Origin of the sequence: Thermus sp. CCB_US3_UF1 (genome assembly GCF_000236585.1) — a bacterium.
Lineage (GTDB): Bacteria > Deinococcota > Deinococci > Deinococcales > Thermaceae > Thermus.
Map to the genome: position 1 here is coordinate 1072877 of NC_017278.1, position 53402 is coordinate 1126278.

Annotated in this window: 51 protein-coding genes, 1 tRNA gene, 1 CRISPR repeat array and 1 riboswitch (2 of these 54 running past the window's edge); of the genes, 28 read left to right on the forward strand and 24 right to left on the reverse strand. The window is 68.5% G+C overall.

What is annotated here, in order from left to right; all coding sequences use genetic code 11:
* The 6 genes in view from ffh to rplS are tightly spaced (at most 59 nt apart) and all read left to right on the forward strand, a layout consistent with a single transcriptional unit that may run on beyond the window.
* Positions 1–1142 carry the 3' portion of a signal recognition particle protein gene (ffh, locus tag TCCBUS3UF1_RS05385; protein ID WP_014515497.1) on the forward strand. 163 nt of this gene lie to the left of the window's left edge, so 1142 of the gene's 1305 nt are visible here — the last part of the coding sequence; the start codon falls outside the window, past its left edge; it ends in the stop codon at positions 1140–1142.
* A gap of 7 nt (positions 1143–1149) precedes the next feature.
* On the forward strand, positions 1150–1404 hold the full coding sequence (gene rpsP / locus TCCBUS3UF1_RS05390; protein ID WP_014515498.1) for a 30S ribosomal protein S16: 255 nt from the start codon (positions 1150–1152) through the stop codon (positions 1402–1404).
* A gap of 59 nt (positions 1405–1463) precedes the next feature.
* Positions 1464–1682: a KH domain-containing protein gene (locus tag TCCBUS3UF1_RS05395; protein WP_014515499.1), complete on the forward strand. Its 219-nt coding sequence runs from the start codon at positions 1464–1466 to the stop codon at positions 1680–1682.
* A gap of 10 nt (positions 1683–1692) precedes the next feature.
* Positions 1693–2181, forward strand: a complete 489-nt coding sequence (gene rimM / locus TCCBUS3UF1_RS05400; protein WP_014515500.1) for a ribosome maturation factor RimM — start codon at positions 1693–1695, stop codon at positions 2179–2181.
* Entirely contained in the window at positions 2182–2901 is a 720-nt protein-coding gene (trmD, locus tag TCCBUS3UF1_RS05405; RefSeq protein ID WP_014515501.1) for a tRNA (guanosine(37)-N1)-methyltransferase TrmD, read from the forward strand. It begins immediately after the preceding gene.
* Positions 2902–2957: 56 nt separating this feature from the next.
* A complete protein-coding gene (gene rplS / locus TCCBUS3UF1_RS05410) occupies positions 2958–3407 on the forward strand; it encodes a 50S ribosomal protein L19 (RefSeq protein ID WP_014515502.1) in 450 nt (149 codons plus the stop codon).
* Positions 3408–3445: 38 nt separating this feature from the next.
* On the opposite strand, the gene TCCBUS3UF1_RS05415 is transcribed toward rplS, so the two are convergent.
* Positions 3446–4033 carry a response regulator transcription factor gene (locus tag TCCBUS3UF1_RS05415; RefSeq protein WP_041433778.1) on the reverse strand — a complete coding sequence of 196 codons (588 nt, stop codon included), beginning with the start codon at positions 4031–4033 and terminating at the stop codon, positions 3446–3448.
* 31 nt (positions 4034–4064) lie between these two features.
* Between TCCBUS3UF1_RS05415 and sdaAA the strand changes: the two genes are divergently transcribed.
* Positions 4065–4928 (forward strand): L-serine ammonia-lyase, iron-sulfur-dependent, subunit alpha, encoded by an 864-nt coding sequence (gene sdaAA / locus TCCBUS3UF1_RS05420; RefSeq protein WP_014515504.1) that lies wholly within the window; start codon positions 4065–4067, stop codon positions 4926–4928.
* A gap of 4 nt (positions 4929–4932) precedes the next feature.
* Here the strand turns inward: sdaAA and TCCBUS3UF1_RS05425 are convergent, their stop codons facing one another.
* A complete protein-coding gene (locus TCCBUS3UF1_RS05425) occupies positions 4933–5790 on the reverse strand; it encodes a sulfurtransferase (protein WP_014515505.1) in 858 nt (285 codons plus the stop codon).
* Between the two features lie 255 nt (positions 5791–6045).
* Here TCCBUS3UF1_RS05425 and TCCBUS3UF1_RS05430 point away from each other — a divergent pair, with 255 nt between their 5' ends.
* Together TCCBUS3UF1_RS05430 and TCCBUS3UF1_RS05435 are read left to right on the forward strand one after the other, a co-directional pair.
* Positions 6046–6726: a zinc metallopeptidase gene (locus TCCBUS3UF1_RS05430; RefSeq protein WP_014515506.1), complete on the forward strand. Its 681-nt coding sequence runs from the start codon at positions 6046–6048 to the stop codon at positions 6724–6726.
* The gene (locus tag TCCBUS3UF1_RS05435; protein WP_014515507.1) at positions 6727–6975 is read left to right on the forward strand and encodes a zf-TFIIB domain-containing protein; all 249 of its coding nucleotides are present in this window, start codon (positions 6727–6729) and stop codon (positions 6973–6975) included. It abuts the gene before it with no gap.
* Between the two features lie 54 nt (positions 6976–7029).
* Here the strand turns inward: TCCBUS3UF1_RS05435 and TCCBUS3UF1_RS05440 are convergent, their stop codons facing one another.
* The 8 genes from TCCBUS3UF1_RS05440 to TCCBUS3UF1_RS05470 form a co-directional block, all read right to left on the reverse strand.
* Positions 7030–7680: a peroxiredoxin gene (locus TCCBUS3UF1_RS05440; RefSeq protein ID WP_014515508.1), complete on the reverse strand. Its 651-nt coding sequence runs from the start codon at positions 7678–7680 to the stop codon at positions 7030–7032.
* A gap of 77 nt (positions 7681–7757) precedes the next feature.
* Complete coding sequence (locus TCCBUS3UF1_RS05445) at positions 7758–8084, reverse strand: nucleoside triphosphate pyrophosphohydrolase family protein (RefSeq protein WP_014515509.1); 327 nt, start codon at positions 8082–8084, stop codon at positions 7758–7760.
* Positions 8050–8880 (reverse strand): hypothetical protein, encoded by an 831-nt coding sequence (locus TCCBUS3UF1_RS12050; protein WP_231291418.1) that lies wholly within the window; start codon positions 8878–8880, stop codon positions 8050–8052. Before TCCBUS3UF1_RS12050 ends, TCCBUS3UF1_RS05445 begins: the two co-directional genes overlap by 35 nt.
* Before the next feature lie 218 nt (positions 8881–9098).
* Positions 9099–11108, reverse strand: coding sequence for an AAA family ATPase (locus tag TCCBUS3UF1_RS12330; protein ID WP_014515510.1), 2010 nt, complete (start codon positions 11106–11108; stop codon positions 9099–9101).
* On the reverse strand, positions 11105–11602 hold the full coding sequence (locus tag TCCBUS3UF1_RS05455) for a GerMN domain-containing protein (protein ID WP_041433779.1): 498 nt from the start codon (positions 11600–11602) through the stop codon (positions 11105–11107). The genes TCCBUS3UF1_RS12330 and TCCBUS3UF1_RS05455 overlap by 4 nt, the downstream gene beginning before the upstream one ends.
* A gap of 2 nt (positions 11603–11604) precedes the next feature.
* Positions 11605–12753 carry an N-acetylmuramoyl-L-alanine amidase gene (locus TCCBUS3UF1_RS05460; RefSeq protein ID WP_014515512.1) on the reverse strand — a complete coding sequence of 383 codons (1149 nt, stop codon included), beginning with the start codon at positions 12751–12753 and terminating at the stop codon, positions 11605–11607.
* Complete coding sequence (gene smpB, locus TCCBUS3UF1_RS05465; protein WP_014515513.1) at positions 12750–13184, reverse strand: SsrA-binding protein SmpB; 435 nt, start codon at positions 13182–13184, stop codon at positions 12750–12752. Before smpB ends, TCCBUS3UF1_RS05460 begins: the two co-directional genes overlap by 4 nt.
* 46 nt (positions 13185–13230) lie before the next feature.
* Positions 13231–13836 (reverse strand): biotin transporter BioY, encoded by a 606-nt coding sequence (locus tag TCCBUS3UF1_RS05470; protein ID WP_014515514.1) that lies wholly within the window; start codon positions 13834–13836, stop codon positions 13231–13233.
* A gap of 187 nt (positions 13837–14023) precedes the next feature.
* Here TCCBUS3UF1_RS05470 and gap point away from each other — a divergent pair, with 187 nt between their 5' ends.
* From gap to tpiA, 3 genes are read left to right on the forward strand one after another with little or no spacing between them, the layout of a single operon-like run.
* On the forward strand, positions 14024–15019 hold the full coding sequence (gene gap, locus TCCBUS3UF1_RS05475; RefSeq protein ID WP_014515515.1) for a type I glyceraldehyde-3-phosphate dehydrogenase: 996 nt from the start codon (positions 14024–14026) through the stop codon (positions 15017–15019).
* Entirely contained in the window at positions 15020–16189 is a 1170-nt protein-coding gene (gene pgk / locus TCCBUS3UF1_RS05480) for a phosphoglycerate kinase (protein ID WP_014515516.1), read from the forward strand.
* Between the two features lie 57 nt (positions 16190–16246).
* Positions 16247–16999: a triose-phosphate isomerase gene (gene tpiA / locus TCCBUS3UF1_RS05485; RefSeq protein WP_014515517.1), complete on the forward strand. Its 753-nt coding sequence runs from the start codon at positions 16247–16249 to the stop codon at positions 16997–16999.
* Positions 17000–17153: 154 nt separating this feature from the next.
* Here tpiA and TCCBUS3UF1_RS05490 read toward each other — a convergent pair whose 3' ends face one another.
* From TCCBUS3UF1_RS05490 to TCCBUS3UF1_RS05495, 3 genes are all read right to left on the reverse strand, one after another.
* A complete protein-coding gene (locus tag TCCBUS3UF1_RS05490) occupies positions 17154–18521 on the reverse strand; it encodes a hypothetical protein (protein WP_014515518.1) in 1368 nt (455 codons plus the stop codon).
* Between the two features lie 4 nt (positions 18522–18525).
* Positions 18526–18699 carry a hypothetical protein gene (locus tag TCCBUS3UF1_RS11790; protein WP_014515519.1) on the reverse strand — a complete coding sequence of 58 codons (174 nt, stop codon included), beginning with the start codon at positions 18697–18699 and terminating at the stop codon, positions 18526–18528.
* Between the two features lie 772 nt (positions 18700–19471).
* Positions 19472–22765 carry a BTAD domain-containing putative transcriptional regulator gene (locus tag TCCBUS3UF1_RS05495; protein WP_196793729.1) on the reverse strand — a complete coding sequence of 1098 codons (3294 nt, stop codon included), beginning with the start codon at positions 22763–22765 and terminating at the stop codon, positions 19472–19474.
* 139 nt (positions 22766–22904) lie between these two features.
* Here TCCBUS3UF1_RS05495 and TCCBUS3UF1_RS05500 point away from each other — a divergent pair, with 139 nt between their 5' ends.
* The 6 genes from TCCBUS3UF1_RS05500 (at position 22905) to mnmE (ending at position 29464) form a co-directional block, all read left to right on the forward strand.
* Positions 22905–24023, forward strand: a complete 1119-nt coding sequence (locus TCCBUS3UF1_RS05500; RefSeq protein WP_014515522.1) for a pyridoxal phosphate-dependent aminotransferase — start codon at positions 22905–22907, stop codon at positions 24021–24023.
* The gene (gene pdhA, locus TCCBUS3UF1_RS05505; protein WP_014515523.1) at positions 24020–25060 is read left to right on the forward strand and encodes a pyruvate dehydrogenase (acetyl-transferring) E1 component subunit alpha; all 1041 of its coding nucleotides are present in this window, start codon (positions 24020–24022) and stop codon (positions 25058–25060) included. Before TCCBUS3UF1_RS05500 ends, pdhA begins: the two co-directional genes overlap by 4 nt.
* On the forward strand, positions 25054–26049 hold the full coding sequence (locus TCCBUS3UF1_RS05510) for an alpha-ketoacid dehydrogenase subunit beta (RefSeq protein ID WP_014515524.1): 996 nt from the start codon (positions 25054–25056) through the stop codon (positions 26047–26049). The genes pdhA and TCCBUS3UF1_RS05510 overlap by 7 nt, the downstream gene beginning before the upstream one ends.
* A 202-nt stretch (positions 26050–26251) precedes the next feature.
* Positions 26252–26845 carry a CBS domain-containing protein gene (locus TCCBUS3UF1_RS05515; RefSeq protein ID WP_014515525.1) on the forward strand — a complete coding sequence of 198 codons (594 nt, stop codon included), beginning with the start codon at positions 26252–26254 and terminating at the stop codon, positions 26843–26845.
* 40 nt (positions 26846–26885) lie between these two features.
* Positions 26886–28160, forward strand: a complete 1275-nt coding sequence (gene hemL / locus TCCBUS3UF1_RS05520) for a glutamate-1-semialdehyde 2,1-aminomutase (RefSeq protein ID WP_014515526.1) — start codon at positions 26886–26888, stop codon at positions 28158–28160.
* Positions 28160–29464, forward strand: a complete 1305-nt coding sequence (gene mnmE, locus TCCBUS3UF1_RS05525; RefSeq protein WP_014515527.1) for a tRNA uridine-5-carboxymethylaminomethyl(34) synthesis GTPase MnmE — start codon at positions 28160–28162, stop codon at positions 29462–29464. Before hemL ends, mnmE begins: the two co-directional genes overlap by 1 nt.
* Here mnmE and metX read toward each other — a convergent pair whose 3' ends face one another.
* Positions 29465–30607, reverse strand: a complete 1143-nt coding sequence (gene metX / locus TCCBUS3UF1_RS05530) for a homoserine O-acetyltransferase (RefSeq protein WP_014515528.1) — start codon at positions 30605–30607, stop codon at positions 29465–29467.
* A complete protein-coding gene (locus tag TCCBUS3UF1_RS05535; RefSeq protein WP_041433781.1) occupies positions 30604–31869 on the reverse strand; it encodes an O-acetylhomoserine aminocarboxypropyltransferase/cysteine synthase family protein in 1266 nt (421 codons plus the stop codon). Before TCCBUS3UF1_RS05535 ends, metX begins: the two co-directional genes overlap by 4 nt.
* 122 nt (positions 31870–31991) lie before the next feature.
* A riboswitch (SAM riboswitch) is annotated at positions 31992–32128 on the reverse strand.
* A gap of 115 nt (positions 32129–32243) precedes the next feature.
* On the opposite strand from TCCBUS3UF1_RS05535, the gene TCCBUS3UF1_RS05540 reads away from it, so the two are divergent.
* The 5 genes from TCCBUS3UF1_RS05540 to TCCBUS3UF1_RS05560 all read left to right on the forward strand — a co-directional run bounded on the left by TCCBUS3UF1_RS05540 (position 32244) and on the right by TCCBUS3UF1_RS05560 (position 38292).
* A tRNA-Pro gene (locus TCCBUS3UF1_RS05540) sits at positions 32244–32320 on the forward strand.
* Between the two features lie 40 nt (positions 32321–32360).
* A complete protein-coding gene (locus TCCBUS3UF1_RS05545) occupies positions 32361–33851 on the forward strand; it encodes a PhoU domain-containing protein (RefSeq protein ID WP_014515530.1) in 1491 nt (496 codons plus the stop codon).
* A 10-nt stretch (positions 33852–33861) separates the two neighbouring features.
* Complete coding sequence (locus TCCBUS3UF1_RS05550) at positions 33862–34377, forward strand: RsmD family RNA methyltransferase (RefSeq protein ID WP_041433782.1); 516 nt, start codon at positions 33862–33864, stop codon at positions 34375–34377.
* Positions 34378–34857, forward strand: a complete 480-nt coding sequence (gene coaD / locus TCCBUS3UF1_RS05555; RefSeq protein ID WP_014515532.1) for a pantetheine-phosphate adenylyltransferase — start codon at positions 34378–34380, stop codon at positions 34855–34857.
* A gap of 390 nt (positions 34858–35247) precedes the next feature.
* Positions 35248–36630: direct repeats of the CRISPR family, unit length 36 nt; unit sequence GTTGCAAAAGTGGCTTCCCCGCAAGGGGATTGCGAC.
* Between the two features lie 69 nt (positions 36631–36699).
* Positions 36700–38292, forward strand: coding sequence for an aldehyde dehydrogenase family protein (locus TCCBUS3UF1_RS05560; protein WP_014515534.1), 1593 nt, complete (start codon positions 36700–36702; stop codon positions 38290–38292).
* On the opposite strand, the gene TCCBUS3UF1_RS05565 is transcribed toward TCCBUS3UF1_RS05560, so the two are convergent.
* On the reverse strand, positions 38261–38992 hold the full coding sequence (locus TCCBUS3UF1_RS05565; RefSeq protein ID WP_014515535.1) for an MIP/aquaporin family protein: 732 nt from the start codon (positions 38990–38992) through the stop codon (positions 38261–38263). The genes TCCBUS3UF1_RS05560 and TCCBUS3UF1_RS05565 overlap by 32 nt on opposite strands.
* Entirely contained in the window at positions 38976–40796 is a 1821-nt protein-coding gene (locus tag TCCBUS3UF1_RS05570; RefSeq protein WP_014515536.1) for a polyphosphate kinase, read from the reverse strand. Before TCCBUS3UF1_RS05570 ends, TCCBUS3UF1_RS05565 begins: the two co-directional genes overlap by 17 nt.
* Positions 40797–40856: 60 nt before the next feature.
* On the opposite strand from TCCBUS3UF1_RS05570, the gene TCCBUS3UF1_RS05575 reads away from it, so the two are divergent.
* The 3 genes from TCCBUS3UF1_RS05575 to TCCBUS3UF1_RS05585 are packed head-to-tail and all read left to right on the forward strand — an operon-like array spanning position 40857 to position 43508.
* Positions 40857–42323: a Ppx/GppA family phosphatase gene (locus tag TCCBUS3UF1_RS05575; protein WP_369791726.1), complete on the forward strand. Its 1467-nt coding sequence runs from the start codon at positions 40857–40859 to the stop codon at positions 42321–42323.
* 7 nt (positions 42324–42330) lie between these two features.
* On the forward strand, positions 42331–42828 hold the full coding sequence (locus TCCBUS3UF1_RS05580; RefSeq protein WP_014515538.1) for a histidine phosphatase family protein: 498 nt from the start codon (positions 42331–42333) through the stop codon (positions 42826–42828).
* Positions 42825–43508, forward strand: a complete 684-nt coding sequence (locus TCCBUS3UF1_RS05585) for a CHAD domain-containing protein (protein WP_014515539.1) — start codon at positions 42825–42827, stop codon at positions 43506–43508. Before TCCBUS3UF1_RS05580 ends, TCCBUS3UF1_RS05585 begins: the two co-directional genes overlap by 4 nt.
* 6 nt (positions 43509–43514) lie before the next feature.
* Here the strand turns inward: TCCBUS3UF1_RS05585 and TCCBUS3UF1_RS05590 are convergent, their stop codons facing one another.
* From TCCBUS3UF1_RS05590 to TCCBUS3UF1_RS05610, 5 genes are read right to left on the reverse strand one after another with little or no spacing between them, the layout of a single operon-like run.
* Positions 43515–45296 carry a glycogen debranching N-terminal domain-containing protein gene (locus TCCBUS3UF1_RS05590; protein WP_014515540.1) on the reverse strand — a complete coding sequence of 594 codons (1782 nt, stop codon included), beginning with the start codon at positions 45294–45296 and terminating at the stop codon, positions 43515–43517.
* Positions 45297–45299: 3 nt separating this feature from the next.
* The gene (locus tag TCCBUS3UF1_RS05595) at positions 45300–46655 is read right to left on the reverse strand and encodes a carbohydrate ABC transporter permease (protein WP_014515541.1); all 1356 of its coding nucleotides are present in this window, start codon (positions 46653–46655) and stop codon (positions 45300–45302) included.
* Positions 46655–47758, reverse strand: coding sequence for a carbohydrate ABC transporter permease (locus TCCBUS3UF1_RS05600; RefSeq protein ID WP_014515542.1), 1104 nt, complete (start codon positions 47756–47758; stop codon positions 46655–46657). Before TCCBUS3UF1_RS05600 ends, TCCBUS3UF1_RS05595 begins: the two co-directional genes overlap by 1 nt.
* 47 nt (positions 47759–47805) lie before the next feature.
* A complete protein-coding gene (locus tag TCCBUS3UF1_RS05605) occupies positions 47806–49041 on the reverse strand; it encodes an ABC transporter substrate-binding protein (protein ID WP_014515543.1) in 1236 nt (411 codons plus the stop codon).
* A gap of 41 nt (positions 49042–49082) precedes the next feature.
* Complete coding sequence (locus TCCBUS3UF1_RS05610; RefSeq protein WP_014515544.1) at positions 49083–50075, reverse strand: LacI family DNA-binding transcriptional regulator; 993 nt, start codon at positions 50073–50075, stop codon at positions 49083–49085.
* 111 nt (positions 50076–50186) lie between these two features.
* Between TCCBUS3UF1_RS05610 and TCCBUS3UF1_RS05615 the strand changes: the two genes are divergently transcribed.
* The gene (locus TCCBUS3UF1_RS05615; protein ID WP_014515545.1) at positions 50187–51242 is read left to right on the forward strand and encodes a hypothetical protein; all 1056 of its coding nucleotides are present in this window, start codon (positions 50187–50189) and stop codon (positions 51240–51242) included.
* On the forward strand, positions 51239–52612 hold the full coding sequence (locus tag TCCBUS3UF1_RS05620; protein ID WP_014515546.1) for a phosphoglucomutase: 1374 nt from the start codon (positions 51239–51241) through the stop codon (positions 52610–52612). Before TCCBUS3UF1_RS05615 ends, TCCBUS3UF1_RS05620 begins: the two co-directional genes overlap by 4 nt.
* Before the next feature lie 43 nt (positions 52613–52655).
* On the opposite strand, the gene TCCBUS3UF1_RS05625 is transcribed toward TCCBUS3UF1_RS05620, so the two are convergent.
* Positions 52656–53306, reverse strand: coding sequence for a hypothetical protein (locus tag TCCBUS3UF1_RS05625; RefSeq protein WP_014515547.1), 651 nt, complete (start codon positions 53304–53306; stop codon positions 52656–52658).
* A 51-nt stretch (positions 53307–53357) separates the two neighbouring features.
* On the reverse strand, positions 53358–53402 hold the 3' end of the coding sequence (locus tag TCCBUS3UF1_RS05630; RefSeq protein WP_014515548.1) for a glycosyltransferase family 2 protein. It continues 699 nt past the right edge of the window; the window shows 45 of its 744 coding nt (coding positions 700–744); its start codon lies off the right edge, out of view; the stop codon is at positions 53358–53360.

Consider the following 53402-nt stretch of genomic DNA (forward strand, 5'->3'; position numbering starts at 1 on the left):
TGCGGGAGCGGGCCTTGGACCAGAAGGTCCTGGAAAGCCTGACCCCCGCCGAGGTGGTCCTGGCCACGGTCTACGAGGCCCTGAAGGAGGCCCTGGGGGGCGAGCCCCGCCAGCCCACCCTGAAGGAACGCAACCTCTGGTTCCTGGTGGGGCTCCAGGGTTCTGGCAAGACCACCACCGCCGCCAAGCTGGCCCTCCACTACAAGGCCAAGGGGAGGCGGCCCCTCTTGGTGGCCGCGGACACCCAGCGCCCCGCCGCCCGGGAGCAGCTTCGCATCCTGGGGGAGAAGGTGGGGGTGCCGGTCCTGGAGGTGATGGACGGGGAAAGCCCGGAGTCCATCCGCCGCCGGGTGGAGGAGCGGGCGCGGCTGGAGGTGCGGGACCTGATCCTGGTGGACACCGCTGGCCGCTTGCAGATCGACGAGCCCCTCATGGCCGAGCTGGCCCGCCTCAAGGAGGCCATGAACCCCGACGAGGTCCTTCTGGTCCTGGACGCCATGACCGGGCAGGAAGCCTTGGCCGTGGCCCGGGCCTTTGACGAGCGCGTGGGGGTTACGGGCCTGATCCTCACCAAGCTGGACGGGGATGCCCGGGGCGGGGCGGCCCTTTCCGCCCGGCACGTGACGGGGAAGCCCATCTACTTCGCCGGCGTTTCCGAGAAGCCCGAGGGGCTGGAGCCCTTCTACCCCGACCGCCTGGCGGGGCGGATCCTGGGCATGGGGGACGTGGCCACCCTGGCGGAAAAGGTGCGGCAGGCGGGCCTCGAGGCCGAAGCCCCCAAGGCGGCCAAGGAGCTCACCCTGGAGGATTTTCTCCGGCAGATGCAAAGCCTAAAGCGCCTGGGTTCCTTCTCCGAGATCCTGGGCCTGCTCCCCGGGGTGGGTAAGGCCCTCCCCCAGGGGGTGCAGGTGGACGACAAGGCCCTGAAGCGCCTGGAGGCCATCGTCCTCTCTATGACCCCGGAGGAGCGCAAGGATCCCCGGATCCTCAATGGTTCCCGGCGCAAGCGCATCGCCAAGGGTAGCGGCACCACGGTCCAGGAGGTCAACCGCCTCATCAAAGCCTTTGAGGAAACCAAGGCCCTGATGAAGTCCCTGGAGAAGCGCAAGGGCCGGGGACTCATGGGAATGTTTAGGAGGTAGTGCGCGCATGGTCAAGATCAGGCTTTCCCGGTTCGGCTCCAAGCACAACCCCCACTACCGCATCGTGGTCACCGACAGCCGCAAGAAGCGGGATGGGGCGTACATTGAGAAGATTGGCTACTACGATCCCCGCAAGACCACGCCCGACTGGCTCAAGGTGGACGTGGAGCGGGCCAAGTACTGGCTTTCCGTGGGGGCCCAGCCCACGGATACCGCCCGCAGGCTCCTGCGGCAGGCGGGGGTCTTCCGCCAGGAGGCCTAAGATCCCCCCTTGGGGGGCCAGGCGGCCCGCCGCCTGGCCCCTTGCCTTAGCATGGAGCCATGAAGGACCTGGTGGAATACTTGGCCAAGAGCGTGGTGGACCACCCCGAGGCGGTGCGGGTGCAGGAGCGGCGCACCCGGGAAGGGCCGGTCTACCTGGTGGAGGTGGTGCCCGAGGATAAGGGGCGCCTCATCGGCAAAGGGGGGCGGGTCATCGAGGCCATCCGTACCCTGGTGCGGGCTTACGCCAAGCGCAAGGTGGGGGTGGAGGTGCGCTAGACTAAAGGGTATGCGCCTGGTGGAGATCGGCCGTTTCGGTGCCCCTTACGCCCTGCAAGGGGGCTTGAAGTTCCGCGGGGAGCCGGTGGTGCTCCACCTGGAGCGGGTTTACGTGGAAGGGCATGGCTGGCGGGCGGTGGAGGACCTCTACCCGGTGGGGGATGAGCTGGTGGTCCACCTGGCGGGGGTGTCCACCCGGGAGCTAGCCGAGGCCTTGGTGGGGCTTCGGGTCTACGCCCAGGTGGAAGACCTTCCCCCCCTGGAGGAGGGGCAGTATTACTACTTCGCCCTCATGGGCCTGCCCGTCTACGTGGAGGGGCGGCAGGTGGGGGAGGTGGTGGACATCCTGGACGCCGGGGCCCAGGACGTGCTGGTGGTCCGGGGGGTGGGGGAGCGCCTGCGGGACCAGGCGGAGCGCCTTATCCCCCTCCAGGCCCCCTACGTGCGGGTGGAGGAGGAGGGCATCCACGTGGAGCCCATCCCCGGCCTGTTTGACTGAATGCGCTACACCGTCTTGACCCTTTTCCCCGGGCTCATCCAGCCCTGGCTGGAGGAGTCCCTGCTCAAAAAGGCGCGGGAGCGGGGCCTGATCCAGGTGGAGGTGGTGGACCTGAGGGCCTTCGGCCTGGGCCGCTACCGCACCGTGGACGATACCCCCTACGGTGGGGGGGCGGGGATGGTTATCCGGCCCGATGTGGCCGTGGCTGCCTTGGAAACCGTCCTCCCCGCGGATGAGGTGATCCTCCTTTCCCCCGCGGGGGAGCCCTTCACGCAAAGGCTGGCCGAGGAGCTGTCGCAAAAGGCCCACCTGGTCCTCCTTTCCGGGCGGTACGAGGGGGTGGATGCCCGGGTGGAGGCTTTCGTGACCCGGACCCTTTCCATCGGGGACTACGTCCTCATGGGGGGGGAGGTGGCGGCCTTGGCGGTCCTCGAGGCCACCGCCCGCCTCATCCCCGGGGTGATCGGGGACCCAGAAAGCCATCGCCAGGACTCCTTCGTGCGGGGGCTTCTGGACTACCCCCAGTACACCCGTCCCCCCGTGTTCCGGGGCCTTGGCGTGCCCGAGGTCCTCCTCTCGGGCCACCACCAGGAGGTGGCCCTGTGGCGCCGGAAAGAGGCCCTGAGGCGCACCCTCCTGCTGCGCCCTGAGCTTTTGCGGGAGGCCAGGCTTGGGGCCCTGGAGGCCCGGTGGCTTGCGGAACTGGACCGCGAGGACTAGACTAAGGGCTGTTTGCCCACGAACCCTTAAGGGTTCCTCTGGGACAGGAGGAAGGCATGAACCGAGGAGCGCTTCTCAAGGTGGTGGAATCCCGCTACACCCGCACCGACCTGCCCGAGTTCCGCCCGGGGGATACCGTGCGCGTGGCCTACCGCGTGACGGAGGGCAACCGTACCCGGGTGCAGAACTTTGAGGGCATCGTCATCAAGGTCAAGCGCAACGGCTACAACAGCAGCTTCACCGTGCGCAAGGTGAGCTATGGGGTAGGGGTGGAGCGCATCTTCCCCATGAACTCCCCCCTCATTGAGAAAGTGGAGATCGTGCAGCGGGGCCGTGCCCGCCGGGCCAAGCTCTACTTCATCCGCCAGCTTTCCGAGCGGGAGATCCGGCGCAAGCTGCGGGCCGACCGCAAGCGGATCGGCCAGGACCAGGAGCGGGCCAAGGCCATCAAGGAGGCGGCCCAGGCCGCCGAGGCCCAGCCCGAGGGCGGCGAGGCCCAAGCCTAGGGTTTTGGCGGAGGCCCTGGGGGCGGGTTTACCCGCCCCTAGGTTTTTTCCCGCAGGAACCCCAGGGCCCGGGCCCGTTCCAGGGCCTCCACCCGGTTGCGGGCCAGCAGTTTTCCGTAGATATTTTCCATGTAGTCTTTGACGGTGTCGGGGGAGAGGCCCAGGGCCCGAGCGATGCCCTTGGCGGAGAGGCCCTGGGCCAGAAGCCGCAACACCTCCTCCTCCCGGGGGGTGAGGTGGGGAAGGGAGGGGGGATGGAGGCGCTCCTCCCCCCGGGCCACCCGGAGGAGGCGGCTTCGGAGTTCCGCGGCGGAGAGCTCCTTGGAGAAGTAGGCGTCCGCCCCCACCAGCCAGGCTTCCCGCAACAGAGCGGGCTCCTGGTAGGTGGTGAGAAAGGCGATGATCCCCCGGTAGCCCGCCTGGCGCAGCCTTTTGGCGCACTCCAACCCGTCCATCCCCGGCATCCTGAGGTCCAAAAGGACGGCCTCGGGCTGGAGGGCCAGGGTCTTTTCCAGGGCCTCCAGGCCGTTCCCCGCCTCGGCCACCACCTCGAGGCCCTCCGCCTCCAGCCCCGCCCGCAGGCCTAGGCGGAAGAGGGGGTGGTCGTCGGCGATGAGGAGGCGCATCCCCTCCAGGATACCCCCGTATACTGGGGGCATGTCCTTGACCCTCAACGCCCTGGCCCAGCTTCCGGGCCGGGCCTCCGAGCACGTGCTACGGGAGGAGGTGGAGGAGACCGGGCTTGCCCCAGAGGAGATCCTGGGCAAGCTGCGGGAGCGGCTTGGGGTCATGCGGGACTCCATCCGCCGCGGCCTGGCCTCGGAGGCCCCCAGCGTGGCCGGAATGGTGGGCCGAAACGCCAAGACCCTCTGGGAGGCCCCTGACCCCCTAAAGGACCCCCTGCTCAGGCGGGTCCAGGCCTACGCCATGGCGGTCAACGAGGAAAACGCCCGCATGGGCCGCATTGTGGCCGCCCCCACGGCGGGAAGCGCCGGCACCCTGCCGGGGGCCCTCCTGGGGGTGGCGGACCACCTGGGCCTGCCCGAGGAGGACCTCCTCATGCCCCTGGTCCTGGCTGCGGGGGTGGCCAAGATCATCAGCCGGCAGATCTACATCGCCGGGGCCAGCGGGGGGTGCCAGGCGGAGATCGGCGCCTCCGCGGCCATGGCCGCTGCGGCGGTAACGGAGCTCCTGGGCGGAAACCCCGAGGCCGCGGCCCACGCCGCCGCTTTGGCCCTGCAGAACACCCTGGGCCTGGTCTGTGACCCCGTGGGGGGGTTTGTGGAGGTGCCCTGCGTGATGCGGAACGGCTTCTACGCGGTGCACGCGGTGAGCGCCGCCTCCATGGCCCTGGCGGGAATCCGCAGCGTCATCCCCCCCGACGAGGTCATCCTGGCCATGGCGGGCATTGGCCGCCTCCTGCCCCTGGAGCTGAAGGAAACCGGGCTTGGCGGCCTGGCCGACACCCCTACGGGGCGGCGCCTGGCGGAAGAGGCCCTGAAACGGGGGAAGAAGGCCTAGGCCCCTACTCCTCCCCCTTGGCGATGGGTACCCCCACCAGGTTCCCCCATTCCGTCCAGGAGCCGTCGTAGTTCTTCACGTGGGGGTAGCCCAAGAGGTACTTGAGCACGAACCAGGAGTGGCTGGAGCGCTCGGCGATGCGGCAGTAGACCACCACGTCCTTGTCCGGGGTGATGCCCAAGGGCTCATAGAGCGCCTTGAGCTCCTCGGCGCTTTTGAAGGTGCCGTCGGGGTTCACCGCCTTGGCCCAGGGGATGTTCCTGGCCCCGGGGATGTGCCCTGCCCGCAGGGCCCCTTCCTGGGGGTAGTTGGGCATGTGGGTGAGTTCCCCGCGGTACTCCTCGGGGCTGCGCACGTCCACCAGGGCCCCCTTGCCCTCCCGCACCTTGAGGATGTGTTGGAGGACCTCATCCCGGTAGGCGCGGATGGACTCGTCCCGGTAGGGTACCCGGTAGCTCCCCTTGGGGTAGCTGGGGACCTCGGTGGTGAGGGGGCGGCCCTCCTCCACCCACTTCTGCCGTCCCCCGTTCATGAGGCGCACGTCCTCGTGCCCGTTGTACTTGAAGAACCAGAAGGCGTAGGCGGCCCACCAGTTGTTCTTGTCCCCGTAGAGGACCACGGTGGTCTCGTTGGAGATGCCAAGCCGCTCCATAAGGGCCGCGAACCCCTCCTCGTCCACAAAGTCCCGCACCACCGGGTCCCAGAAGTCCCGCTGCCAGTCCACCTTCTGCGCCCCGGGGATGTGCCCGGTATCGTAGAGGAGGATATCCTCATTCACCTCGAGGATCCTCACCTGGGGGTCCTCCAGGTGCTCCTGTACCCACGCCGTGCTCACCAGTACCTCGGGGTGTGCGTAGCCCATAGGTCCCTCCCGCCCTCAATATACCCTTGAGTGCGTCAAAGGCAAGAAACCCCGGACACAATCCGCCCAAGGTCCTTGCCAGGGGGCCTGGGGTCTGCTATAAAGGTACCTGCGGGGAGTAGCCGCCCCTCCAAGGGGCCAGCCGGCCGTCAGTACGGGAACCCTCCCCGGTCGGCTGGGGCGCTCAAAGGCGCATGGCGAGACCACCAACAGGTGGCCTCGATCCTTTGCTGCTTCCCGTAAGGAGGAATCGCCATGGACCTGCTCGCGCTTGCGCTCATGGGCTTGGTGTTTTTGGCCAGCCTGGTCATCCAAGGAGGCCTTCAGGCTACCTTTGCCCGCTATAGCCGTGTGGCCAATGGCCGCGGCCTCACCGGGGCCGAGGTGGCCCGGGCCATCCTGGATGCCCATGGCCTAAGCCACGTGCGGGTGGAGCCTGTGCCGGGGGCCCTCACGGACCACTACGACCCCCACGCCAAGGCGGTGCGGCTCTCCGAGCCCAACTACGCCTCCCCCAGCCTGGCGGCCTTGGCCGTGGCCGCCCACGAGGTGGGGCATGCCGTCCAGGATGCCCAGGGCTACGCCTGGCTCCGGGTGCGGGCCAGCCTCTGGCCTGCCGCCAGCCTGGGGAGCAACCTGGGCCCCATCCTGGTGCTGGCGGGGCTTTTCCTGGGGGCCCTGGGCCTGGCCAAGCTGGGCCTGTACCTGTACCTGGCCGTGGCCCTCTTCCAGCTCGTCACCCTGCCCGTGGAGTTTGACGCTTCCCGGCGCGCCCTGGAGTTCCTGCGGCGCATGGGCTTTTTGGGCCAGCAGGAGATAACCCCTGCCCGCCAGGTTCTCACCTGGGCGGCCCTCACCTACGTGGCGGCCCTGGCCAGCTCCCTGGCCACCATCCTCTACTACGCCACCTTGCTTATGGGCCGGAGGGAGGAGTAGATGCCCCTGCTTCTCTGCCCAAGCTGCGGCGCCGGCATGCGGGAGGTGGAGCGCCGGGGGGTGCTCGTGGATGTCTGCCCCCAGTGCGGGGGGGTATGGCTGGACCGGGGGGAGTTGGAAAAACTCCTGGCCGAGGCCAGGGCTGTAGAGCGGGACTACGAGGAGGAACGGGAGCTTTACTACCGCAAGGAAGGTAAGCCCTACAAGAAGAAAAAGGGCTTCCTGGAGCTCTTTGACCTCTTTGACTAGCTTGCCTAGGGCAAGGCCCCCGGGCATACCCCGGGGGCCTTTGCGGTTAGGGCCTTATTCTGCCCTCTTCAGGCGCAGGTACCAGCGGCGGTACTCGGTGTATTCCGCCTTCTTGGCCTCGTCGGCCTTGAGCTCGGCCAGGGTGGCGGGGGGCTTGACGATGGCGGGTTGGCCCGGCTGCCAGTCCGCGGGGGTGTTGAGCCCGGTGCGGTCGGTGAACTGCAGGGCGCGGATGAAGCGCAGGATCTCGTCGATGTTGCGCCCGGTGGTGAGGGGGTAGTAGAGCATGCCCCGGAGGATGCCGTTGGGGTCAATGATGAAGACCGCCCGCACCGCCGCGGTCTCGCTGGCGGCGGGGTGGATCATCCCGTAAAGCTTGGACACCTTCATGTCCAGGTCGGCGATCACCGGGAAGTTGATGGTGATCCCCGACATCTCCTCCAGGTCCCGGAGCCAGGCCAGGTGGGCGTGGATGGAGTCAATGGAAAGGCCCAAAAGCTGCACCCCGAGTTCCTCAAACTCCTTCTGCCTCTTGGCAAAGGCCAGGAACTCGGTGGAGCACACGGGGGTGAAGTCCGCGGGGTGGCTGAAGAGGACCACCCACTTCCCCTTCAGGTCGGAAAGCCGCAGCTCCCCGGCGGTGGTCTTGGCCACGAAGTCCGGGGCGGGTTCGTTCAGGCGAGGTAGGGAGAAGGTTTCTTCCATAGCTTGACCTCCTGGCCGGAAGCGACCGGCCAAAGGCCAATATACCCCATACAGGTAATAAACGCAAGCGATTACTGCTAGCGATAATCCCCTGAGCCCCCCAAGGTACCCCGCTGGGCGCGGGCGCGGAGCTTGGCCAGGTTGCGCTCGGCCACCTCCTCCAGCCCCACCCCCAGGTCCGTGGCCACCTGGGCCAGGTACCAGAGCACATCCCCCAGCTCCAGGACCAAGGCCTCCCGGACCTCTGGGGTCAGGTTCCCCCCCTGGTCCCGCAGGACCTTCTTCACCTTGTTGGCCAGCTCCCCCGCCTCGCCCACCAGGCCCAGGGTGGGGTAGAGCAAGCGGTAGGCCTCGGGGTAGAGGGCGGTCTTACGGGCCTCCTCTTGGTATGCCTTCAGGGTCATGGACCACCTCCTTGCGGATGGAGTAGACCCGGCTCACCCCCCCTTGGGCGGTTACCCCGTAGAGGGCGTGGCAGGCCTCCATGGTGCGCTTCTGGTGGGTTACCAGGATGAACTGCCGCCCCGTGGCCAGGAAGCGGGCGAAGCGGAGGAGGTTGGCTTCGTCCAAGGCGGCGTCCACCTCGTCCAAGACCGCCAGGGGAAGACCCCCTTGCAGCTCCCCCAGGGCGAAGAGGAAGGCCAGGGCGCCCAGGGTTTTTTCCCCCAAGGAGAGGAGGCGGAGGTCCTGGGTGCGCTTGCCCGCCGGCACCAGGAGGAGGCGGAGCCCCCCAGCCTCCCGCCGGGCCTCGGCCTTGGCCCCCAGGAGGGCCTGGGCGTGGCTTTGGAAGGAGGCTTGGAAACGGGCAAAGCTTTCCCGCAAGCGTTCGCCGTAGGCTTGTTCCACCGCTTTGGTCTCGGCCTCGAGGCGCCGCAGGGCCTCGGTAGCCTCGGCCACCAGGGCTTCCTGGGCCTTGAGCCTCTCCTGGAGCTCGGCCAGCTCCCCCTCGGCCAGGGCGTTTACCGGGCCCAAGGAGGCCCGTTCCCGCTCCACCTGGGCGAGGCGGGCCTGGAGGCTCCTCGGGGTTCCGGGGAGGCGCTCCCCTTCCGGCAGCTGGGAGGCTTCCCGGGCCAGCTCCTCCAGGGTGGCCTCCCGCCTGGCCAGGAGGAGGCGGAGGTTTTCCCGCTCCGCCAGCAGGGCGTTGTGCCGGGTTAGGGCCCGGGCTTCCCCCTCCTCCACCTGCCGCCTTTCCCGCCGCACCGCCTCCAGGCGGGCGGTGAGGCTCTGGGCCTCTTGGGCCAGGGGGGTGAGGGCCTGGAGGCGGGCTTCCAGTTCCTCCAGCCGCTTGCGGATGCGCTTGGCTTCCTCTTGGCTATGGAGCCAGGCCTGGCGGGCCTCGGCCTGGAGCCGCCAGCGGGCGTGGGCTTCCGCTTGGGCCAGGGCCTCCTCCAGGGCCTGGCGCTCCCCTTCCAGGGCCTTTAGCCTCCCCTCGTCCCAGGCCTCGGGGGGAGGGGAGGGGGGTTGGGGGGGGCGTTGGGGCGGGGGGGGGAGGCCAGGCGGGCCTTTAGGGCTGCCACCTGGCCCCGGACCCCTTCCACCGCCTGGGGGGTGGGCAGGGCGGATAGGCTAGCCTCCAGGGCCTGGGCCTGGGCCTCGAGTCCCGCCTCCTCGCCCCTAAGGTCCTCCAGGCGCCGCCTCAGGAGGAGGACCTCCCCCCCTCCCCGGCTCCGCCCCCCCGTGAGGGCCCCGTTGCGCTCCAGCACCTCCCCCTCTAGGGTCACCAGGCGCTCCCGGCCCCCTCCCTTGCGGTAGGCCAGGGCGGCCTCGAGGTCTTGGAAGACCAGGGTATCCCCCAGAAGGACCAGGAGGATAGCCTCCTCGGGCAAGCCCAGGCGGCGCAGGCGGGCCAGGCGGAAGGCGGGCCCCCAAAGCCCCGGGGCCCTTGGCGGCCTGGGGGGGGGAGGGGGGTTGAGGAGGGGAAGGGGCAGGAAGGTGGCCCGCCCCCCTTCCCGCTTCAGGTGGGCGATGGCCCGCTTGGCCGCCTCCTCGTCCTCGGTGAGGACCCAGTGGAGCCGGGGCCCCAAGGCCACCTCCAGGGCCAGCTCCAGCCCGGGCTCGGGCCGGACCAGGTCCGCCACCACCCCGAGGACCCCAGGCAGGTGGCGGACCTTGCGGGGCCCCTCCTGGAGGTCAGCCCCCGAGGCCACCAGCCTCCCCAGGCGCTCCGCCTCCTGGCGGAGGGCCTGGAGCCCGGCCCTAAGTTCCCGCAGGCGGGCCTCCCCTTGGCGCCGCTCGGCCAGCCCGGCCTCCAGGGCTTCCAGCTTCGGCTTGAGGAGGGCAAGCTCCTCCTCCCAGGCCTTGCGCTCGGCCAGGGCCTTTTGGTACAGGGCAAGCCGCTCCTCGTAGCGGGCGGCCTCGGCCTCGTGGCGCCGCCAGGCCTCCTCCAGCCGCCGCCTTTGCTCCTCCAGGCGCTGCCTCTCCTCCTTGAGCCGGGCCAGGCGGGCCCGGAGGGTTTTGGAATCCTCCGGGGCCGGGGGGACGGGGGGGCCGGGGTCTGGGGGCTCGGGGCGTTCCAGGGCGCGGAGGACCTTGAGGAGCTGGGCCCTTTCCCCTTCCAGCCCCTCCCCCTCCTTGAGGGCCAGCCGCACCGCCTCCAGGCGTTGCCGTAGGGCCTCTTCCTCCTGGGCCAGGGCGTGGCGGCGGGCCTCGAGGGCCTGGCGTTCCCCTAAAAGGGCCTCTTCCGCCTCCGCCAGGGCCACCAGGCGGGCCTCGGCCCGGGCCCGCTCCTCCGCCACCTCCTCCTGGCGGGCCAGGAGAAGGCTTCGCCGTAGGGCCAGGGCCAGGAGGTCCAGTTCCCGGGCCCGCCTGGCCCTTTCCGCCTCGGCCAAGAGGCGCGCCGCCTGGGCCCTTAGGCCGCGGAGCTCCCCTTCCCGGGCCTCCAGCAGGGCCAGGGCCTCCGCCAGCCTGGCCTCGGCGGTGCGGGCGGCCTCGGCCACGGGCCTGAGCCCCGCCGCCTCCTCCAGGTGGGCCAGGAGCACCTCTTCCGGGGCCTCCAGAAGGGCCCCGATCTCCCCCTGGCCCACGATGGCGTACCCCCCGCGGCCCAGGCCGGTGCCCGCCAGGTGCAGGGCCAGGGCCTTGGCGCTGGTGGGGCGGCCATTTACCCGGAAAAGGGTGCGCTCCCCCTCGATCCGCCGCTCCACCAAGAGGCGCTCCCGGCCCCGGGAGAGCTCCAGCCGCACCTCGGCCAGTCCCTGGGGCGCGCGGCCATCCCCGCCGTGGAAGAGGAAGGTGCGGAGCTCCTGCCCCCTCAGCTCGTGGGCCCGGGCCCCGGTGACGAAGCGCAGGGCCTCCACCAGGTTGCTCTTGCCGGAGCCGTTGGGCCCGATGATCCCGGTGACGGGGTCGGGAAAGTCCAACACGGTCCGGTCGGCGAAGGACTTGAACCCTTGCAGGGTGAGGCGGTCAATCCGCCAGGCTTCCCTCATGGCAGACGGATGGGCTGGCTCAGGTCCAGGTGGGCCAGGCCGGGCTTGGCCTCCCCCTCCACCAGGAAGCGGACCTCCTCCGCGGGGGCGAAGGTGGCCAGGAGGGTGTAGGCCAGGCTGTAGAGGCGGAAGGTCTCCCCGGTGGCGTCCAGCCCCCTTGCGAAGTCCCCGGGAAGGTCCACCACCAGGCCTTGGCCCAGGCGGTAGAGGGCCTTGGGCGCCGGGGCTCCCACGGCCTCGGCCCAGGTCCCCAGGGCCTTCCCCTCGGGGGTTTCCCCGGGGGCCAGGTCCACGGAGAGGGTTTCCTTGAGGAAGCCCTTGGGGGGGTCTGGGCGGTAGAGGACCAGGGGGAGGCGGTTGGGGGAGGTGGCCTCCCCTTGGGGCAGGGGCAGGGCGTGGGGGGAGCCTCCCCCCTGGCCCTGCCAGTAGGCCAGGATCCCCACCAGGAAGAGGAAGAGTCCCAAGAGGTTCCAAGGGGTCAGGGCTTTGCGCATGGTCACTCCAGATAGCTACGGATGGCCTGGGCGATGGCCTCGGCCACCTGCTCCCGGGCCTGGGGGGTTTTGAGCCGCTCCGCCCCCACCTCCAGGAGGAGGAAGGCCCCCGCCACGTCCGTGAGGGCGTAGGGGCCTTCCGCCTGGGCCACCACCAGGCCCAGGGCGGAGAAGGCCTTTTCCAGGGCTTGGGCCAGGCGGCGGGGGTCTCCGGCGTAGACCCGGAGCAAGGCGGCCTGGGCCGGGGGGGCTGAGGCCAGGAGGGCTTCGGCGTTCTGGGCCAGGGGAAGGGAGCGCCCCTTGGGCAGGTACAGGTTTACCGCGCTTCCCGGGGCCACGTGGAGGGAAACCCCCACCGAGGCCGTCCGGGCCAGGGCCAGGCGGGCCTCCAGGGGTACGGTCTGGTCCCCCTGACGGGTGAGGCGGCTTCCCGGCAGGCGGGCCGCTACCCGGCGGGCCAGGTCCAGGGTGAGGTCCTTTTCCAGGAGGCCCCCGCCCAGAGGGACCCCGGGGTCCTGCCCCCCGTGCCCCGGGTCCAGCAGGATGGAGGGGCGGGGCCGGGGCAAGGGGCCCCATTCCAGGGCCACCTGGCCCCCTCCGGGGTAGTAGAGGCGGTCCGGGGGCGCCTCGAGGGGCAGGAAAAGCCCTAAGGCCTCCTGCCTAAGGCCCTCCCCCTCCCCCCGGGCCAGGAGGAAGAGCACCCCGTTCCCCTGGGGAAGGGCGTTCACCTCCCGGGAGAAGCGCAGGAGCCACCGTCCAGGCCCCCGTTCCACCCCCAGGAGCTGGGCCCAGGGCAGGGTGAGGGACACCCCCTCCTGGGCCTGGTAGCCCAACCCCAGGGCCTGGGCCAGGGGGCGCAGGGGAACCCAGACCTCCTCCCCCCGTCCCCAGGCGGCCCCCTGGAGGGCGGCCTGGGCCTCCTGGGCCAGGATGGGGAAGGGGCGGAAGCGGCTTCCCAGGCCCAAGGCCACCTGGCCCTCCCCGCGCCACAGGGCCAGGCCCAGCCCCCGGGCCACCAGGCGGGCCTCCCCGTAGGCCACTCCCCGGCCCCCGGGGTAGAGGGCCTGGCCCACCTCCCCCCCCACCTTGAGGGGCTTGGGGGCCTGGGCCAGGGCGGAAAGGAGGAGGAAGAGAAGGGGCCAAGGCCTCATAGCTCCTCCAGGGCCCGGCGTACCGCCCGGCGCTTGTCGTCTTCCTTTTTCTGGTAGGCCTTCTTCCCCCGCCCCAGGCCCAGGAGGACCTTGGCGTACCCCCTTTCGTTGAAGTAGATCCTCAGGGGCACCAGGGTGAGGCCCTTCTGCTCCACCTTGCCCCGAAGACGGTTCAGCTCGTGGCGGTGGAGGAGGAGCTTGCGCTTGCGACGGGGGTCCACGTTGGTGTAGGAGCCCTTTTCGTAGGGAGCAATGTAGAGATTTTCCAGGTAGAGTTCCCCATCCTCAAACTTGGCGAAGCTTCCGGTGAAGTCCACCTTCCCCGCCCGCAGGGATTTGACCTCCGTGCCCTTGAGGACGATCCCCGCCTCGTAGGTTTCCAGGATCTCGTAGTCGTGCCGCGCGCGGCGGTTCTCCAGCACGGGGGTCATCTTACAAGGCCTACCCCCAGAGGGGGTAGGCCCGGGAGAAGGGGGCTTACCGGCGCCCCAGGAAGCGCCAGGCGCTGGGCAGGAGAAGGGCGGCCAGGACCGCCTTGACCAGGTCCCCGGGCAGGAAGGGGAAGAGGCCCATGGCCAAAAGGGCCCCGGTGCCGGCGAACTTGCCCACCCCTGCGAGCCAAGCGGCCAGCCAGGGGAGGCCCAGGAGGTAAAGGAGGGCGTTGCCCAGGAGCATGGCCAGGAGGGTGCCCAGGGGCTTGCGGTCTAGGCCCAGGCGCTCCACCAAAAGCCCCACCAGCCCCGCCGCCAGGGGGAAGGCCAGGAGGAACCCTCCGGTGGGGCCCAGGATCTTGGCCAAGCCCCCCGTGCCCCCGGCGAAGACGGGTAGGCCCATGGCCCCCTCCAGGAGGTAGGCCGTGAGGGCCAGGAAGCCCAGCCGGCTCCCCAGGGCTGCCCCTACCAGCAGGACCCCCAGGGTCTGCAGGGTGATGGGCACCGGGGTAAAGGGTAGGGGGAGGGCCACCTGGGCGGTGAGGGCCACCAGGAGGCTACCCCCCAGGACCAAGGAAAGGTCGCGGGCCAGGGTGCGGCCAGGCCAGAGGGTTTTGGCCAAGGGCAGATAGGGAAGGGTTTGGGTATGCATCCTCACCTCCATAGGCGCCGCAGGGGCGGCGGTAAACCCAAAATACCCCTTTGGGGTTGACGAGGCAAGCGGGCGAGGGGGTTTTGCGCCAGGGGTATACTGGAGGCATGGCTTCTGTCCCTGCCGCGCCTGCTCCTCCGGGGGTAGGATGGAAGGGATGGAAGTACTTCCATCTAGGAGGGGATCTATGAAGGTTGGCATCAACGGCTTTGGCAGAATCGGCCGCCAGGTTTTCCGCATCCTTCACGAGCGGGGCCTGGAGGTGGCCCTGGTCAACGACCTCACGGACAACAAGACCCTGGCCCACCTCCTAAAGTACGACTCCATCTACCGCCGCTTCCCCGGGGAGGTGGGCTACGACGAGGAAAACCTCTACGTGGACGGCAAGGCCGTGCGGGCCACCGCCATCAAGGACCCCAAGGAGATCCCCTGGAAGCAGGTGGGGGTGGAGGTGGTGGTGGAGTCCACCGGGGTCTTCACCGACGCGGAGAAGGCCAAGGCCCACCTCGAGGCCGGGGCCAAGAAGGTCATCATCACCGCCCCGGCCAAGGGGGAGGACCTCACGGTGGTCATGGGGGTGAACCACGAGGCCTACGACCCCGCCCGGCACCACATCCTCTCCAACGCTTCCTGCACCACCAACTCCCTGGCCCCGGTGATGAAGGTCCTGGAGGAGGCCTTCGGGGTGGAGAAGGCCCTCATGACCACGGTCCACTCCTACACCAACGACCAGAGGGTCCTGGACCTCCCCCACAAGGACCTCAGGCGGGCCCGGGCGGCGGCCATCAACATCATCCCCACCACCACCGGGGCGGCCAAGGCCACGGCCCTGGTCCTGCCCTCCCTCAAGGGGCGGTTTGACGGCACCGCCTTGCGGGTGCCCACGGCCACAGGGAGCATCTCCGACATCACCGCCCTCCTCAAGCGGGAGGTGAGCGCCGAGGAGGTGAACGCGGCCCTTAAGGCGGCGGCCCAGGGGCCTCTAAAGGGGATCCTGGCCTACACCGAGGACGAGATCGTCCTCCAGGACATCGTCATGGACCCCCACTCCTCCATCGTGGACGGGAAGCTGACCAAGGCCATCGGCAACCTGGTGAAGGTCTTCGCCTGGTACGACAACGAGTGGGGCTACGCCAACCGGGTGGCCGACCTGGTGGAGATGGTCCTACAGAAGGGGGTTTAGATGCGCACCCTGAAGGACCTGGACGCCCGGGGTAAGCGGGTCCTGGTGCGGGTGGACTACAACGTGCCCCTCAAGGATGGGGTGGTAGGGGACGAGACCCGCATCCAAGAAAGCCTTCCCACCCTGCGCCACCTCCTTTCCCAGGAGGCTTCCTTGGTCCTCCTCTCCCACCTGGGCCGTCCCAAGGGACCCGACCCCAAGTACTCCCTGGCCCCCGTGGCCGAGGCCCTGGGGAAGTACCTCCCCCGGGTGCGCTTCCTACCCCATAGCCCCGGTTCCGAGGAGGCCCTCCGGGCCGTGGAGGGCCTGGCCCCGGGGGAGGTGGCCCTCCTGGAGAACGTGCGCTTTGAGCCGGGGGAGGAGAAGGACGATCCCGAGCTGGCGTCCCGCTACGCCCGGCTGGGAGAGGCCTTCGTCCTGGACGCTTTCGGCAGCGCCCACCGGGCCCATGCCAGCGTGGTGGGGGTGGCCCGGCTCCTGCCCGCCTACGCGGGCTTCCTCCTGGAGAAGGAGGTCAAGGCCCTCTCCCGCCTCCTCCACGCCCCGGAACGCCCCTACGCCGTGGTCCTGGGCGGGGCCAAGGTTTCCGACAAGATCGGGGTGATGGAGAACCTCCTGCCCCGCATTGACCGCCTCCTCATCGGCGGGGCCATGGCCTTCACCTTCCTGAAGGCCTTGGGGAAAGAGGTGGGAAAGAGCCTGGTGGAGGAGGACCGGTTGGAGTTGGCCCGGGACCTTCTCAGGCGGGCCGAGGAGCTGGGGGTAGAGGTCCACCTGCCCCTGGACGTGGTGGCGGCGGAGCGCCCCGAGCCCGGGGTGGAGACCCGCATCTTCCCGGCGGAGGCCATCCCCATCCCCTACATGGGCCTGGACATCGGCCCTAAGACCCAGGAGGCCTTCGCTAAGGCCCTGGAGGGGGCCAAGACGGTCTTCTGGAACGGCCCCATGGGGGTCTTTGAGGTCCCCCCCTTTGACGAGGGAACCCTGGCCGTGGGCCGGGCCATCGCGGCCCTCGAGGGGGCCTTCACCGTGGTGGGCGGGGGGGACTCGGTGGCCGCGGTGAACCGCCTGGGCCTCAAGGACCGCCTGGGCCACGTTTCCACCGGGGGTGGGGCCAGCCTGGAGTACCTGGAGAAGGGCACCCTCCCGGGCCTCGAGGTCTTGCAGTAAGGCCCCAAAGGGCCATCCCCGCCCCTAAAGGGGCGGGGTTTCCCTTATGATGGCCCCATGCGCCGGGTACTGGTGGCAGGAAACTGGAAGATGCACAAGGTTCCTTCGGAGGCCCGGGTCTGGTTTGCCGAGCTCAAACGCCTCCTCCCTCCCTTGCAGTCCGAGGTGGCCGTCCTGCCCGCCTTCCCCATGCTCCCCGCGGCCAAGGAGGTCTTCTTTGCTACCCAGGTGGCCTACGGGGCCCAGGACGTCTCCCCCCACCGGGAGGGGGCCTACACCGGGGAGGTTTCCGCCCGAATGCTGGCCGACCTGGGCTGCCGCTACGCCATCGTGGGTCACTCGGAAAGGCGCCGCTACCACGGGGAAACGGATGCCCTGGTGGCGGAGAAGGCCAAGAGGCTTTTGGAGGAGGGCCTCACCCCCATCCTCTGCGTGGGGGAACCCCTGGAGGTGAGGGAGCGGGGGGAGGCGGTGCCCTACACCTTGGCCCAGCTCCGGGGAAGCCTGGAAGGGGTGGAGCCCAAAGCCCCTGAGGGGCTGGTGGTGGCCTACGAGCCCGTCTGGGCCATCGGTACGGGGAAAAACGCCACCCCCGAGGACGCCGAGGCCATGCACCAGGCCATCCGCCAGGCCCTGGGGGAGCGGTACGGAGAGGCCTTCGCCCAGCGGGTGCGCATCCTCTACGGGGGGAGCGTCAACCCCAAGAACTTCGCCGACCTCCTCTCCATGCCCAACGTGGACGGGGGCCTGGTGGGCGGGGCCAGCCTGGAGCTGGAAAGCTTCCTGGCCTTGCTCAAGTTAGCAGGGTAAAGAGTCCCTGCCTAGAGTCCGCACCCCCTGGCCCAGGCGAGGGGGTGCGGGTGGCAAGCCCTTCTACGCTAGCACACCGGGATCACAACAATCTGCTTTGGGGCTCGCACATAGTGGCTCGCACATAGTGGAATCCGTCCTTTAGTACCCCGCTTCAGGGCCACCTGGCGTACAGGGGTGACCCCGCTGGGGCCGGGAAGAAGGCCAGGGAGTGGGGGTATCGGTCTATGTTCCCCTCCCTGGGTACCTGGAAAACCTGGGCTGGCGTTAGGGGGTTTTGGCTGCTCTGCCGAAGCTGGTCTGGGCTCAGACGGGCGAACTGCCCTGCGCCGTAGGCGATCCAAAGCCCTCCGCTTTCGTCAAAGGCCATGCCGCTGAGCCGGCCGTTGCCGAGGAAGATCCGGACCGAGGGCTCCAGGGTCTGGGTACCTACTCCCGAAAGCTCTCCTGGTGTGAGGCGGTAGAGGGTCCCCGATAGGTAGGACATGACCCAGAGGTTCCCCTCCCGGTCAAAGGCCAGGTCGCTGTTGCCGAGGCGGTTGTTCCGGTTCCAGTGTAGGGCGATAAGGGTCCGGTCAGGGGCCTCGGTGGCCGGGATGGAATGGCCTAGGCGCCCGCGGTCGTAACGGAGGAGGGCGGGTTCCTGCAGGGTTCCGGCTTCCCCACGGCCCACCCAGAGGTTCCCCGCCCCGTCAAAAGCCAAGGTGCTGGGCTCGTTCACGCTGACCTGCACCCTGGGTGCCAGGGTGGTGACGTTGCTTCCGGCTCCGTCAAGCTGGTCTTTGTCCAGGCGGAAGATGGTATTCGCTTGGTAGACTGCTATCCAGAGATGGCCCTGCTCGTCAAAGGCCAGGTCATTGGGGCGGGTGTTCTGCCCCAGGCCCCCAATGTTGATGCGACGGTCGGGGATGGGGTTTCCCCCTGCCAGGCCCGCGGCCGGGTAGCGGTAGAGGTGGGGTTCGGAGTTGTATCGCCGCACCACCCATAGGTTGCCCTCTTGGTCAAAGGCCAAGGCCATGTAGGCCTGGGTATTGGCGTTGGGGTCAGGATTGACGAGGCTTGGGGTGCCTAGGGCGCTCCGGGGGAAGCCGTAGACCCGGTGGCTCAAAGACTCCCCCATCCACAGCCGGCCGCTGGTGGGGATGAGCCGGTAGCCCAGGCTGAGGGTGGCCTCCTGCCCTCGGCGCACGCAGGTGGAGGCTTGGGGGGCGGTGGGTACAAAGGCCTGGCGCACGATGGGGTGGGTGTCGGCGGTTCTCTCGGCCCTCAAGGTGTAGGGGCCGGCGGGGACGGGGAGGGTCTGGCTTTCCCCAATTTCCCGGGAGAGATCCGGTCCTTCCAGTCGGGCCCGGGCCGGGACCCCGGGGGGAAGGCCGCTGAGGCTGACCCGGAGGGTACCCTCACCTCCGGTGGGGCAGTTCCCGCCTGGGGGGGGTTGGTCACCGGGGGGGGTCTGGTTGCAGGCGCTCAAGGCGCTGAAGAGGAGAACACCTAGCCAGAAGCTCGCTTTGGTCCAGGACATTTGGTCACCTCACTCCCTTTCCCCTGTTCACAGGGTTGGAAGGTAGGGGGTAGCGCTCCTCCAGGTAGCGGAGTAGGTTACCCCAGTCCTTGAAGCGGCGGACCCGGTCCCCCTCCTTGAGAACAAGGGGCAGATGGGCTTTGGGGAAGACCCGGAGGAGAAGCAGCTTTCCTTCCACGGGTCTAGGGTTACACGGGGTAGCGTTGCAAAAGCGTTGCAACCGGGTGGTTTGGTCCAGGGCCGGTTTGCAACGGCTTTGCAACGCTCTTGGGGGAACATTCCCCGTGGGGGTGAGGGAATGAAGGAGAGGTTAACCCTCAGAGGAACCATCGCATACCTGATGGCCTTGCTTACTTTGGTCTGGCCCCTGGCCGGTTGTGGACAGCAGTCCCCACCGTATGGGGGTGGAACGCAAAGGGTGGCCGGGCAGATTGGGGACTGGCAGGCAGGGTATGTTTTGGAAGCTTTCCTGGTGGCGGGGGAGCGGAGGCGCGGTTATGGCACGGTGAACGTGGATAACAGGGGAGGGTTCTCCTATCAGCTTCCTCTCCCTAACCCCGGGGATCTGGTGGGCGTTTCCGAGTTCATCCGTGGTTTTGTGGGCCTTTCCCCTTCTCCTGAGTGCCAGCTGCGGAACATGCCGAGGATATCCCCCTCCAATGGCCAGGCAGCCCAGCTATTGCTTGCCGTCACCCCTGGTCCCGGGCAGCCGCGGTTTGCCATCTTTGCCGCGGACCGTCAAGCGGATGGCCTTGGGGTTTACGTTTACTTTAGTCAGGCCACCCAAGTACAGGGCCTTTTTGAGGTGGCCTGCAGATTTGGGCCAACTTCCCGAGTCCAGTACAACATCGATGCCCCCAGCTAACTGGAGCTATGTGGTCATCAGGGGGCAAATATTGGGCGAAGGCGGCAATGGCGAGGTTGTTTCCAGGGCGGCTCCTGGGGGGGATTTACAGTGGTTGATTTTCCCTTTCCCCATCGAGGAGTAAGCTATCCAGGGCATTCCAGAGGGCGCGGAGGGGTGCTTGGTGGTCCTCGGGCACGCTGGCGTGCATCCTTTCCCTCAGGTTGAGCAACTCCTGAACAAGGGGTTGGCTGTCAAGGTTCATGGCCCGGCGCAGGGCGATGCTGGCCAGAAGGAGAAGGTCAGGAAGGAAGCCCGTGTAGGTGGGTAGGGCCTCCCTGGCCTTCTCTGCCCAGGTAGAAGCCTCCTCGGTGCGGCCCTTGCGGAGGAGGAGGAGGGCCAGCCAAGCCGCATCCACGGGCCAGTCGGGGCGGGGGGAGGCCAGGGCTTGGCGGAGGAGGTCCTCGGCGGCCTCTAGGCGGTCCATTAGGAAGAGGGCCACCGCCAGATCCGCCTTGGCCTCGAGGGCGCTCTGCCGGAGCCCAGCCCCTTCGGCCAGGGCCAGGCTTTCCCGATAGCAGGCCTCGGCCTCAACCAGGTGGCCTAGCCAGAGCTCCGCTGTGCCCAGGGCCCTTAGGGCCTCCGCCGTTCCCCGGGGCTCATCCCTTTCCCGGAAGGTGCGGAGGGCTCTTTCTGCCCAAGCCCCTGCTTCGGCAAAGGCCCCAAAACGAAGGTAAAGCCCGGCCAGGTTTACCTCCACCCCCGCTTGGAAGTGAACCCGGCCCAGCTCCTTGAATAGGGCGTGGGCCTCCCCATAGGCTTCCAAGGCCTCCCCATACCGGCCTAGGCGGGCTAGGGCCAACCCTTGGAAGTTGCGGAAAACCCCAAGGATTTCCCTGTAGCCAAGGGCTTCCGCCTGGGCGCGGGCTTGGGCGGCTTCCTTTGCTGCCTGCTCCCAAGCTCCTTGGGCCAGGGCGCGGGCGCAGACGAACTGCCGCAAGCGCACCTCGGCGAGCCCAGGGCGGCCCAGGCTGGCAAGGTGATCCAACCACGCTTCCAGGTCGTCCCTCTCGGTGATGACCGCTAGCTTGGCCAAGAGGTAAGCCGACGCGGCCATCAGGTTGCTGTCCGCTCTTACCCTCGCCCCTTGCCAGATGGCCAAAGCTTCCTCCCAAGCCCCCCGAAGCCCCAGGTTGGAAAGGGCATCGGCGCGGAAGAGGCGGAGGTGGGGATGATCTCCTTCGGCCAGGGCCCTTTCGGCCATGGCCAGGGCTTCCGCCCACCGGCCTGCCATGGCCAGGGCTCGCACCCGGCGGAAGGCCACCTCCTGGCGCAAGGAGGGGGGGAGGCTAGGGGTTAGCCTTTCCAAGGCTTGGAGGACTTCGGCCTGATCCTGAAGGCGAGCGGATAGGTTTAGGGCTTCCTCCAAGGCTAGAAAAAGCTGCGCTTTCTCCAGCGGGCTAGCGCCAACCTGCTCTTGTACGCGCTTTGCCCAAAGGAGAACCTCTGCGGCCACGGCCAGGGCCTGCCGTTCCAAGGCTCTCAGGCCCGCTTCCAGGGCTGCCTTCCAGGCTTCCTGCAAGCGGCCAGCTTCTGCCAGGTGCCTATAGGGGGTCTCCCCCTGGGCTAGAAGGTCTTCTGCCAAAAGGCCGTGGAGGACCCTGAGGCGGGTTTCGGGAATATCCGCCAGCACGGCCTGCCGGATGAGCTCGTGAGCGAGGGTGAACCCTTGGGCCTCCCCACGCAGGTAGCCTGCGGCCTCCAGGGTTTCCAAGGTTTCCAGCCAGGCCAGGGTTTCCCCTCCGAGGAGGCGGCGTAGGGCGAAGGGATCCAGGGGCTTTTCCGCCACCGCCAGGAGCTGGGCTGCCTCCTTTCCCCCCAGGGCCTCGAGGCCCCGTACCACCTCTTCCCCAATGCTCCGGGGAAGGGGTAGCTCCCGGTAGTCCTCGGTGGCTTCGTCAAAAGGGGTGTGCCAGCCTTCCTTGTCGGCCCAAAGTAGGCCTTGGGCGAAGAGGTGCTCTAAGGTGCGCAGGAGGAAAAGGGGGTTGCCCCCTGTGGCCTGATGGAGCCTGCGGGAAAAGAGGACCCCTCCCGAGGTCATCCCTGAGAGCAAGCGCACCAAACGTAGGACATCCTCCTCCCCTATCGGCTCGAGCCGTACCAGCTGGAGGAGGTCTTCCCGCCCCAACTCCCTTAGGGCCAGGGCGAGGGGATGGGGTGGTTTCAGGGCTTCGGGACGGGTTGCGCCCAAAACCCTGACCCCAAAGGCGGCGGCCCGCCGCACCAGGTAGGGCAGAAAGGCCAGGGTGGCACCGTCCGCGTGCTGAAGGTCATCTAGGGCTATCACCCCACCTGGGGGTAGGCCTTGGACCAAAGCTCGCACCAAGGCCTCATGGAGGCGGGAAAGGGTGAGGGAGGCTTCCCCACCTGCCGGAGGGGGAGGGGGTGAGCCCAGTTCGGGCAGGAGCCGGGCCAGCTCCTCCCGCCAAGGGCTCTCCATGACGCCCAGGTTGCCTTTTTGCAAGGCATCCCGTAGACAATCGGTTAGGCCACCAAAGCCCACCTCCCTCAGCCCTTCCCGGTGGGCCACCATGCGGTAGTCCCGTTGCGTTTGGGCGTACTCCTGAAGGAGACGGGTCTTGCCAAGGCCTCCTTCCCCCACCAGGAGGAGAAAGCCTTTCCCCTGCTCCAGGGCTTTCCAGGCTTTTTCCCGTCCCACCAAGGGGGGACGGCGAAGGGAAGAAGGGGCGGAGAAGCTAAGGGGAGGAAGCTGCCCTTTGCGTAGGCTTTCGGCCAGGGCATTTAGTTCAGGGCCGGGCTCGGTACCAAGTTCCTTCCAAAGTAAGTTTTGGTACGCCTGGTAGGCCTCGAGGGCTTCCTGTGGCTCCCCTAAGGCGGCCAGAAGGTATACCCGAAGCCCTTGGGCCTCTTCCCGTAGGGGGTCCAGAGCCAGAAGCCTTTCCAGGGTTTCCAGGGCCTCCTTAAGGGCACCTGATTCGCGCAGTTCCTTGGTCCTGTGGAGGAGGGCTTGCACGTGGAGTTCCCTTAGGTGCTCCCGTGTAGATTCTAGCCATTCCTCAAACGAGGGGGCCCCTTTTACATGTATTCCTTCCAGAAACTCTCCCCTTATCAGGGAGGTAACCTGCCCCCACTCCCTGAGGGCTACGGCTTTTAGAAGTGCCTCGAGGTCCGTTTCTACCCCTTTGAGGGCTAGCCGACCCCCTTTTTCCTCCACGCAAGGGGTTATCTGCCGAAGGCGGAAAAGCTCCCGGCGCAGATTGGCTCGCGCCCGCTCCTCTGGCAGCTCCCAAAGGAGGCCAGCCAGGTGGCCCCGGTCCTGGGGGCCTTCCACCGCCAAGTACCCGATAAGCCCCCAGAGCTTGGCTGTGGGTAAAGCCACCTCTCGGTTTTCTTGGAGAAAACGCGGAGGACCCAGAAGGCTCAGGAACCCCATAGGGACGGTTCACATCATAGCCTCCCTTCCTTCCCCTAGCCAAGGGGCCCTTGAGCCCCCCTTCCCCCTGGACTACCCTAAAGCCATGCGCCTTCATCCCCGCACCCAGGCGGCCAAGGAGAGCATCTTCCCCCGGATGAGCCAGATGGCCCAGCGGCTTGGGGCCGTCAACCTGGGCCAGGGCTTTCCCTCCAACCCCCCGCCTCCTTTCCTCCTGGAGGCGGTGCGGCGGGCCCTGGGCCGGTACGACCAGTACGCCCCTCCCGCCGGCTTCCCCCCCTTGCGGGAGGCCCTGGCCGAGGAGTTCGCCGTCTCCCCAGAGGCGGTGGTGGTGACCTCGGGGGCCACGGAGGCCCTTTATGTCCTCCTGCAGAGCCTTCTGGGCCCGGGGGAGGAGGTGGTGGTCCTGGAGCCCTTCTTTGACGTCTACCTTCCCGATGCCTTCCTGGCGGGGGCCGAGGCCCGGCTGGTGCGGGTGGAGTTGACGGAGGCCGGCTTCCGCCTGGACCTGGAGGCTCTGGCGGGGGCCATCGGCGAAAGGACCCGGGTCCTCCTCCTCAACGCCCCCATGAACCCCACGGGCCTGGTCTTCCGCGAGGAGGAGCTTAGGGCCCTGGCCCACCTGGCCCGGCGGCACGACCTGGTTCTGGTTTCCGACGAGGTCTACGACGAGCTCTACTTTGGGGAGAGGCCTAGGCGCCTGCGGGAGTTCGCCCCCGAGCGCACCTTCACCGTGGGGAGTGCGGGGAAGCGCCTCGAGGCCACCGGCTACCGGGTGGGCTGGATCGTGGGGCCGCCCGAGTTCATGCCCACCCTGGCGGGGATGCGCCAGTGGACCAGCTTTGCCGCCCCCACCCCCTTGCAGGCCGGGGTGGCCGAGGCCCTGAGGCTGGCGCGGAAGGAGGGGTTCTATGAGGCCCTGCGGCAGGCCTACCGCAGGCGGCGGGACCTCCTCCTGGAGGGCCTCAGGGCCCTGGGCCTGCGCGCCTTTACCCCGGAGGGCACCTACTTCCTCATGGCCGAGCTTCCCGGCTGGGAGGCCTTTGCCCTCCTGGAGGCGGCCCGGGTAGCCCTGATCCCGGCCTCGGCCTTCTACCGGGAAGACCCCCCGCCCCACCTTTTCCGTTTCGCCTTCTGCAAGAGCGAGGAGGAGATCGCTTTGGCCCTGGAGCGCCTGGCGCCCGTGGTAAACTCCCCCTCGTGAAGCTCAAAGCGGTGGCGTACCTGAGTAACGGGGAGTTTCCCGTGGCCGAGGGGGAGGCCCTGGCCCTGTACCGGGCCATGCGCCGGGCCCGGTTTTTTGACGAGAAGGCCATGACCCTGCAGCGGCAGGGGCGGCTTGGGGTCTATGCCCCCTTCATGGGCCAGGAGGCGGCCCAGGTGGGCCTGGCCCTGGCCCTGGGGGAGGGGGACTGGGTGGTGCCCAGCTACCGGGAAAGCGCCCTCCTGCTGGCCCGGGGCCTGCCCATCCACACCCTCCTCCTCTACTGGCGGGCCCACCCCGCGGGCTGGGGGTTTCCCGAGGGGGTGCGGGCGGTAAATCCCTACATCCCCATCGCCACCCAGATCCCCCAGGCCGTGGGCCTGGCCCTGGCCGGGCGGTACCGGGGGGAGGACTGGGTGGTGGCCACCTCCATCGGGGACGGGGGGACCAGCGAGGGGGATTTCCATGAGGGGCTGAACTTCGCCGCCGTCTTCTCCGCCCCCGTGGTCTTCCTGGTGCAGAACAACGGCTACGCCATCAGCGTCCCCCGGTCCCGGCAGATGCGGGTGGACTACATCGCCCGCCGGGCCGAGGGCTACGGCATGCCCGGGGTGGTGGTGGACGGGAACGATGCCCTGGCCGTCTACCTGGAGGCTAAGAGGGCGGTGGAAAGGGCCCGGCGGGGGGAGGGGCCTACCCTCCTCGAGGCCCTCACCTACCGCCTAGCCCCCCACACCACCTCCGACGACCCCTCCCGGTACCGCACCCGGGAGGAGGAGGAGGCCTGGCGGGCCAAGGACCCCATCCTCCGCCTCCGCAAGGCCCTGGAGGAGCGGGGCCTATGGGACGAGGGGCAGGAGGCGGCCCTTCTGGAGGAGCTGGAGGCGGAGTTTGCCCGGGAGCTTTCCCTGGCCGACGCCGCCCCCGAGCCGAGGCCGGAGGAGATCGTGGAGCACGTCTACGCCGCCATGGGCCCCGACCAGCGGCGGGCCTGGGAAGCCCTGAGGCGGGGCCAACACGTGGAGGAGGTATGGTAGCGGAAAAGGCCCGGGTCCTGAACATGGTCCAGGCCATTCAGGAGGCCCTGGACCTGGCCCTGGCCCGCGACGAGCGGGTCTTGGTCTTCGGCGAGGACGTGGGGCGCCTGGGAGGGGTGTTCCGGGTCACCGAGGGGCTCCAGGCCAAGTACGGGGAGGCCCGCGTCTTTGACACCCCCCTGGCGGAAAGCGGCATCCTGGGCCTGGCCATGGGCCTGGCCATGGGGGGGATGCGGCCCGTGGCCGAGATCCAGTTTGCGGGCTTCCTCTACCCGGCCCTGGACCAGATCCTCTCCCACCTGGGGCGCTGGCGGCACCGCTCCCGGGGGCGGGTGGGCCTGCCCGTGGTGGTGCGGGCCCCCTACGGCGGCGGGGTGCACACCCCGGAGCAGCACGCGGATAGCCCCGAGGCCCTCCTCGCCCACACCCCTGGGGTCAAGGTGGTCATCCCCGCAAGCCCGGAAAGGGCCAAGGGCCTCCTCCTCGCGGCCATTGAGGACGAGGACCCCGTCTTCTTCCTCGAGGCCATCAAGCTTTACCGGGGCGCCCGGGCCGAGGTCCCCGAGGGCTACTACACCTTGCCCCTGGGCAAGGCCCGCATCCTCCGCCAGGGCAAGGCCGCCACCCTCATCGGCTACGGCGGCATGGTGGAGGTGATGCTGGAGGCGGCGGAGGTGGCCCGCAAGGAGGGGGTGGAGGTCACGGTCCTGGACCTGGAGACCCTGGTCCCCCTGGACGAGGACACCCTCCTGGAGGCGGTGCGGGAAACGGGTAGGGCCATCGTGGTCTACGAGGCCATGCGCACCGGGGGGTTTGGGGCCGAGATCGCGGCCCGCATCGCCGAAGGGGCCATCGATTACCTCCAGGCCCCCGTCCTCAGGGTGGCGGGGTACGACGCCCCCTACCCGCCCTTCAGCGCCATCGAACACCTCTACCGTCCCAACGCCCGCCGGGTCCTGGCCGCCTTGCGCCGGGCCCTGACCCACTAGGCCCGTTCCTACCCCGGGGGAGGCGGGAGCTTCCCCCGGGCGTTTTTTCCGGACGCGGCGTGGGGCATTTGGCAAGGAGTTTTGCTATAAGAACCGATAGCAATGGATTAATGTAAGTATACATCTTGACAAAAAGCCAAAGCTATCCCATCCTTAAGCCATGAGCTGGGGACCGGTAGGCGCGCCGCTCCTTAAGGACTTGATGCGGACCGAGCTGGTGGTGGCCGAGCCCCGCATGTCCCTGGAGGAGGCCCACCGCCTCATGGTGCAGACGGGGGTGCGGTACCTGCCCGTGGTGGAGGGGAGGCGCTACCTGGGGCTTCTGGGGGAGCGGCACCTCCGCCTGCCCCTGGCCCCTTGGGCCCCCAAGCACCTCCAAGCCGACCTCAAGGCCCCGGTGGGCCGCTTCCTCAAGCCCTTTCCCGAAGCCCACCCCGACGAGCCCCCGGAGGAGGCGGCCTTTCGCATGGAGGCCGCCCGGGTGGGGGCCATGCCGGTGGTGGAGGAGGGGCGGCTTTTGGGCCTGGTCACCGCCTACGACCTCCTGCGGGGGCTTTTGGCCCTCTTCCGCCCCCAGGTCCCAGCCAGCCGCCTCGAGGTCCTGGTGCCTGACCTGGAGCGCCTCGAGGCCGTCCTCCAGGCCCTGAGGGCCACCCGCACCCCCCTTGTGGGCCTCCACGTGTACCCGGAGGCGGGGGGGCTTGGCTTCCGCCTCCTCCTCCAGGTGGGGGTCTTGGACCCAAGGCCCCTGCGGGAGCGCCTTTGGGCCCTGGGGCTTTACCCCTTTAGCCCCTAGGACCCCGGTTTTCCCCAGGGGAAGCGCTAGAGTAAGGGGGATGGAACGGCCCATCTCCCAAAGGCTCTTCGCCGAGGCGCAAAAGCACATCCCGGGAGGCGTTTCCAGCCCCGTGCGGGCCTTCAAGGCCGTGGGGGGGACCCCGCCTTTTCTGGTCCGGGGGGAGGGCGCCTACGTCTGGGATGCCGACGGAAACCGCTACCTGGACTACGTGATGAGCTGGGGCCCCCTCATCCTGGGCCACGCCCACCCCGAGGTGGTCCGGCGGGTCCAGGAGGTGGCCCAGGAAGGGCTCACCTTCGGCGCCCCCCACCCCCTCGAGGCCCAGCTGGCCCAGGCGGTGAAGCGGGCCTACCCCCAGGTGGAGCTGGTGCGCTTCGTCAACTCCGGCACCGAGGCCACCATGTCCGCCATCCGCCTGGCCCGGGGGTACACGGGGCGGAAGTACCTGGTCAAGTTTCGCGGCAACTACCACGGCCATGCCGACGGCCTTTTGGTGGAGGCGGGGAGCGGGGCCCTCACCCTGGGGGTGCCCAGCAGCGCCGGGGTGCCCGAGGAGTACGCCCGCCTGACCCTGGTCCTGGAGTACAACGACCCCGAGGCCCTGAGGGCCCTCCTGCGCGAAAGGGGGGAGGAGATCGCGGCCATCCTCTTTGAGCCCGTGGTGGGGAACGCCGGGGTCCTGGTGCCCACCCCGGACTTCCTCCAGGCCCTTCACGAGGCCAGGGCCTATGGGGTCCTCCTCATCGCCGACGAGGTGATGACCGGCTTCCGCCTGGCCTTTGGCGGGGCCACGGAGCGGCTGGGCCTGAAGCCCGACCTCATCACCCTGGGCAAGATCCTGGGCGGGGGGCTCCCCGCGGCGGCCTATGCGGGCCGAAGGGAGATCATGGAGAAGGTGGCCCCCCTGGGCCCCGTCTACCAGGCGGGGACCCTTTCCGGCAACCCCCTGGCCATGGCCGCGGGGCTCGCCACCCTGGAGATCCTGGAGCGCAACCCCGGATACTACGCCTACCTGGAGGGGCTGGGGGCGGCTCTCGAGGCCGGCCTCCGCCAGCTCCTCTCCCGGAAGGGCATCCCCCACGCGGTGAACCGGGTGGGCTCCATGCTCACCGTCTTCTTCGCCGAGGGGCCCGTGGTCACCTTCCAAGACGCCAAGCGCACCGACCTGGGGCTTTTCCGCCGCTTCTTCCACGGCCTTTTGGACCGGGGGGTGTACTGGCCTCCCTCCAACTTTGAGGCCGCCTTCCTCTCCGTGGCCCACCGGGAGGAGGACGTGGCCAAGACCCTGGAGGCCTTGGACCAGGCCCTCTGATGCTCCAGCTCAAGGACCCCATCTGCGCCATCGCCACCCCCCCGGGCAAGGGGGCCATCGGGGTGGTGCGGCTTTCCGGGGAGGGGGCCCTGGAGGTGGCCGCCCGGGTCTGGCGGGGGAAGGATCCCAGGCGCCTTCCTGGGGGCCGTTTCACCCTGGGGGTGGTGGTGGACCCCCGGACGGGGGAGGCCCTGGACCAGGCCCTCCTCCTGGTCTTCCGCGCCCCCCGCTCCTACACCGGGGAGGACGCCTGTGAGTTCCACACCCACGGCTCCCCCGCGGTGCTCCGCCGGGTCCTCGAGGCCCTGGTGGCCGCGGGGGCCCGGGTGGCGGGCCCCGGGGAGTTCACCCTTAGGGCCTACCTCCACGGCAAGCTGGACCTGGCCCAGGCCGAGGCGGTCTTGGCCCTGGTGGAGGCCGAGGGGGAGCTGGCCCGCCGGCAGGCCCTTAGGGCCTTGGAGGGAAGCCTTTCCCAAAAGATCGCCCAGCTGGAGGACCGCCTCCTCTCCCTCCTGGCCCACATCCAGGCCCTCCTGGACTACCCCGAGGAGGGGGTGGAGCCCCTGGAGGCGGAAAGGACCCTGCGCCAGGCCCTGGAGGAGGTGGAGGGGCTTCTGGCCCAGGCCAAGGCCTCCCGCCTGGCCCAACGGGGGGCCCGCCTGGCCCTGGTGGGGGCCCCCAACGCGGGGAAAAGCTCCCTGCTTAACGCCCTTTTGGGCTACGAGCGGGCCCTGGTTTCCCCCATCCCCGGCACCACCCGGGACTACCTGGAAGCCCCCCTGGAGCTTTTTGGCATTCCCCTCCTGGCGGTGGACACCGCCGGGGTGCGGGACACGGAGGACCCCTTGGAGCGGGCCGGGGTGGAGCGGGCCCTGCGCATCGCCGAGGAGGCGGACCTGGTCCTCTACGTGGCCGACCGCTCTGCCCCCAGGCCCTCCCCGCCCCCCCTGCCCTGGGGGCGCACCCTGAAGGTGGCCAGCAAGGCCGACCTGCCCCCCGCCTGGGAGGACCCGGACTTCCTCCCCGTCTCCAGCCGGACGGGGGAGGGGCTTGGAGCCCTTAAGGAGGCCATCCGGGAGGCCCTCCTGGGCGGGGGCGGAGGGGAGTACCTCCTCACCGAGCGCCAGGCCGAGGTCCTCACCCGGGTCAAGGAGCGCCTCGAGGAGGCCCTCACCCTTCCCGAGGACCTCATGGGCCTGGCCCTGGAAGAGGCCCTGAAGGCCCTGGCCGCCCTAAGGGGCCGGGGGGAGGTGGCCGAGGAGGTGGTGGCCCGGGTTTTCCAGAACTTCTGCGTGGGCAAGTAGCTAGGGCAGGAAGCCGTCCAGGATGGCCTCCACCTGGTCGGTTTCTATGAGGAAGGCGTCGTGCCCGTGGGGGCTTCGGATCTCCCGGTACCGCCCCCCCGCCAGCCTCGCCGCCTCCCGCACCTCCTTGGCGGGGTAGAGGAGGTCCGAGTCAATGCCCACGAAGAGGGAAGGCAGGCCCTGGAGCCTCCTCAGGGCCTTTTCCAGCCCGCCCCGCCCCCGGCCCACGTGGTGGGTGTCCATGGCCCGGGAGAGGACCAGGTAGCTTTCCGCGTGGAAGCGCCGGAGGAACTTCTCCCCCTGGTGGTCCAGGTAGGTCTCCCCCCGCTCCGGCTCCTCCCCCCAGCGGGCCTCAAACCCCTGGGGGGCCCGGTAGCTCATCATGGCGATGCCCCGGGCCAGGGCCATGCCCCGGGGGGCGGGGTGGCCCTTCTGGTACTCCGGGTCCTGCAGGATGGCCTGCCGGGCCAGGTGGTTGAAGGCCCGGGCCCAGGGGCCGTGCCGGGCCGGGGCGGCCAGGACCACCAGCTTCCGCACCCGCTCCGGGTACATGAGGGCGAACTCCAAGGCCACCATCCCCCCCAGGCTCCCCCCGATCACCACCGCCTTTTCCACCCCCAGGTGGTCCAGGAGCCGGGCCTGGGCCCGGGCCAGGTCGCGGATGGTGAGGGGAGGGAAGTCCCGGCCATAGGGCCTGCCCGTGCGGGGGTCGGGGGAGAGGGGGCCGGTGGAGCCGTAGCAGCTTCCCAGGTGGTTGGCGGAGATCACGTAGTAGAGGGCCGGGTCCAGGATCCGCCCCGGGCCCACCAGGGCGTCCCACCAGCCCTCCTTCCCGAAGGCCTGCTCCAGGGGGGAGAGGCTTTGGAAGGTCGCCTCGTCGTAGGTGCCCGCCAGGTGGGCGCTGCCCGTGAGGGCGTGGAAGACCAAGACGGCGTTGTCCCGCAGGCGGGAGAGGCGGCCATAGGTCTCAAAGCGCAGCCGCACCTCCGGCAGGTACCCCCCGAGCTCGGTGTAAAACCCCTCCCGCCGGGGGAAGAGCACCGCGGTGCGGGGCCTGGGCGGGGGGATGGAGAGGGGGGAGCGGGGGGGTTTGAGGAGGAGGGCCTCGTGCTCTCCCCAGGCCTCGAGGGCGATCTCGCTCATCCCAGGGCCTCCTGTAGCTCCGCCTTCAGGTCCTCCACGTGTTCCAGGCCCACGCTGAGCCGCACCATCTCCGGGGAAACCCCGGCCAGGGCCTGCTCCTCGGGGCTGAGCTGGGAGTGGGTGGTGGAGGCGGGGTGGATGGCCAGGGTCCGGGTGTCCCCCACATTGGCCAGGTGGGAGATGAGCTTGAGCCTGCTTATGAAGGCCTTGGCCGCCTCGTACCCCCCCTTGAGGCCGAAGGTGAGGACCGCCCCCGGCTTGCCCCGGAAGTACTTCTGGGCCCGGGCGTGGTGGGGGTGGTCGGCGAGCCCGGGGTAGTTCACCCAGGCCACCTGGGGGTGTTCCCGGAGCCAGTGGGCCAAGTGCAGGGTGTTCTCCACGTGCCGCTCGGCCCTCAAGGAGAGGGTTTCCATGCCCAGGAGGACCAAAAAGGCCTCAAAGGGCCCCAGGGCCTGCCCCTGGTCGCGCAGGCCGTCCACCCGGGCCTTGACGATGAAGGCCAGCTCCCCAAAGGCCTCGGTGAGCCGCAGGCCGTGGTAGCCGGGCTGGGGCTCGGTGAGGAGGGGGTAGCGGCCATTCTCCCAGGGGAAGTTCCCCCCGTCCACGATGGCCCCGGCGATCACCGCCCCGTGCCCCCCCACCCACTTGGTGAGGGAGTGGGTGACCAGGGCCGCCCCCCACGCGAGGGGCCGCAGGAGGTAGCCCCCCATGCCGAAGGTGTTGTCCACGATGAGGGCCACCCCCGCCTCCCGGGCGGCCTGGGCCAGGGCCTCGAGGTCGGGGATGTTGAGGGCGGGGTTGCCGATGGACTCCACCCACCAAGCCCGGGTCTTCTGGTCGGTAAGGGCCAAAAACTCCTCCGGCCGCTCTTCGCGGGAGGTGAAGCGCACCTCAATCCCCAGCCGCTTCAGGGTCACCTTGAACTGGTTGAAGGTGCCCCCGTAGAGGTTGGGGGTGGAGACAATGTTGTCCCCCGCCTGGGCCAGGGTGGTGAGGGCCAGGAACTGGGCCGCGTGGCCGCTGGCGGCGGCCAGGGCGGCCTTGCCCCCCTCCAGGGCCGCCAGGCGCTTCTCCAGGACCTCCACCGTGGGGTTCATGATGCGGGAGTAGATGTTGCCGAAGGCCCGGAGGGCGAAGAGGTCGGCGGCGTGCTCAGGGCTTTGGAAGACGTAGCTGGTGGTGGGGTAGATGGGTACCTGGCGGCTTAGGGTGGTGGGCTCGGGCGTGTAGCCCGCATGGAGCTGCAGGGTCTCAAAACGCATCTCGGCCTCCTTTCCCAATACCCGGCCTGGGGCGCTTGGGGAAGGGGCCAAAAACTAGCCCCTTCCGGCAAGAGGCACCGTTCTCTCGCCTAGAAGGGGTTGGGCGTGGCGCTTACCCCCCTCTCTTATCGTCCCCGGGCGTTTCCCCCGCCCGGGCCGGCCTTGGCACCAGCCCCGCCCGCATCCGGCAATGGGACGGAAGGGGCGGGAGGTTGCCGCGGTTTCGCAGGGCCGTACCCTCCACCGCTCTGGATAAGAGAACGGGCTGGTTTTCGCCGCGCCCCGGCGCGGTTAGGGGTTAGTGTAGGCCAAGGGGGGAGGGGCGTCAACCCCTTTGACCTTTTCCCCTCCCTCCCCTATACTGGACTCCGCTACGGGGAGTAGCGCAGCCCGGTAGCGCACCTCGTTCGGGACGAGGGGGTCGCTGGTTCAAATCCAGTCTCCCCGACCAGAAGGCCGGCCCTGGGGCCGGCCTTTCGTATACTCCGGGGGTGGAATTCCTGGCGGGCCTGGGCCTTTTCCTCCTGGGGCTGGAGCAGATCCAGGGGGGCCTGGCCCGCCTGCCCGGGCGGCGGCACCTTTTGGGCCGGGCCCTGGGCCGCCCCTTGGGAGCCCTCTTCTTCGGTTTCCTTCTGGGCCTCCTTTCTGGAAGCGGCTCGGGCCTAAGCCTCCTGGCCCTGGGCCTTCTGGAAGGCCGGGTCCTTACCCTCCCCTTGGCTGCCCTCCTCTCCTTGGCGGCCACCGCCGGGGCCACCTTCTGGGTGGGGGTGCTGGTCCTGGGCGGGCCTGGGGGGGCGGAGCTCCTTCTGGGGCTTGGCCTCCTCCTGGGCCTCCTGCCCTGGGGCCGCCCTTTGGGCCAGGTGCTCCTGGGCCTGGGCCTCCTCCTTCTGGGCTTTGGCCTCATGGGGGGAGGCGCGGAAGGGGTGGCCCGCCTCCTGGGGGGGCTGGGCCTTCCCCTTTGGGGGTACTACCTCCTGGGGGTGGTCCTGGCCCTCCTCCTGGGCTCCGCCAACGGGGTGGTGGCCCTGGGCTTGGCCCTGGGCCCGGCCCTTTCGGGGGCGGCGGGGGTGGCCCTGGTCCTGGGGGCGGGCGTGGGCACCACGGGAAGCCTGCTCCTGGCCGCCCTGGGAGGGCGGCGGGAGGCCTGGCGGCTTTTCCTGGTGGTGGGCGCCCACCGCCTCCTCCTCTCCCTGCCCCTTCTGGCCCTGGCCCCGTGGCTGGGCGGGGTGGGGACGGTGGGGCTTCATGCCCTTTCCCACCTGCTCTATGCCCTTCTTTTTCCCCTCTGGGCCGGGGCTTATGGCCGCCTGGCCGAGCGGCTTTTCCCCAGCCCCCAAGTGGCCCCCCGCTACCTCTCCAAGGAGGCCCTGGACAGCCCCCGCCTGGCCCAGGCCCTGGTGCAGCGGGAGCTTGCCCGGGTGGCGGATGCGGTGCGGGACATGCTAGCCAAGGCCCTGCGCATCCTAAGCCAAGAGGAGGGGGGGGAGAGGGAGCTTTCCGAGCTGGAGGAAAAGGTGGACCGCCTGACCCGGGAGGTGGTGCTCTACACGGCGGAGCTTTCCACCAAAACCCCGGACGAGCGCACGGTGCGCCTTTTCGTGGCCGCTTCCGAGCTGGAGCATCTGGGGGACCTGGTGCGCCGGGTGGTCCGCCAGGCGGAGCGGCTTTGGGCCCAGGGGCTTACCTTCAGCCAGGAGGGAAAGGAGGACCTCCTGGAAGGCCTGCGAAGGGTGCTGGGCCGCCTGGAGGGGATGGCCGCGGCCTTGGCCACCGGGGAGAAGGCCCTGGCCCAGGAGGTCTTGGCCCAAAGCAAGGAGGAGGAAGGCTTCCTGGACCGGCTGCGCCGGGCCCACCTGGCCCGCCTCGAGGGTGGCGGCCAGGAAACCCGGGCCACCACCCTGGCCCACCTGGACCTCCTCATCACCCTGGAAGAGCTTTCCGCTGGCATAGATAGGCTTTGCCGCCTGGTGCTGGAGCTTTAAGCTAAGGGGCGTGGTGAGGATCCTGGGCGGCAAGGCCAAGGGTGTGCCCCTCAAGGTGCCGGCCTCGGCCCGGCCTTCTCCCGTGCGCCTGAGGAAGGCCCTTTTTGACTACCTGCGCCTGCGCTACCCCAAGCGGGGCTCCTTCCTAGACCTCTATGCGGGGAGCGGGGCGGTGGGCCTCGAGGCCGCCAGCGAGGGCTTTACCGCCACCCTGGTGGAGAAGGACCCGCAGGCCGTGGCCCTCCTAAAGGAAAACGCCCGACGCACGGGGCTTCCCGTGCGCATCGTGCCCCTTCCCGTGGAGGTTTTCCTGCCCGAGGCCCAGGCCCGGGGCGAACGCTACACCGTGGCCTTCATGGCCCCCCCTTACCCCATGGACCTGGTCCAGGCCTTCCAGGCCCTGCTGCAAAGCGGCCTGGTGGAGCCTGGGGGGCTTTACATCCTCCAGCATCCCAAGGACCTGGTCCTTCCCATGGGGGAGCGGCGGGTCTACGGGGAGAACGCCCTCACCTTGGTGGAGGTATGAATGCACGTCGTCTATCCAGGAAGCTTTGACCCCCTGACCAACGGCCACCTGGACGTGATCCAGCGGGCCAGCCGCCTCTTTAGCCGGGTTACGGTGGCGGTGCTGGAAAACCCCAGCAAGCGGGGCCAGTACCTCTTTACCGCTCAGGAGCGCCTCGGCATCATCCGCGAGGCCACGGCCCACCTGCCCAACGTAGAGGCCCAGACCTTCTCCGGGCTCTTGGTGGACTTTGTGCGCCGGGTGGGGGCCCAGGCCATCGTCAAGGGCTTGCGGGCGGTTTCCGATTACGAGTATGAGCTGCAAATGGCCCACCTCAACCGCCAGCTCCTGCCCGGCCTGGAAACCCTTTTCATCCTCTCGGCTACCCGCTACTCCTTCGTGTCCAGCACCATGGTGAAGGAGATTGCCCGCTACGGGGGGGATGTGTCCAAGCTGGTTCCCCCCGCCACCCTGCGGGCCCTCAAGGCCAAGTTTGGCTAGGCCAAGCGGTGGGGCTTTACTTGAGAGGTTGAAACCAACTATACTTTTCCGCCTTGACCGACGGATTAGGCCTTTTTCTCGCTTTACCAAAGCGAAGCGATGTCCCAAAGGGAGCTGAAGGGGCAAACTTGTACCGGGTATACCGTTCCAGTAAGGTGGTAGAATAGGGGTGCCTGGAAGCCCAGGCGGGCATCTTGACAAGCAGTTTTTGCCTTACCCAAGGGCAATATGCGCTTTAGAGTTCTTATCGGCCCCTTCTCCTGCGGCTTGCCAACGGCCCAAACCCCGCAAAACCCCCGTTATACGGCGTGTGTATATTCCAAGCTTCATCTTTCTCACAAACCCCCCCTCTAAGAACCCCGTCCTGGACGGGATTATGAGAGGGGTACCGTTGCAAAAGTGGCTTCCCCGCAAGGGGATTGCGACCCCAAAGCATGGCCCAGATGAGGCTCGCAAGGGCGCTGGGTTGCAAAAGTGGCTTCCCCGCAAGGGGATTGCGACGTAAATGTCGCCACCCTGAACATGAATCTCCAGCCTAGGTTGCAAAAGTGGCTTCCCCGCAAGGGGATTGCGACGTAGCCGGGCGCACCTACGAGAGCCGCATCCTAGGTTGCAAAAGTGGCTTCCCCGCAAGGGGATTGCGACGCTAGGGGGCGCTAGCCCGCCAGTGTAGCCACATGGGCACTGGGTTGCAAAAGTGGCTTCCCCGCAAGGGGATTGCGACTGCCCCGGCATGTGGGTGCCCGGTACCTGGCGGCCCAGTTGCAAAAGTGGCTTCCCCGCAAGGGGATTGCGACCCGGTAGGCAGTCCGTTGAGCGCGTGGCCCCAACCCTCGGGATGTTGCAAAAGTGGCTTCCCCGCAAGGGGATTGCGACTGCAGATAGCCCCCTCACGAATAGTGACCCGCCCCCCACCGTTGCAAAAGTGGCTTCCCCGCAAGGGGATTGCGACTGCAGATAGCCCCCTCACGAATAGTCGACCGCCCCCCACCGTTGCAAAAGTGGCTTCCCCGCAAGGGGATTGCGACCTTGCAACATACCCGCCATCAGGGCTTGGGACGGCGTCATGTTGCAAAAGTGGCTTCCCCGCAAGGGGATTGCGACCTGTGGAGGCGGCCATTAGGGCCGAACTGGATCACCAGTTGCAAAAGTGGCTTCCCCGCAAGGGGATTGCGACTTCCAACTCCTTCTCCCCAAACATGGCTCACCCCCTACGCCGTTGCAAAAGTGGCTTCCCCGCAAGGGGATTGCGACTGTGTGCGGCAGTCCTTGCACCTGTCGGGGTAGCGCGTTGCAAAAGTGGCTTCCCCGCAAGGGGATTGCGACTTCTCCCAGGCCAGGTTCCACCTGGCCTCCAAGACCTCCGTTGCAAAAGTGGCTTCCCCGCAAGGGGATTGCGACGAATCCTACAGGGACTATTCCAAGAACATCATCAACTAAAGTTGCAAAAGTGGCTTCCCCGCAAGGGGATTGCGACTCTTTCGTAAAATCTTTTGGTGTGGATTTGCGGGGTTGCAAAAGTGGCTTCCCCGCAAGGGGATTGCGACAGCCAAGAACCCTAGCGGCGGTAGCGGCGTTGTTCCCCGTTGCAAAAGTGGCTTCCCCGCAAGGGGATTGCGACGGGTCACCCGTCTGCCCACCCGCCCAGGCCGCAAGGGCCAGTTGCAAAAGTGGCTTCCCCGTAAGGGGATTGCGACTCCTCGGGCAGGGACCAGTACCGCCGCATCCGCCGGGAGGGTTGCAAAAGTGGCTTCCCCGTAAGGGGATCTTCACCCCACCGCAGGCCATGGCGGGTGGTGGACCGGGCCCCATCCGGGGGTAAAATCCTCCCCGGAGGTCAGCATGAAGGCTTTTGCCAGCAAGTACGGGAATACCCTGGAGTTCGGCCACCTCATCGGTGGGGAGGAGGTGTGGGAGGGGGAGGCCCTGGAAAGGCATAACCCCTCCGACCGGGAAGACCTGGTGGCCCGCTTTCCCGAGGGCACCAAGGACACCCTGCGCAGGGCGGCCCTAAAGGCCCGGGAGGCCTTCGCCGAGTGGAGCCGCACCCCGGCCCCGGTCCGGGGGCAGGTCCTCTTCAACCTGGCCAAGATCCTGGAGCGGGAAAAGCCCACCCTGGTCCGCCTCATGGTGCGGGAGGTGGGGAAGACCTTCAAGGAGGCGGGCGGGGACGTGCAGGAGGCCATTGATACCGCCCTTTTCTTCGCCTCTGAGGGCCGCAGGCTCTACGGCCAGACCGTGCCCAGCGAGATGCGGGACAAGGAGCTTTTCACCTTCCGCAGGCCCCTGGGCGTGGTGGGGATGATTACCGCCGGAAACTTCCCCATCGCCGTGCCCAGCTGGAAGCTCATCCCCGCCGTCCTCACCGGCAACGCCGTGGTCTGGAAGCCCTCCGATGACTCCCCTACCCTTTCCTACGTCTTTGTAAAGCTTTTTGAAGAGGCGGGCCTGCCTCCGGGGGTCATCAACGTGGTCTTTGGCGGCGGTAAGGGCTCCACGGGCCAGTGGCTGGTGGAGCTCATGGACGAGGGGCTTCTCAACAAGTTCGCCTTCACCGGCAGCACCCAGGTGGGGCGCTGGATTGGGGAGGTGGCGGGGCGGAACCTCATCCGGCCCACCCTGGAGCTGGGGGGCAAAAACCCCCTGGTGGTCATGCGGGATGCTGACCTGGACCTGGCGGTGGAAGGGGCCTGGTGGAGCGCTTTCGCCACCGGGGGGCAGCGGTGCACCTCGGCGGGGAACATCCTGGTGGACGCCCCCATCTACGAGGAGTTCAAGCGCCGCTTCCTGGAGCGCACCGAGGCCACGGTGGTGGGCAACCCCCTCCTCCACCCTGAGGTGACCTATGGCCCCTTTCTCAATGAACGGCTTTTCCGCCGCTGGCAGGAGCACTACGCCTGGGGCCAGGAAGACGGGGCCACCCTCCTTTTTGGCCGTGGACGGATTGGGCGGGATAACCCCTATCCCCGTTTCCTGGGGGACCCCGAGGCAGGGCTTTACGGCTGGCCCACGGTCTGGGAGGCAGCCCCGGGCATGCGCCAGTTCCAGGAGGAGATCTTCGGCCCCACCATCAACCTGGTGAAGGTGGACGGGATTGAGGAGGCCATCGCCGTGGCCAACGCTACGCCCTATGGCCTTTCCAGCGCCATCTACACCCACCACCGCCACTGGGCCTACCTCTTCAAGGTGGGCATCCGCGCCGGTATGACCAGCATCAACAACGCCACCGTGGGGGCCGAGGCTCACCTGCCCTTCGGCGGGGTGAAGGCCAGCGGCAACGGAGCCCGGGAGTCGGGCATCTGGGTCATAGAGGAGTACACCTACTGGCACGCGGTGAACGAGGAGTATTCGGGCCGGCTCCAGCTGGCCCAGATGGACACCGGCTATGTGAGCCCCAAGCCCCCTACTCCCTGGGGGGAGGTGCTGGGGTTGTGAGCCGGTAGAGGAAGGCCGCCCCCAAGGCCCCGGCCACGGGGAGAAGGGCAGGCACCAGGGCGTAGGCGTTTAGGGCCCCTTCCGCGCCCAAAAGGGCGGCCAGGAGCCTGGGGGAGAGGTCCCGGGCCGGGTTTAGGGCAAACCCCCCGGGGCCCCCCAGGCCGTAGCCCACCGCGGCCACGGTGAGGGCCAGCCAGAGGGGCAGAAGGCGCTCCTCCCGGGCGGCCAGGATGACCCCCATGAGGGCCATGGTGCCCAGGAACTCGGCCACGGCGGGCCCCGCCCAGCCGTAGGTGGCTTCGGGCGGGGTGCGGAGGAAACCCGGTCCGGTGCTGAAGACGTTGGGCATCCCCTGGGCCCAAAGCCCCTCCCCATAGGCCAGGTAGGCCCCCAGGGCCCCCAGGAAGCCGCCCAGGAACTGGGCCAGCAGGTAGAGGGGCACCCGAGACCAGGGGAAAAGGCGGAGGGCCGCCAGGGCCAGGGTTACCGCCGGGTTCAGGTGGGCCCCGGAGAGGGGGCGGCTCACCAGGACGCCCACCAGGACCGCCAGCCCCGAGCCCAGGGCCAGGGCGTCGTACCCGTAGGCGCCGGGGAAGAGCCGGGGTTGCAGCACGGCGTTGGCGGCGCTACCCACCGTGAGGAGGACCAGGAGGAAGGTGCCCCAGACCTCCCCCCAGAAGGCCCTAGGGGCGCTGGGCATCGTGCCGCCCTCCCCAAAGCACCTCCTCCCCTTGGGGGGTGAGGAGGAAGGCGTTCCGCTCGTCCCGCACCTGGCGCTTCAGCACCTTGAGCACCTTCAGCTTGGCCTTGCGGTCCTCCACGGGGAAGAGGAGCTCAAAGCGGTTTTGGAAGTTCCGGGGCATGGCATCGGCGCTGGTGAGGTAGACCCGCCACCGCCCCCCGGCGCGGAAGGCCGCCACCCGGGCGTGCTCCAGGAACCGGCCCACCAGGCTCCGTGCCCGGAGGCGGGGGTGGAGGAGGGTGAGGGTGCTGCGCACCAGGAGGTCCACGCGGGCCCCCCTTTCCGCCGCCTGGACCAGGGCCTCCAGCACCTGGGGGTCGGTGAGGTGGTTGAACTTCAGGATCACCCGCCCTTTGGGATGGGCCTCGGCCAGGATGGCCTCCACCAGGCAGTGGCGGATGGCCTCTCCCGTCTTGAGGAGGGAAAGCTGGGGCGGGCGTTCCTCGCGGATGGCCCGGAAGAAGGCCCGGACCTCGGCCACCACCTCGGGCTGGGCGGTGAAGAGGGAGAAGTCGGTGTAGGCCCGGCCATTTTGCGGGTTGTAGTTGCCCGTGCCCAGGTGGACATACCCCCCTTCCCGGGTGAGGAGGAGGAGGGCCTTGGCGTGCACCTTGCGCTCGGGGAGGGGGAGGACCTCCACTCCGGCCCTGAGGAAGCGCAGGTACCAGAAGAGGTTGAGGAGTTCGTCAAAGCGGGCGCGGGCCTCGAGGAGCACGTGCACCCTCTTCCCCTTCTGGGCCGCCTGGAGGAGGGCCTCGGCCAGGGGGTTGGTTTCGCCGATGCGGTAGAGGGTGGCCCAGACCTCCTCCACCTCCGGACGGAGGGCCTCCTGGGCGAAGCGCTCCACCGCCTTGTAGTCCTCAAAGGGATGGTAGAGGAGGAGGTCTTTTTCCTGCAGGCGGGCCAGTGGGTTTTTCAAGAAAGCCCTGGGGCGTTCGGGGCGCAAAGGGGGGAAGCGCCACTCTGGGGGGCCTTCCGCCACCAGGGTTTCCACCAGGGCAAGGTTCAGGGGTGGGGGGAGGCGGAAGACCTCTTCCGGGCGCAGCTCCAGGGCCTGCCGTAGCCCTTCCAGCCAGGCCTCGGGGAAGCCCTCCTCGGCCACCAGGAGGGTGGGGGCGCCTTCCTGGCGGCCCTCGAGGGCCTGGGCCAGCTCGTCCCAGTCCGCCCGGGCCCGCTCGCTTTCCAAAAGCCGCAGCACCCGGAACTCGTAAAGGGGGCCCTCCTGGGGAAGGAAGAGGTCGCTCCTTGCCCGCATCAAGGCCCCCAGGCGCACGTACGTCCCTTCCCGCCCCGGGACGGGCAGGAGCCGGGGGAGGTCCTGGGGAAGCCGCACCAGGTGGCTCTCGGAGGCGAAGTAAAGGGCCCCGTGGGACAGGTCCGCCGCCGCCTCCCAGGGGATGAGGTCGGTCTTGGGGGCCACCACCTCGGCCAGGAAGACCCGGAAATAAATCCAGTCCAGCTCGTCCAGCTCCCTCACCTCCAGCACCCGCAGGCGGGGCCGGGCCTCGGCCAGCAGGGCCTGGTAGCGGGCCTGGGCCAGGCGGGCCTGGGCCAGGGCCTCCTCCAGGAGGGCGAGGTGGGCGGGGCTACCCCTGGCCTCCAGGAAGGGCTTGGCGATGCGGGCGGCGAAGAACTCATCCAGGTTGCGGTTCCAGATGGCCAGGAAGCGGAGGCGTTCCAGAAGGGGAAAGTCCGGGCGCTCGCTTTGCCTTAAGACCCTGCGGTTAAACTGGAGCCAGCTGGCTTCGGGAAGGAGGCGCATTTGCTTCAGATTAGGACCCAGCAAGGTCAAGAGGGTGTCAAGGAACGCTCCTTGGCGGTCTTGGACCTGGGCTCGGGCACCTTTCGCCTGGTGGTCTACCGCTACCGCCCCGGCCTGAGCTACGTCCTGGCCGACGAGCTGCGGGAGGCCGTGGCCCTAGGGGAGGGCTTGGCCCAGGGGCGGATCGGCCTGGCCGCCCTGGAACGGGGGCGGAAGGCCCTCCGGGCCTTCGCCGACTTCCTGCAGGCCTCCCCGGTGGACGAGGTGGTGTCCCTGGCCACCAGCGCGGTGCGGGATGCAGAAAACGGCGCCCAGATCCTGGCGGAGGCCCGGGCTCTGGGCCTGGACCCCAGGGTCCTCCCCGGGGAGGAGGAGGCCCGGCTGGGGGTCCTGGCCGTGGCCAACGCCCTGCCCTTGGCGGAGGCCTGGGTGGTGGATCAGGGGGGCGGAAGCGCCCAGGTTTCCCGCATGGAAGGCCGGGCTTTCCGCTGGGGGCGAGCCTTGCCCCTGGGGGCCCTGCGCCTTACCGAGGCTTTTCTGGCCTCCGACCCCCCCACCCGGGAGGAGGTGAAGGCCTTGGAGCGGGAGGTGGCGCGCCACCTCAAGGCCTTGCCCCTCGAGGGGGGGCTACCCCTGGTGGGCCTGGGGGGGAACATCCGGGCCATGGCCCGGCTCCACCAGAAGCGGCGCGCCTACCCCCTGGACCTCCTCCACGGGGCCTACCTCTCCCGGGAGGCGGTGGAGGAGCTTTACCAAGACCTCCTCCGCCTCCCCTGGCGGGCGCGGGCGGGGCTTGGCCTCCAGCCGGACCGGGCCCGCACCCTTCCCGCCTCCTTGGCCTTCTTCCGCACCCTCATGAAGCGCCTCCGTGCCCCCGGCCTCTGGGTGAGCGGGGTGGGGATCCGGGAGGGGGTGCTTTTCGCCCACCTCCTCCCCCCGCCCCACCTCCTCCCGGACCCCCGGGCCTTCGCCGTGGAGAACCTCTTCCAGCGCTACCCCTTCGCCCTGGCCCACCGGGATCGGGTAAAGGCCCTGGCCCGGGAGCTTTTCCTGGGCCTTCAGCCCCTGCACCGCTACGGGGAGGAGGAGGCCCGCCTCCTGGAGGAGGCCGCCCACCTGCACGACATCGGCATGCACCTGGGCTACCACGACCACCACAAGCACGGGGCTTACCTGGTCCTGGCCGAGCCCCTTTTCGGCTTCTCCCACCGGGAGCAGGCCCTTTTGGCTTTGCTGGTGCGCTACCACCGCCGGGGGGAGCCCGCTTTGGGGGGCTTGCGCCCCCTCTTTGGCCGGGGGGACGGGAGGCGGCTTTTGCGCCTTTCGGCCATCCTGCGCCTGGCGGAAATGCTGGAACGCTCCCGAGCGGGCCGGGTGCGGGGGGTGAGGGTGGAGCTGGGGGAGCGGATCCGCCTCCGGCTCCTGGCCCCGGAGGACCCTTGGGTGGAGCGGGTGGAGGCGGAAAAGCAAGGGGGGCTCTTCCTCCAGGCCTTTGGCCTTCCCCTGGAGGTGGTCTGGGGGGCATAATGGGCCCATGGAACTCTTCCTGGTCCGGCACGCCATCGCCCTGCCCGCGGAGGGGGAAGGGGAGGAGGCGGACGACGCCCGGCCCCTTTCCCCCAAGGGGGTGAAGCGGTTCCGCAAGGTGGTCCGGGGCCTGAGGGCCTTGGGGGTGGAACTGGACTACCTCCTCACCAGCCCCAAAAGGCGGGCCTTGGAGACGGCGGAGATGCTATCGGACCTCCTCCAGGGGGAAAGCCGGGTAACCCCCCACCTGGCCCTGCCCCCCTCCCCGGCCCTCCTGGAGGAGATCCCCAAGGAGGGCCGGGTGGCCCTGGTGGGGCACGAGCCCTACCTTTCCGGGCTTTTGGCCTGGCTGCTCCTGGGGGATTTCCTGGGGGAGTCGGCCCGGGGAGACCTGGGGGAGCGCTTCCCCCTGAAAAAGGGCGGGGTGGCCTGGCTGGAGGGGGAGGTGCGGCCTGGGGGGATGTGCCTGAGGGCCCTCTTCCCCCCCAAGGTCTTCCGCCTATGAGGACGCCCAGGGAATGGGTGGACCACCTGGAGGCCCACCTGCCCCTGGCCCTTTCCGGGGCGGACCCGGAGGGGGTGCACCAGGTGCGGGTGGCGGGGAGGCGGCTTCGCGCCTACCTGAACCTTCTGGGCTGGCGGGTGTTGCAGGACGATCTGCGCCGCCTGGTGCGGGGGGCGGGCCGGGTGCGGGACCTGGAGGTGGCCCTGGGCCACCCCCTCCCCCCAGGGTTCCGCGCCCACCTGGAGGAGGAGGTGCGCCAGGCCCGGGAGGCCTTGCCCCCCCTTCTCGCCTCCCCCTGGACCGCTGCCCTCCTCCGGGCCTTGAGGGTCCTCCCCCCCTTGGGGGAGGAGGCCTGGGGGCGGCTTCGCCGCCAGGAGCGCCGAGCGGAGGCCCGCCTAAAGGCCCTTCAGGCCGAGCCTAGCCTCGAGGCCCTCCACGCCTACCGCCGGGCCCTGCGGCGGGTGCGCTACGCCAAGGAGTTCCTGGGCCTTTCCGCCAAGCGGGAAAAGGCCCTGCAGGAGGCCTTGGGCGGGCTACAGGACCTGGAGGTCCTCCTGGGCCTTCTGGAGGGCTACCTGGCCCAGGCCCCAGACCCCGAAGGGGAGGCCTTGCGGGCGGAGCTTTTGGCCCGGCGGCAGGAGGCCTTGGCCGGGGTGCTCGAGGCCTTGCGGGAGGCCTAGGGGGCCTCACCAGTCCCTCAGGCCCTGGCTTAGGGCGTAGAGGTAGACCACGGTCCCAGCGTCCCAGGCCTGGGGGCGGCAGGCCACGGGGTAGGGGACGGGGGGTTGGTCCTTCTCCCGGGGGAAACCGCCCACCAGTTCGGGAAGCCGCAGGTCGGGCTGGCTTTTCGCCAAGTCGAGAAGGGCCTGGACCACCCTTTCCCCCTCTTCCTTGAAGCCATAGCGGAATAGGCCCCCGGCGAACAGGGCGGTGTCGTGGGGCCATACGGAGCCGTTGTGGTAGGAGAGAGGGTTGTAGCGCACCTCGCGGCTTCCCAGGGTCCGTAGCCCCCAGCCGCTCCAGAGCTCCTCGGAAAACAGGGTGTTAACCAGGGTTTTGGCCCGTTCCTGGAGTACGGCGCCCGCCCACAGGAGGTGGCCGGCGTCCGAGGCCTTCACCCGCAGGGGTTTCTTGTGCCGATCCAGGGCCAGGGCGTAGGTGTTTAGATCGGGAAGCCAGAAGTGCTCCTGGATCAGCTGGAAAAGGGTCTGGGCCCGTCCCTCATGGGTTTGGGCCTGGGCTTCCTCCCCCAAGGCCCGGTAGAAACCGGCGGCGGCCCGGTGGGCGGCGTAAGCGTACCCTTGGACCTCGCTCACGGCCAAGGGGGGTTCGGCCAGGCGGCCGTCCTGGTGGCTCATGGAATCGTGGGAGTCTTTCCACGAGTGCACGGCCAGCCCCCCGCCGGAGGGTTGGAACTCCAGGAGCCCGTCCCCGTCCAGATCCGCCCGGGAAAGCCAGGCCAGGGCGCTCTCCCAGGCGGGCCTGAGCTCCCGCACCAGGGCGAGGTCGCCGGTGAGCTCCAGGTAGCGGCCCAGGAGGACGAGGAAAAGGGGGGTGGCGTCCACCGTGCCGAAGTAGCGGGCGAAGGGTACCTTGCCCGTGCGGGAGAGCTCCCCCAAGCGCACCTCGTGCAGGATCTTGCCGGGCTCCTCCTCCCTGCGGGGGTCCACCACCTTGCCCTGGCGCTCGGCCAGATAGCGCAGCACCCCTTGGGCCACGGCTTTGCCCCAGGGCAGGAGCATGAAGGCGGTGAGAAGGCTGTCCCGGCCAAAGGGGGCCACGTACCAGGGGATGCCGGCGGCGGGAATGGGGCCTTCCGGGGTGGAGAGGAGGAGGGCCCGCAGGTCCAAAAGGGCCTGGCGCAAGGGGGCTTCCCAGGGGCCGGTGGCCTGGGGGAAGGCCTCGAGGAAGGTCTCGTATTCCGGCAGGTCCCCCGGGTTTCCCAGGGGGCTTTCCAGGGTTATCTCCAGGGTGAGGGAGGCCTCTTCCCGGGGAGGGAGAGGGAGGGAAAACCCCTCGGGGGGTGGGGTGGGGGAGATGTCCACCCGTTGCTCCACCCCGTCCTCTGCCCGGTAATGGAGCCCCCTGGGGCTTGGCGCTGTTGGATGCCACCCTCTAGCCTGAAATAGATCTACAAAGCTTCCCACGGCTTCCAGGCCGACCCGGAGGCTCTGGGCCTGATGGGAAAGGTTGCGAAAGGTCAGCCGGTCCCACACCCTGCCCCGGCCCACCCGCACCTCCCGCCGCAGGTAGATCTCCCCATCGGGGCCCTGGAACCGGGCCCAGTCCTGCACCAGCCGGTCGGGACGCGGGGATCGGCTTTGCAAAAGGGCAAGGCCCTCGGGCAGGAGGAGGCGGTAGCGGGCCAGGAAGCGGGTGTCGTGGCGGTAAAACCCCTCCGCCCCTTCCTCGGCGAAACCCCGGGCGTTCAGAACCAAATAGGTGTCGTCTTCCTTCAGGGGGATCATCCTTCACTCCTTCACCGCCCCCACGCTCACTCCCTCCACGAAGTACCGCTGGAAAACGGCAAAGAGGATGAGCACGGGGATCATGGAGAAAAACCCGCCCGCCAGGATCAGGCCCCAGTCCCCCACCTGGCCGTAGGCGTTGCGGAAGGAGAGGAGCCCGATGGGAAGGGTATAGATTTCCCTCGGGCTGGTGAGGACCACAAAGGGCCAGAAGAACTCGTTCCAGGTTCCTTGGAAGGTCAGGATGGCCAAGGCCCCCAGGGCCGGCGTGGACATGGGGAGCACGATGCGGAAAAGGGTTTGCAAGGGGGTGGCCCCGTCGATAAGGGCCGCCTCCTCCACCTCCCGGGGTATGGATTCAAAGAACTGCTTCATGATGAAGACGGCGCTGGCCCCTACCAGACCCGAGAGGACAAGGCCCGTGTAGGTGTTGAGAAGGGTATCCACCCCAAAGAGCCGGGAGAGGCCGAAGATCCCGTCCCGCAGCACGAGGTAGTTGGAGATGAAGGTTACCTGTCCCGGCACCATCATGGTGAAGAGCATGAAGAGGAAGAGGGCCTGCCGGCCGGGAAAGCGCATCCGGGCCAGGGCATAGCCGGCCATGGAGGCGAAGACCAGGGTGGTGAGGACCTTGATAAAGGAGAGGAAGAAGGAGTTCAGGGTCCAGCGCAGGAAGAGGCTTTCCCCGGTTTCCAAGCTCCGGGTTTCCCGGAAGGCCCGCACGTAGTTGTGGAAGAGGTAGCCCGCAAGCCCGGGGACCACGTTGTCCCAGCTGGCTACCCGGCCCCGCCGTTCAAAGCGGATGGGGTCCAGGGTGGCCCCCACCAGGACCACTCCCCGGGGGGCCTCGAGGTCCAGGGGTACCCGCTCCAGAAAGGGGCCTTCCCCGGGATAGACCAGGCGAAGGCGGTAGCGGAAGACCTCCCCCCTCACCTCCCCCAGCTGGGCCGGGCGCCGCTCCACCAGGGTGGGGCCTTCCAGGCGAACGTGGTCGGCGGCGTAAGGGGTTTCAAACACCGCCCCCATGCCCGCACCGGGTTTGCGGCGGGGGATCTGGGCCAGGAGATGGGGTTCCTTGACTTCGGGGCTGAAGTAGGCCACCTCCAGGCTCACCGCCCGCCCCGGGCGCATGCCCCCAAGCCAAGGGTCTCCCGAGCCTTCCCGGCCCAGACGCCAGGCGGCGGCCCAGTTCTTAGGGCTGACCTGGGCGAAGCGCAGGGTGAAGGGCCACTCCAGGGGGTCGGTTTTGAGGCTGGCCAGGAACCCCATAAGGAAAGGGCCCACGAAGAACACCCCAAAGGCCAGGAGCAGGCCGTACGCCCAGGCCACCCGGGCCCAACGGCGGCGCACGGCCTCCATCAGGACCACCCCCTTTCGCCCACCCCAAAGCGGCGTTGCAACAAGACGATGAGCAGGGTAAGGCCCGCCAGGACCAAGGCCGCGGCCGAGGCCAGGCCTACCCGGGGCGCGGCCCCCGAAGGGAAGACATTCCCGTAGACGTAGTAGGCCAGGGTAATGGTGCTCTCCAGGGGGGCTCCCCCGGAGCCGCCCACGAAGAGCACCTGGTCAAAGAGCTGTAGGGTGCCGATCAGGCCCATGGTGATCACCAGGAAGAGCACCGGCCGCAAAAGGGGCACGGTGATCCGGGTGAACATGGTCCAGGGGGTGGCTCCGTCCAGGGCAGCCGCCTCGTAAAGGGTCTTGGGTATGCCTTTGAGCCCTGCCAGGAAGAGGACCATGAAGGTGGGGATGGTGGTGTAGGTGTTCATGAGGATGATGGCCCACAAAGGATAGGGGATGCCGAGAAAGCTGGCCTGGGTGGGAAGCCAAGGGATTTCCACCCGCACTTCCCGGGGAGGAAGAAGGCCGGAGGCCCCCAAGGCCCAGGCACCCAGGAAGGCCACGAGGAGGGAAAGGGCGGCCAGGGCGGGGTCCCAGAAGGAGACGGCAGCCCCCTTTCGCCGTTCCCAGGCCACCTGAAGGGCCTGCGCGGCCAGGAACAACCCGGCGAAGCCTCCCAGCTGGCCAAGGTGGGAGAGGAGGAGGGAGAGGCCTTGGTTGACCAGGCCCGTGCGTTGGAAGAGCCAGAGGAGAAGGAGGCTGGCGGCGGCGGTGGAGATCACCGAGGGCAGGTAGTAGACGGTGCGGAAGAAGGTGATCCCCTTGAGGGGTTGGTTGAGGGCCACGGCCAGGAGAAGGGCGAAGAAGGTCTGTAGGGAGGTGACCACCAGGCTGTAGGCCAGGGTGTGCTTGAGAGCGGTAAGGAAGAGGGGTTCTTGCAGGAGGCGGAGGTAGTTGGCCAGGCCTACCCAGCGGGGGGGGTCGAAGAGGTTGTACTCGGTGAAGCTGAAAAAGACCGCCCGCAGGAAGGCATACAGGAAGAAGACCCCCAGGCTGAAGAGAAAGGGAAAGAGGAGGAGGAAGGCGTAAAGGCCCTCGAGGGTGCGCGCCTTGAGCCGCATGGATCCTCCTGGATTAGGGGGCGGCCTGGGGGCCGCCCCCGGCTGGGTTACCTGCCTCCGGTCAGGCGGTCCAGGGCGGCTTGAGCATCCCTAAGGGCCTGGTCCACGGTCTTCTGGCCGGTCATGACCGCCAGGAGGGCATCGTTGATGGGCCGCATCCAGTCGCCGCCAAAGGCTTGGAACTTAAAGGGGTAGACGTTGCCCCCTTGGGCAGTGGAGCCCTGGAAGACGATGCGGTTCAGTTCCGGTTCCTTCCCCGGGCGCTGGAAGTAGGGGTTGTTGGCCAGGGCCCGGCGGCTGGGGATGGCCAGACCCCGTTCCAGCACCCACTGCTGGGCCTCGGGGGAGGTCAGGGCCTTGAGGACCTTGGCCGCCGCCTGCTTGTTCTTGCTGGCGGCGTTCATGCTCCAGGATACGGTGTAGACAAAGTTCCCCCGCTTCTTGCTCACGGGGTCCAGGGGGAGGAAGGTGGTGCCGTAACGCATGTTGGGAGCCTTGTCCCGGAGGAAGCCGGCGATCCAGGCCCCCTCGAGGGCCGTGGCCGCCTTCTCCCCGCCGAAGCATCCCCCCGTCCAGCCTTCGCCTAGGTCCTGGGCGAACCTGGCCGCCCCCCGCTTGGGCAGGCCCGTGTACCACTCGAAGGCCCGGCGGAAGTTCTGGTCCAGCACCGTGCGCCCCTTTTCGTCGAAGGGCTTCCAGCCGGTGGCGAAGGCGAAGGCGCCAAAGCGGGCGAAGTCCGCCACCACGCACAGGCCTGCCACGTCCTTCAGCTTGCTCTGCACCTCCTTGAGCTTGGCCTCAAAGGTTTCCCAGGTGTCCTGTTGGTGGGGGTAGCGTACCCCGGCCTCGTCAAAGAGGTCCCGGTTGAACTGGAGGGCCAGGGTGTTGAAGTCCTTGGGGATCCCGTAAAGCTTGCCCTTGTAGGTGAAGGCCTGGATCAGGTTGGGCAGGAACTCCGCCACTTCCTGCCGGCTGAAATAGGCGTCCAGGGGTTCCACCCGGCCGGTGGCGAAGAGGCTTTCCGACCAGAAGATGTCCACGTAGAAGAGGTCAGGGGCGGTGCCGGCGGAAAGGGCATTGAACAGCCACTGGGTGTAGTCCCCTTCGATGGGTTCGTAAACCACCCGGATGCCTTCCCTGTCCAGCTTGGGTTGGACAACCTCCTTGAGGAGCCCGTTGACGATGGCGATGTCCGTGCCGCCCCAGCCCGAGATGCGCACCTGGGTCTGGGCCAGGGCCAGGCCCAAGAGCACGAGGATAGCCATCAGAAACCGCGCTTTCATGTTTACCTCCTTAGGGTGCAGTCCGCCTAAAGCCGAGGGGCCTACGGATTGGGTCGGGTTCCCACCCCCTTTCGCGCCGTGGTGCCTCGGGGGACAAGGTAAACGGGTACCCGTTTGCCAAAGGGTGGGCTGCCCTGCAATGCGGCCCGCAGGAGGGTTACCGCTTCCTGGGCTACGGTGGGGATGTCCTGGTGCACCGTGGTGAGCCGCTCCCCCAGCTCCGGCAGGTCGTCGTACCCCACCAGGCTGACCGCCTCGGGCACCTTCAGGCCCAGGTCCTCCAGGGCCGCCCAGGCCCCCAGGGCCATCTCGTCGGAGGCGGCGAAGAGGGCACTAAAGCGCAGGCCTCCCTCCCAGGCCCGCCGCACGGCCCGGTAGGCGGATAGGGCATCAAAATCCCCGTCCAATACCAGCTCCGAGCGGAAGGTAAGGCCGGCTTCCAAAAGGGCATTCTTGTAGCCCAAAAGCCGCTCCCTTCCCGCTTGGTGGTGGAGGTGGCCGGTGAGCAAGGCCACCTCCCGGTGCCCCAACTCCAGGAGGTGGCGCGTGGCCAGGTAACCGCCTTGGCGGTCGTCTGGGGCCACCCAGAAGACGCCGGGGTAGGTACCGATGAGGACGAAGGGCTTTCCTTGGGCTTTCAGCCCTTCTATCCGCGGATCGTGGTCGTGGGCCCCCAAGAGGATGTAGGCCAAAGCCTCCTCCCGGGGCAACCCCTGGGGGTCGGTGGATACCTCGGTCACGCGAAGCCCCTCGCGCCACAAGGCTTCGGAGAGGGCCTCGAGGAGGAGGGCGAAATAGGGCGTGTACCGCCTGACCCCTGGGGCGAAGAGGAGGCCTACCAGGGTGGACTTTCCCACCAGTTCCCGCGCGGCGGCGTTGGGCACGAAGCCCAAGGTTCGGACCGCCTCGAGCACCTTGGCCCGGGTGCCCGGGCTTACCCCCGGGCGGCCATTGAGCACCCGGCTCACGGTGCCGGTAGAAACGTTTGCTAACCGGGCGATTTCCTTTATGGTGGGCCGAGGTTTGCCTTGCATCGTAAACGCTTACATTAGCCTAAGCGCCTCCCCTTCCCCACGTCAAGCTCCCTCGGCAGAGCTTCGTCCGCAGCTCACAATTCCCTTTAGAGGTGGGGTCAGGATGGAATTATGGGAGTTTTTACCCAAGAGGAGGCCTTACGGGAAAGGGCCCTGGCCTTCCTGTCCCGCGCCACCGGACGGCGGAGCGCCCATACCGAAGACCTCTTTGCCCGCCGCCTCTACCTTTCCCCCGAGGCGGTGCGGGTGGTGAACTACCTCCGTCGTCGCCCCTTGGCGGTTTTCAACCCCGGGGCGGTGTTGCGGGATGGGGTGGTTCACCTTTTCCCCCGCTTGGTGTTTGAGTACTACAGCTACGCCTCGGCCATTGGCCACGTGGCTTTGCCCGTGGAGGACTTGCTCCGGGGGGCCATACCGGATCCGCTCCCGGTGGAGATCGTCCTCTACCCCACCGAGGGGTGGGAGGCCTCGAGGGGGTGTGAGGACGCCCGGGCCCATCCCTGGGGCGAGGGCTTCGCCCTGTTTTATACGGCGGTGGGCAAACTGGGGGAGGCGGCCCGCACCGACCACAAGGACGCCTTCTTCCCCGCCCTGGCCCTGGCGGAGCTGGGCCCGGATCTCCAGGTCCGGCGCAAGGGGGTGGTGTGGCTGGGTGCCGCGGAAGGGGCCTTTCTCCTGCCCACCAAGAACGCCACCTTCCTGGCTGGGGATGCCTTTCTCCTCAGGCCCAGCCTGTCGGGCGTGCCCGACCTGTGCTGGCGCGGCCGCTTGGACCGCCAGGCCCTGCGCGCGTACGACTTGGAACCTGTCCTGGCCCCCGAGGCCTTTGAGTTCAAGGTGGGCTGGTCCACCAACGCCCTTCCCCTGGGCGACGGTACTTATCTGGTGGCCTACCACGGGATCCTGCGCCAGGATCTCTCCTACCGCCACGGCTTTGCCCGCCTAAGCGGCGAGGGCAGGCTTTTGGCCCTTTCCTCCTACCTTCTCGCTCCCCGGGGGCTCCAGGAGTGCTATGGGGATCGCCCCCTTACCCTTTACGGCAACGGGCTTTTCCTCCATGGGGAGGAGCTTTGCTTCGTAGGCGGGGTGGGGGATTACGCCCTTGGGGTGTTTACCGCCCCCCTGGAGGAGGTGCTTCGCCGCTTGCACCCTGTGGAGGGAGGATGAACCCCCCTCTTCGCCTGGGTACGGAGGGCTTCCGGGGCGTGATTGCCCGGGAGTTCACGGTGGCTGCGGTGCACCGGCTGGCGGAGGCCTACGGGCGGCACCTGCTTTTCCGGGAAGGGGGCCGGGTGGCGGTGGGGCACGATACGCGGTTTATGGCCGGGCGGTTTGCCGAGGCCCTGGCGGGGCACCTTGCAGGCATGGGGCTGGAGGTGGTGTTTTTGGGGCAGGTGCCGACGCCGGTGCTTTCCTTCGGGGTGGTCCACCTGGGGGCGGTGGGTGGGGCCATGGTGACGGCCAGCCATAACCCACCGGAATACCTGGGGGTGAAGTTCAAGGACGCCAGCGGGGGACCTGTGGCCGCGGAGGAGGCCAAGGCCATTGAGGGCCTGGTGCCGGAGACGCCGGTGTACCGGGAGGGGAGGTACGCGAGGGCGGACCTGAGGGAGGCCTACCTGGGGGCCCTGGCGCGGCGGGTGGACCTGGAGGCCCTGGCCCGTTTTGGGGGAAACCTCTACCACGACGCCATGGGGGGGGCTGGGGCGGGGTACCTGGGGGGGTTTATGGAATGGACGGGGCTGGGGATCCCCGTGCGGGGCCTGAGGCAGGAGGGCCACCCGCTTTTTTACGGGGTGAACCCGGAGCCCATCCCCAAGAACCTGGCTCCTACCTTGGCGGCGCTTTCCGGGGAGAGGCCGCCCAGCTTCGGGGTGGTGACGGACGGGGATGGGGACCGGGTGGGAGTGGTGCTGCCCGGGGGCAGGTACTTCAACCCGCACCAGGTGCTTTTGGTTTTGGCCCGGTACCTGTGGGAAAAGGGAAGGCGGGGGCGGGTGGTGAAGAACTTTGCCACCACCTGGTTGCTGGAGCGGCTGGGGGCCCGGCTGGGCTTCGGGGTGACCACCACGCCCATTGGTTTCAAATGGATCAAGGAGGAGTTTTTGAAGGGGGGGTGTTTTCTTGGGGGGGAGGAGTCTGGTGGGGTTGGGTTGCCGGAGCACCTGCCGGAGCGGGACGGGATCCTGGCGGCACTTCTTTTGGCGGAGAGCGTGGGGGCGACGGGAAGAGCCCTGGAGGAGCAGTTTAGGGAGGTGGAGGGGTTGGCGGGGCTCTCCCACGCCTACGACCGGCTGGACCTGCCCTTACCCGAGGGGTTTGACCCCCTCAGGTTGCGGGAGCCCCGGTCCTTGGCGGGGCTATGGCCGGTGGGGCTGGAGGAGCTGGATGGGGTGAAGTGGGTGTATTCCGAGGGGTGGGTGCTCTTTCGGGCCTCGGGGACGGAGCCGGTGCTCAGGATCTACGCCGAGGCCACGGGTCCCGAGCTGGTCCAGGCCCTGTTGCGGGAGGCGCGGGAACTGCTCCTCAAAGGGTAAAAGGCCTGGGGACCCCGGGGTCCCCAGGCCCAGGTGCATCCCCTCAGAGGGAGCGCCGGAGCAGGTCCTCCCAGACCGGGTTCAGGGCCACGGTCCCGAGTTCCCTCACCGTGGCCTGCTTGGCCTCTTTCAGGGAGACCTGCCAGAGGCGCACCACCTTGGCGTTCAGGTCCAGGGTGACCGCATAGAGGTTTTCCTTGGCCCCCAGGTAGCGGGCGATGGCCGGGTCCTCCTGGGCCGCCCGGGCCACGAAGCCGGGGGCCCAGACCCGGAGGTGGAAGAAGATGGCCCCCTTGTACTCCGCCCGGGCCAGGGCCTGGAGGGTGTTGCGGGTGAGGGCGTAGTTCACCTCCGGGGTGGCCTGGCCGCCGAAGATGAGGGCCACGGCTTCCTCCCTTGGGGCAAGGGGCCCCACCTCTTCCGGGCTAGCGAAGGAGGTCACCGCCAGGCGCCGGCTGCCCTCGAGGTCCAGGTAAGCCGAGCCCAAGGCCCCCACCAGGGACCCGCAGATGGAGGTGTTGTTGGTGAGCACGTGGAGGCTCTTGAAGCCCAAGGGGCCGGCCATGGCCTGGCCGAAGGCCTTGCCGGTGTAGGACCTCAGGGCGTAGTGCTCCCCCAGGGTGAGGCCCTGGGCCAGGGCGGGAACCGTCCAGACCATCACCGAGGCCAATGCCGCCAGGATCGGCTTGCGCATGCTTCCACCTCCCCCCTAGGGAGGACGTTTGTCCCTAGGGTTATCTATACCTTACCAGGGCAGGGTATAGTTTCTGTCAAGTGGGCCACCTTGGCC

Bases quoted from the DNA above. Each gene is read 5' to 3' on its own strand.
- pgk (WP_014515516.1), top strand. From the start codon at position 15,020: ATGCGCACCCTGAAGGACCTGGACGCCCGGGGTAAGCGGGTCCTGGTG.
- TCCBUS3UF1_RS05490 (WP_014515518.1), bottom strand. From the start codon at position 18,521: ATGTCCTGGACCAAAGCGAGCTTCTGGCTAGGTGTTCTCCTCTTCAGC.
- TCCBUS3UF1_RS05500 (WP_014515522.1), top strand. From the start codon at position 22,905: ATGCGCCTTCATCCCCGCACCCAGGCGGCCAAGGAGAGCATCTTCCCC.
- TCCBUS3UF1_RS05425 (WP_014515505.1), bottom strand. From the start codon at position 5,790: ATGGGCTACGCACACCCCGAGGTACTGGTGAGCACGGCGTGGGTACAG.
- TCCBUS3UF1_RS05515 (WP_014515525.1), top strand. From the start codon at position 26,252: ATGCGGACCGAGCTGGTGGTGGCCGAGCCCCGCATGTCCCTGGAGGAG.
- TCCBUS3UF1_RS05580 (WP_014515538.1), top strand. From the start codon at position 42,331: ATGGAACTCTTCCTGGTCCGGCACGCCATCGCCCTGCCCGCGGAGGGG.
- hemL (WP_014515526.1), top strand. From the start codon at position 26,886: ATGGAACGGCCCATCTCCCAAAGGCTCTTCGCCGAGGCGCAAAAGCAC.
- TCCBUS3UF1_RS05605 (WP_014515543.1), bottom strand. From the start codon at position 49,041: ATGAAAGCGCGGTTTCTGATGGCTATCCTCGTGCTCTTGGGCCTGGCC.
- TCCBUS3UF1_RS05415 (WP_041433778.1), bottom strand. From the start codon at position 4,033: ATGCGCCTCCTCATCGCCGACGACCACCCCCTCTTCCGCCTAGGCCTG.
- TCCBUS3UF1_RS05595 (WP_014515541.1), bottom strand. From the start codon at position 46,655: ATGGAGGCCGTGCGCCGCCGTTGGGCCCGGGTGGCCTGGGCGTACGGC.
- gap (WP_014515515.1), top strand. From the start codon at position 14,024: ATGAAGGTTGGCATCAACGGCTTTGGCAGAATCGGCCGCCAGGTTTTC.
- tpiA (WP_014515517.1), top strand. From the start codon at position 16,247: ATGCGCCGGGTACTGGTGGCAGGAAACTGGAAGATGCACAAGGTTCCT.
- rplS (WP_014515502.1), top strand. From the start codon at position 2,958: ATGAACCGAGGAGCGCTTCTCAAGGTGGTGGAATCCCGCTACACCCGC.
- TCCBUS3UF1_RS05585 (WP_014515539.1), top strand. From the start codon at position 42,825: ATGAGGACGCCCAGGGAATGGGTGGACCACCTGGAGGCCCACCTGCCC.
- TCCBUS3UF1_RS05600 (WP_014515542.1), bottom strand. From the start codon at position 47,758: ATGCGGCTCAAGGCGCGCACCCTCGAGGGCCTTTACGCCTTCCTCCTC.
- TCCBUS3UF1_RS05440 (WP_014515508.1), bottom strand. From the start codon at position 7,680: ATGGAAGAAACCTTCTCCCTACCTCGCCTGAACGAACCCGCCCCGGAC.
- TCCBUS3UF1_RS05570 (WP_014515536.1), bottom strand. From the start codon at position 40,796: ATGCGCCTCCTTCCCGAAGCCAGCTGGCTCCAGTTTAACCGCAGGGTC.
- mnmE (WP_014515527.1), top strand. From the start codon at position 28,160: ATGCTCCAGCTCAAGGACCCCATCTGCGCCATCGCCACCCCCCCGGGC.
- TCCBUS3UF1_RS12330 (WP_014515510.1), bottom strand. From the start codon at position 11,108: ATGAGGGAAGCCTGGCGGATTGACCGCCTCACCCTGCAAGGGTTCAAG.
- sdaAA (WP_014515504.1), top strand. From the start codon at position 4,065: ATGTCCTTGACCCTCAACGCCCTGGCCCAGCTTCCGGGCCGGGCCTCC.
- smpB (WP_014515513.1), bottom strand. From the start codon at position 13,184: ATGACCCCCGTGCTGGAGAACCGCCGCGCGCGGCACGACTACGAGATC.
- rpsP (WP_014515498.1), top strand. From the start codon at position 1,150: ATGGTCAAGATCAGGCTTTCCCGGTTCGGCTCCAAGCACAACCCCCAC.
- TCCBUS3UF1_RS05625 (WP_014515547.1), bottom strand. From the start codon at position 53,306: ATGCGCAAGCCGATCCTGGCGGCATTGGCCTCGGTGATGGTCTGGACG.
- TCCBUS3UF1_RS05395 (WP_014515499.1), top strand. From the start codon at position 1,464: ATGAAGGACCTGGTGGAATACTTGGCCAAGAGCGTGGTGGACCACCCC.
- TCCBUS3UF1_RS05535 (WP_041433781.1), bottom strand. From the start codon at position 31,869: ATGCGTTTTGAGACCCTGCAGCTCCATGCGGGCTACACGCCCGAGCCC.
- TCCBUS3UF1_RS05460 (WP_014515512.1), bottom strand. From the start codon at position 12,753: ATGAGGCCTTGGCCCCTTCTCTTCCTCCTCCTTTCCGCCCTGGCCCAG.
- coaD (WP_014515532.1), top strand. From the start codon at position 34,378: ATGCACGTCGTCTATCCAGGAAGCTTTGACCCCCTGACCAACGGCCAC.
- TCCBUS3UF1_RS05615 (WP_014515545.1), top strand. From the start codon at position 50,187: ATGGGAGTTTTTACCCAAGAGGAGGCCTTACGGGAAAGGGCCCTGGCC.
- TCCBUS3UF1_RS05445 (WP_014515509.1), bottom strand. From the start codon at position 8,084: ATGACCCTGAAGGCATACCAAGAGGAGGCCCGTAAGACCGCCCTCTAC.
- rimM (WP_014515500.1), top strand. From the start codon at position 1,693: ATGCGCCTGGTGGAGATCGGCCGTTTCGGTGCCCCTTACGCCCTGCAA.
- TCCBUS3UF1_RS05430 (WP_014515506.1), top strand. From the start codon at position 6,046: ATGGACCTGCTCGCGCTTGCGCTCATGGGCTTGGTGTTTTTGGCCAGC.
- TCCBUS3UF1_RS05560 (WP_014515534.1), top strand. From the start codon at position 36,700: ATGAAGGCTTTTGCCAGCAAGTACGGGAATACCCTGGAGTTCGGCCAC.
- trmD (WP_014515501.1), top strand. From the start codon at position 2,182: ATGCGCTACACCGTCTTGACCCTTTTCCCCGGGCTCATCCAGCCCTGG.
- TCCBUS3UF1_RS05435 (WP_014515507.1), top strand. From the start codon at position 6,727: ATGCCCCTGCTTCTCTGCCCAAGCTGCGGCGCCGGCATGCGGGAGGTG.
- TCCBUS3UF1_RS05620 (WP_014515546.1), top strand. From the start codon at position 51,239: ATGAACCCCCCTCTTCGCCTGGGTACGGAGGGCTTCCGGGGCGTGATT.
- metX (WP_014515528.1), bottom strand. From the start codon at position 30,607: ATGAGCGAGATCGCCCTCGAGGCCTGGGGAGAGCACGAGGCCCTCCTC.
- TCCBUS3UF1_RS05510 (WP_014515524.1), top strand. From the start codon at position 25,054: ATGGTAGCGGAAAAGGCCCGGGTCCTGAACATGGTCCAGGCCATTCAG.
- TCCBUS3UF1_RS05610 (WP_014515544.1), bottom strand. From the start codon at position 50,075: ATGCAAGGCAAACCTCGGCCCACCATAAAGGAAATCGCCCGGTTAGCA.
- TCCBUS3UF1_RS05565 (WP_014515535.1), bottom strand. From the start codon at position 38,992: ATGCCCAGCGCCCCTAGGGCCTTCTGGGGGGAGGTCTGGGGCACCTTC.
- TCCBUS3UF1_RS05455 (WP_041433779.1), bottom strand. From the start codon at position 11,602: ATGCGCAAAGCCCTGACCCCTTGGAACCTCTTGGGACTCTTCCTCTTC.
- TCCBUS3UF1_RS05470 (WP_014515514.1), bottom strand. From the start codon at position 13,836: ATGCATACCCAAACCCTTCCCTATCTGCCCTTGGCCAAAACCCTCTGG.
- TCCBUS3UF1_RS05590 (WP_014515540.1), bottom strand. From the start codon at position 45,296: ATGATCCCCCTGAAGGAAGACGACACCTATTTGGTTCTGAACGCCCGG.